Origin of the sequence: Rothia sp. (in: high G+C Gram-positive bacteria) (assembly GCF_015265375.1) — a bacterium.
Lineage (GTDB): Bacteria > Actinomycetota > Actinomycetes > Actinomycetales > Micrococcaceae > Rothia.
This window is the reverse complement of the sequence record NZ_JABZXW010000012.1, coordinates 1-41,862: the sequence shown is the minus strand read 5'-3', so window position 1 is coordinate 41,862 and position 41,862 is coordinate 1. Positions and strand designations below refer to the sequence as shown.

The 41,862-nt window shown below is 60.3% G+C and carries 31 protein-coding genes and 3 tRNA genes; 6 read left to right on the top strand and 28 right to left on the bottom strand.

Annotated features, from left to right (window positions below):
- Nucleotides 1–56: 56 nt before the first annotated feature.
- The gene (locus HXO69_RS03115; RefSeq protein WP_219101654.1) at nucleotides 57–875 is read right to left on the bottom strand and encodes an alpha/beta hydrolase; all 819 of its coding nucleotides are present in this window, start codon (nucleotides 873–875) and stop codon (nucleotides 57–59) included.
- An 83-nt stretch (nucleotides 876–958) separates the two neighbouring features.
- Nucleotides 959–1,285: an ATP/GTP-binding protein gene (locus tag HXO69_RS03110; protein ID WP_083303621.1), complete on the bottom strand. Its 327-nt coding sequence runs from the start codon at nucleotides 1,283–1,285 to the stop codon at nucleotides 959–961.
- 280 nt (nucleotides 1,286–1,565) lie between these two features.
- Here HXO69_RS03110 and nucS point away from each other — a divergent pair, with 280 nt between their 5' ends.
- Nucleotides 1,566–2,279, top strand: coding sequence for an endonuclease NucS (nucS, locus tag HXO69_RS03105; protein WP_219101655.1), 714 nt, complete (start codon nucleotides 1,566–1,568; stop codon nucleotides 2,277–2,279).
- Between the two features lie 261 nt (nucleotides 2,280–2,540).
- Here the strand turns inward: nucS and HXO69_RS03100 are convergent, their stop codons facing one another.
- From HXO69_RS03100 to HXO69_RS03040, 13 genes are all read right to left on the bottom strand, one after another.
- A complete protein-coding gene (locus HXO69_RS03100; protein WP_049340652.1) occupies nucleotides 2,541–2,798 on the bottom strand; it encodes a F0F1 ATP synthase subunit epsilon in 258 nt (85 codons plus the stop codon).
- Nucleotides 2,799–2,800: 2 nt separating this feature from the next.
- Nucleotides 2,801–4,264, bottom strand: coding sequence for a F0F1 ATP synthase subunit beta (gene atpD / locus HXO69_RS03095; RefSeq protein WP_005507810.1), 1,464 nt, complete (start codon nucleotides 4,262–4,264; stop codon nucleotides 2,801–2,803).
- A 56-nt stretch (nucleotides 4,265–4,320) separates the two neighbouring features.
- Nucleotides 4,321–5,262 (bottom strand): F0F1 ATP synthase subunit gamma, encoded by a 942-nt coding sequence (locus HXO69_RS03090; RefSeq protein ID WP_049340654.1) that lies wholly within the window; start codon nucleotides 5,260–5,262, stop codon nucleotides 4,321–4,323.
- A gap of 75 nt (nucleotides 5,263–5,337) precedes the next feature.
- On the bottom strand, nucleotides 5,338–6,963 hold the full coding sequence (atpA, locus tag HXO69_RS03085) for a F0F1 ATP synthase subunit alpha (RefSeq protein ID WP_296545246.1): 1,626 nt from the start codon (nucleotides 6,961–6,963) through the stop codon (nucleotides 5,338–5,340).
- Nucleotides 6,964–7,150: 187 nt separating this feature from the next.
- Nucleotides 7,151–7,963 carry a F0F1 ATP synthase subunit delta gene (locus HXO69_RS03080; RefSeq protein WP_049347483.1) on the bottom strand — a complete coding sequence of 271 codons (813 nt, stop codon included), beginning with the start codon at nucleotides 7,961–7,963 and terminating at the stop codon, nucleotides 7,151–7,153.
- The gene (locus HXO69_RS03075) at nucleotides 7,963–8,520 is read right to left on the bottom strand and encodes a F0F1 ATP synthase subunit B (protein WP_049326923.1); all 558 of its coding nucleotides are present in this window, start codon (nucleotides 8,518–8,520) and stop codon (nucleotides 7,963–7,965) included. Before HXO69_RS03075 ends, HXO69_RS03080 begins: the two co-directional genes overlap by 1 nt.
- Nucleotides 8,521–8,571: 51 nt before the next feature.
- Entirely contained in the window at nucleotides 8,572–8,775 is a 204-nt protein-coding gene (gene atpE / locus HXO69_RS03070) for an ATP synthase F0 subunit C (protein ID WP_005506461.1), read from the bottom strand.
- A gap of 143 nt (nucleotides 8,776–8,918) precedes the next feature.
- Nucleotides 8,919–9,710 (bottom strand): F0F1 ATP synthase subunit A, encoded by a 792-nt coding sequence (gene atpB / locus HXO69_RS03065; protein ID WP_049347485.1) that lies wholly within the window; start codon nucleotides 9,708–9,710, stop codon nucleotides 8,919–8,921.
- A gap of 112 nt (nucleotides 9,711–9,822) precedes the next feature.
- Nucleotides 9,823–10,083 (bottom strand): hypothetical protein, encoded by a 261-nt coding sequence (locus HXO69_RS03060; protein WP_049347487.1) that lies wholly within the window; start codon nucleotides 10,081–10,083, stop codon nucleotides 9,823–9,825.
- A gap of 28 nt (nucleotides 10,084–10,111) precedes the next feature.
- The gene (locus tag HXO69_RS03055; protein WP_052265079.1) at nucleotides 10,112–10,678 is read right to left on the bottom strand and encodes a hypothetical protein; all 567 of its coding nucleotides are present in this window, start codon (nucleotides 10,676–10,678) and stop codon (nucleotides 10,112–10,114) included.
- Nucleotides 10,678–11,967 carry a glycosyltransferase family 4 protein gene (locus HXO69_RS03050; protein WP_049358658.1) on the bottom strand — a complete coding sequence of 430 codons (1,290 nt, stop codon included), beginning with the start codon at nucleotides 11,965–11,967 and terminating at the stop codon, nucleotides 10,678–10,680. The genes HXO69_RS03055 and HXO69_RS03050 overlap by 1 nt, the downstream gene beginning before the upstream one ends.
- 258 nt (nucleotides 11,968–12,225) lie before the next feature.
- Entirely contained in the window at nucleotides 12,226–14,184 is a 1,959-nt protein-coding gene (locus HXO69_RS03045; protein ID WP_200963170.1) for a polysaccharide biosynthesis protein, read from the bottom strand.
- On the bottom strand, nucleotides 14,184–16,151 hold the full coding sequence (locus HXO69_RS03040) for a glycosyltransferase (protein ID WP_296545238.1): 1,968 nt from the start codon (nucleotides 16,149–16,151) through the stop codon (nucleotides 14,184–14,186). Before HXO69_RS03040 ends, HXO69_RS03045 begins: the two co-directional genes overlap by 1 nt.
- Nucleotides 16,152–16,580: 429 nt before the next feature.
- Here HXO69_RS03040 and HXO69_RS03035 point away from each other — a divergent pair, with 429 nt between their 5' ends.
- Nucleotides 16,581–17,582: an NAD(P)-dependent oxidoreductase gene (locus tag HXO69_RS03035; protein WP_296545236.1), complete on the top strand. Its 1,002-nt coding sequence runs from the start codon at nucleotides 16,581–16,583 to the stop codon at nucleotides 17,580–17,582.
- 162 nt (nucleotides 17,583–17,744) lie between these two features.
- Here the strand turns inward: HXO69_RS03035 and HXO69_RS03030 are convergent, their stop codons facing one another.
- From HXO69_RS03030 to argS, 9 genes are all read right to left on the bottom strand, one after another.
- Nucleotides 17,745–18,950: an L-threonylcarbamoyladenylate synthase gene (locus HXO69_RS03030; RefSeq protein WP_049352981.1), complete on the bottom strand. Its 1,206-nt coding sequence runs from the start codon at nucleotides 18,948–18,950 to the stop codon at nucleotides 17,745–17,747.
- Between the two features lie 169 nt (nucleotides 18,951–19,119).
- Nucleotides 19,120–20,028: a peptide chain release factor N(5)-glutamine methyltransferase gene (gene prmC, locus HXO69_RS03025; RefSeq protein ID WP_296545234.1), complete on the bottom strand. Its 909-nt coding sequence runs from the start codon at nucleotides 20,026–20,028 to the stop codon at nucleotides 19,120–19,122.
- A gap of 181 nt (nucleotides 20,029–20,209) precedes the next feature.
- Nucleotides 20,210–21,292, bottom strand: coding sequence for a peptide chain release factor 1 (prfA, locus tag HXO69_RS03020; protein WP_005507792.1), 1,083 nt, complete (start codon nucleotides 21,290–21,292; stop codon nucleotides 20,210–20,212).
- A gap of 142 nt (nucleotides 21,293–21,434) precedes the next feature.
- Nucleotides 21,435–23,570, bottom strand: coding sequence for a transcription termination factor Rho (rho, locus tag HXO69_RS03015; protein ID WP_296545232.1), 2,136 nt, complete (start codon nucleotides 23,568–23,570; stop codon nucleotides 21,435–21,437).
- A 511-nt stretch (nucleotides 23,571–24,081) separates the two neighbouring features.
- Complete coding sequence (gene thrB, locus HXO69_RS03010) at nucleotides 24,082–25,050, bottom strand: homoserine kinase (protein ID WP_296545231.1); 969 nt, start codon at nucleotides 25,048–25,050, stop codon at nucleotides 24,082–24,084.
- 121 nt (nucleotides 25,051–25,171) lie between these two features.
- Nucleotides 25,172–26,272, bottom strand: coding sequence for a threonine synthase (thrC, locus tag HXO69_RS03005; RefSeq protein WP_070830493.1), 1,101 nt, complete (start codon nucleotides 26,270–26,272; stop codon nucleotides 25,172–25,174).
- A 173-nt stretch (nucleotides 26,273–26,445) separates the two neighbouring features.
- Entirely contained in the window at nucleotides 26,446–27,735 is a 1,290-nt protein-coding gene (locus HXO69_RS03000; protein WP_012903775.1) for a homoserine dehydrogenase, read from the bottom strand.
- Between the two features lie 316 nt (nucleotides 27,736–28,051).
- Entirely contained in the window at nucleotides 28,052–29,572 is a 1,521-nt protein-coding gene (locus HXO69_RS02995) for a diaminopimelate decarboxylase (protein ID WP_296545230.1), read from the bottom strand.
- 82 nt (nucleotides 29,573–29,654) lie between these two features.
- Entirely contained in the window at nucleotides 29,655–31,319 is a 1,665-nt protein-coding gene (argS, locus tag HXO69_RS02990; protein WP_296545228.1) for an arginine--tRNA ligase, read from the bottom strand.
- 74 nt (nucleotides 31,320–31,393) lie between these two features.
- Here argS and HXO69_RS02985 point away from each other — a divergent pair.
- The 3 genes from HXO69_RS02985 to HXO69_RS02975 all read left to right on the top strand — a co-directional run bounded on the left by HXO69_RS02985 (nucleotide 31,394) and on the right by HXO69_RS02975 (nucleotide 33,903).
- Nucleotides 31,394–31,467, top strand: a tRNA-Arg gene (locus tag HXO69_RS02985).
- Between the two features lie 295 nt (nucleotides 31,468–31,762).
- On the top strand, nucleotides 31,763–32,710 hold the full coding sequence (locus HXO69_RS02980; RefSeq protein WP_296545226.1) for an NADP-dependent oxidoreductase: 948 nt from the start codon (nucleotides 31,763–31,765) through the stop codon (nucleotides 32,708–32,710).
- A gap of 14 nt (nucleotides 32,711–32,724) precedes the next feature.
- Nucleotides 32,725–33,903 carry an alpha/beta hydrolase gene (locus HXO69_RS02975; RefSeq protein ID WP_296545225.1) on the top strand — a complete coding sequence of 393 codons (1,179 nt, stop codon included), beginning with the start codon at nucleotides 32,725–32,727 and terminating at the stop codon, nucleotides 33,901–33,903.
- A gap of 27 nt (nucleotides 33,904–33,930) precedes the next feature.
- Here HXO69_RS02975 and HXO69_RS02970 read toward each other — a convergent pair whose 3' ends face one another.
- Nucleotides 33,931–34,392, bottom strand: coding sequence for a helix-turn-helix domain-containing protein (locus HXO69_RS02970; RefSeq protein ID WP_296545223.1), 462 nt, complete (start codon nucleotides 34,390–34,392; stop codon nucleotides 33,931–33,933).
- A gap of 285 nt (nucleotides 34,393–34,677) precedes the next feature.
- On the opposite strand from HXO69_RS02970, the gene hrpA reads away from it, so the two are divergent.
- Nucleotides 34,678–39,174 carry an ATP-dependent RNA helicase HrpA gene (hrpA, locus tag HXO69_RS02965; RefSeq protein WP_296545221.1) on the top strand — a complete coding sequence of 1,499 codons (4,497 nt, stop codon included), beginning with the start codon at nucleotides 34,678–34,680 and terminating at the stop codon, nucleotides 39,172–39,174.
- A 443-nt stretch (nucleotides 39,175–39,617) separates the two neighbouring features.
- Here hrpA and HXO69_RS02960 read toward each other — a convergent pair whose 3' ends face one another.
- The 3 genes from HXO69_RS02960 to HXO69_RS02950 form a co-directional block, all read right to left on the bottom strand.
- Nucleotides 39,618–40,985 carry a hypothetical protein gene (locus tag HXO69_RS02960; protein ID WP_296545218.1) on the bottom strand — a complete coding sequence of 456 codons (1,368 nt, stop codon included), beginning with the start codon at nucleotides 40,983–40,985 and terminating at the stop codon, nucleotides 39,618–39,620.
- A gap of 609 nt (nucleotides 40,986–41,594) precedes the next feature.
- A tRNA-Val gene (locus HXO69_RS02955) sits at nucleotides 41,595–41,666 on the bottom strand.
- 24 nt (nucleotides 41,667–41,690) lie between these two features.
- A tRNA-Cys gene (locus HXO69_RS02950) sits at nucleotides 41,691–41,761 on the bottom strand.
- Between the last annotated feature and the right edge of the window lie 101 nt (nucleotides 41,762–41,862).

Sequence of the window (41,862 nt, the reverse complement as noted above, 5' to 3'; positions counted from 1 at the left end):
GTTCTATCCAAAGCCGCCGCCTTAATATTTTTACGCAGTATTTTTATGCCGAACCTTTAGAGCTCAGTGATTTCTTCTGCCACCGGGCCGCTGTACTCGGTGGGTAGCTCGGTGGGTACACCGGTCACGATGCTGACCACAGTGTTCAAAACCTGCTGTACGGACTTCTCACCCACCCACAGGTGCTTGCATCCCTCAAAGGGAATCACCTGAGTGCGCGGTACAGCCGCGAAACGCTCACGCGCCGCCGGAGGCTGCAGGTAGTCGTCGTGCTCAGGCACCAGCGCGTACAGCGGGTTCGAGATCTTGTTCCACTCGTCCAGCTCAGCCGGGTGCACGCGGTGCAACGGCGGGGAGAGCAGAATAGCGCCGGTGAACTCATTCGCGTATTCGGGCGCGTACTTGAGCACCAGCTCGGTGCCGAAGGACCAGCCGACCAGCCAGGGGTTCGGCAGGGCGCGCTCGCGCACGAACTTCAGGATTGCGTCGAAGTCCTTCTTCTCGGCAAAGCCGCCGTCAAAGACGCCTTCGCTGGTGCCGCGAATCGAGGAGGTACCGCGAGTGTTGAAACGCAACACCGCAATGTTCGACAGCGCCGGCAGGCGGAAGGACGCCTTCTTGTACACGTGCGAGTCCATGTAGCCGCCGTGGGTGGGCAGCGGGTGGAAGGTCACCAAGGTTGCCTTGACTTCACCTTCGGGCAGGGCAAGTTCACCGACGAGGCGCTTGCCGTCCGCGGTGGTGACGGTGAAGTTCTCGCGGCGTGCAGGAAGCACGGTACGTGCCTTAATGGGGGTGGGTTCAGCGGCGGTGCTGAAGACGTAGCGGGCGGGATCGAATTCCTGCTCGCGGGTGATATCGGCGGTGTTGCTCATTGCGTTCCTTCAAGAAATGGATTCGAGAATGTAGTCTGGTCGAGAATGTAGTCTTGGGCTGCACCTTATGTGCAGTGTTCAGCCTATTTGCGGCGGATTCGCCAGCAGTGCTGATGCCAGTGCCTGCGCTCATCAATGGCGCGGCTACGTCCCATCGTGTGGCTTTCTTGCCACACCACCAGATGCGCTGTTCTGGGCGGAATCGGGCGGTAGCATTCGGGGCAGGTGTAGGTTTTTTGGGCGTTGACGGCGGGAATGTATTGCACCAGCCAGTCACCGTATCGGTCACGTTCCAATCTAGGCGCAGGGTCGAGGATCCTGCTGATATCACGCCCTGCGGGTGCTTGACGGTGCCACTTATCGCTGGTGGTGCCGGATGCTCGCCTGCCGGGATGATTCTTACGTGCCATGAGCCCTATTCTACCGCGCCGCTCAGCTATCTCTACCTACCGGCCCTGCCACTGTTCGCTCTGCGCTCTTCCTCACGCTGTGCTCTTCTTTGCCCCGTACTCTTCTTTGTCCTACGCTCTTCTTTGTCCTGCGCTCTTCCTCGCGCTGAGGCGGCAACTCCCCCGCCCTGTACCGCGCCCCCCTACTGTGCCCCGTACCGCGGCCTGTACCAAGTACGGGTTCCCTAGCTCATACCCTCACCTGCTAGAGCCAAACACTCGTACCTGCTAGAGTAGACGGATGCGTATTGTCATTGCTGAATGCTCCGTAGATTATGAGGGCCGCCTCCGCGCCCACCTGCCCCGCGCTACCCGCCTGCTGATGGTCAAGAATGACGGCTCCGTCCTCATTCACTCCGACGGCGGTTCTTACAAGCCTCTGAACTGGATGAGCCCTCCCTGCTCCCTGCTGGTGGCTGAGCGTGAGGACGTTCCGCAGAGCATCCGTGAGGACCTGGAGTCTGATGTTCAGCAGCTGTGGACCGTTCAGGCGGCTAAGAGCGATGACCGCCTCATGATTCGTATCTACAAGATTGAGCACGAGTACACCACCGACCTGGGTGTTGACCCCGGCCTCATTAAGGACGGTGTGGAGGCTGATCTGCAGCGTCTGCTTGCCGAACAGATCCACACTCTCGGTGAGGGCTATTCGCTGGTGCGCCGCGAGTACCCGACCGCTATCGGTCCGGTAGACATCATGGCGAAGGATGCGCACGGCGTCTCCGTGGCGGTCGAGCTCAAGCGTGTGGGCGATATTGACGGTGTGGAGCAGCTGACCCGTTACCTGGAGCTGCTCAACCGTGACCCGCTGCTGGCTCCGGTGCGCGGCGTGTTTGCGGCACAGACGATTAAGCCGCAGGCACGTACCCTGGCTGAGGACCGCGGTATCCGCTGCGTGAGCCTGGACTACGACGCGATGCGCGGCGTGGACGACTCCGCTGACCGTCTGTTCTAGCTGACCGTCTGTTCTAAACGGCTCTAGGCTAAGCAGCTGCACATAGCTTGAGGGGCGCCTCCCGACCATGGGAGGCGCCCCTTTTCAGCCCATCATCTTTCTGCCCGCGCTCTTTCGGCGCACGCGTTCTTTCTGTGCACACTCTCGTTCTGCGTAAACAATCTACCCCCGGATACACCAATCGCCGGTGCCCCTCCCCTTTCAGGGTGGAACACCGGCGAGGTGTACACAGTGGCTAATTCCCGCTGAGGGGAACCAGCTTTAGATCTGTGCGTGCTTTGCAACGATGGTCACGTGATCGTTCGAGACGGTCAAGAAACCTGCGTTGAGGATGGTCTTAATGGGCTCACCATCAACGGGTTCAATGAGCAGCTCGCCGTCCTGTGCCAGCAGCGTGCAGGTGGGGATCATGCCCGGCAGGATGCCGAGGTCACCGCTGACGGAGCGTGCACGAACGTACTTCGCTTCGCCAGTCCACACGACGCGTTCGCGGGAAACAACTTCAACTTTCAGAGCCATGATTACTTAGCTCCAGTCTGTGCCTTGATTTCCTCGTAGCGGCGCATAACGTCGTCCATACCACCAATGTTGTAGAACGCCTGCTCGGGGATGTGGTCGACATCGCCGTTGCAGATCATCTGGAAGGACTCGATGGTGTCCTTCAGCGGAACGGTCGAACCCTCGACACCGGTGAACTGCTTTGCAGTGTAGGTGTTCTGGGAGAGGAACTGCTCGATACGACGTGCACGTGCCACGACGATCTTCTGCTCCTCGGAGAGCTCGTCCACACCCAGAATCGCGATGATGTCCTGCAGTTCCTTGTTTTCCTGCAGAATAGCCTTCACACGAATTGCGGTGTCGTAGTGCTCCTGACCGATGTACTGTGCGTCCAGAATTCGGGAGGTGGAGGACAGCGGGTCAATTGCCGGGTACAGACCGCGCGATGCGATTTCACGAGAGAGCTCGGTGGTCGCATCCAGGTGCGCGAAGGTGGTTGCCGGCGCCGGGTCGGTGTAGTCATCCGCAGGCACGTAAATTGCCTGCATGGAGGTGATGGAGTGACCGCGGGTGGAGGTAATACGCTCCTGCAGCAGACCCATTTCGTCCGCCAGGTTCGGCTGGTAACCCACTGCGGAGGGCATGCGGCCCAGCAGGGTGGAAACCTCAGAACCTGCCTGAGTGAAACGGAAGATGTTGTCGATGAACAGCAGCACGTCCTGGTTCTGAACATCGCGGAAGTACTCCGCCATGGTCAGACCGGTCAGTGCCACGCGCAGACGGGTTCCCGGGGGCTCATCCATCTGGCCGAACACAAGAGCGGTGTCCTTCAGAACGCCTGCTTCTTCCATTTCGACCCACAGGTCGTTACCCTCACGGGTACGCTCGCCAACACCGGTGAACACGGAGGTACCACCGAAGTTACGAGCCACACGGGTAATCATTTCCTGGATCAGCACGGTCTTACCCACGCCTGCACCACCGAACAGACCAATCTTACCGCCCTTGATGTAGGGGGTCAGAAGGTCGATGGACTTAATACCAGTCTCCAGCATTTCGGTGGAGCCTTCCAGCTCTGCGAAGCCGGGAGCGGCACGGTGGATCGGCCAGTAGGTGTCAGCCTTGATCTCGGAGTTCGGCACGTCGAGTGCGTCACCGAGAACGTTGAAGATGTGGCCCTTCACGCCGTCACCAACGGGGACGGAGATCGGTGCGCCGGTGTCGACTACAGCCTGACCGCGGACCAGGCCGTCAGTCTGCTGCAGGGAGATAGCGCGAACGATCGAGTCGCCCAGGTGCTGTGCGGTCTCGAAGGTGATGGTGCGGGTGCGACCGTCGAGGGTCAGCTCGGTGGTCAGAGCGTTGTAAATCTCGGGGACCTGACCGGCGGGGAACTCGACGTCGACCACGGGGCCGATGACGCGGGCAATACGACCCGTTGCGCCCTGAGTCGGTGCGGAGACCGATTCGTTGTAGGTGGCAGTCATATTTCTCACTTACTTAGAAAGTTTGGACAGTTGATGGCTTCGTTGGCGTACAAGTACTAGGAGCCGAGGGCGTCTGCGCCGCCCACGATTTCGGAGAGCTCCTGAGTAATTTCCGCCTGACGTGCGTTGTTCATCAAACGGGTGTACTTGGTAATCAGCGTCTCAGCGTTGTCACCTGCGGTCTTCATCGCGCGCTGGCGGGATGCCAGCTCACTTGCTGCTGCCTGCAGGAGGCAGGAGAAGATACGCGATGCAATGTAGCGCGGCAACAGCGCGTTGAGCACTTCCTCGGCGGAGGGCTCGAACTCGAAGGATGCCGCCTGCTCGTACTCAGCCTTGGTCAGTTCCTGGTCGGGAACGATTTCCTCGCCCATAGCCTTTGCGTCACCCACGTGGATGGGCAGCAGGCGCAGGATCTTGGGTTCCTGAACAACCATCGACTTGAACTCGGTGTATACGATGTGCAGTTCGTCCACGCCGCCCTCTTCGAAGGGCAGGTCGTAGGCTTCGAGCAGCGCGTCACGAATTTCGACGGCAGTTTCAACACGAGGTGCATCGGTGTGCCCCTCCCACGCACGGGCGTAGGGGCGCTCACGGAACTCGAAGTAAGCCTTTGCCTTACGGCCAACCAGGTACAGCTGTACCTCCTGGCCGTTAGAGCGCAGCCTCTCAATCAGAGATTCGGTACGACGCAGGATAGCGGAGGAGTACGAACCTGCCAGACCGCGGTCACTGGTAACAACCAGGATTGCGGAGCGACGGTGTTCGTAGGTTCCGAACTCGTGCGGCTTGTGAATCAGCGGGTGCTTAATACCGTGCTGAGTCGCAACCGCAGTCACCACGCGGGTCAGAGCGTTCGCGTAAGGGCCGGCTGCCTGAGCAGCGTTACGAGCCTTGTTAATGCGGGAGGTCGCGATCATCTCCATCGCCTTGAAGATCTTCTTCATAGACGACGTCGAAGCAATCTTCTGTCGGTAAACCCTAATCTGGGCTCCCATAGAGCTTCCTTTCTCCTTGCTTTCTGCCCCGCCCCAGCCTCATAGCTGAGGCGGGGAGAAGGCGAGGACTAATCGCTAACCGATGGTTTCCTGAGTGATGTCGCTATCGCGAGCTGCCTTGTGCTCCTCGTGACCTGCGTCGACGAGGTGGCTGCTGCCCTCAGACTTGAAACCCTGCTTGAAGTCAGCAACTGCGGACTTCAGAGCTGCAACGGTGTCATCCTCAAGCTTGCCGGAGGAAGCGATATCGGTCAGTACCGAGGTCTTGTGACGCAGGTACTCGATGAAGCCTTCCTCGAAGCGCAGCACGTCGGAAATCTCGATGTCGTCGAGGTGACCGGAGGTACCAGCCCAAATGGAGACAACCTGCTCTTCAACTGCGTACGGGGTGTACTGCGGCTGACGCAGCAGCTCGGTCAGGCGAGAACCGCGGGTCAGCTGTGCCTTGGTTGCATCGTCCAGGTCGGATGCGAACATTGCGAACGCTTCCATCGAACGGTACTGTGCCAGCTCCAGCTTCAGGGTACCGGAGACCTTCTTCATAGCCTTGGTCTGTGCGGCACCACCAACACGGGAGACGGAGATACCGACGTCGACTGCCGGACGCTGGTTAGCGTTGAACAGGTCGGACTGCAGGAAGATCTGGCCGTCAGTAATGGAGATGACGTTGGTCGGAATGAAGGCGGAAACGTCGTTTGCCTTGGTCTCAATGATCGGGAAGCCGGTCATCGAACCTGCGCCGAGGTCGTCGGAGAGCTTAGCGCAACGCTCCAGCAGGCGGGAGTGCAGGTAGAAGACGTCACCGGGGTATGCTTCACGTCCCGGCGGGCGGCGCAGCAGCAGGGACACAGCGCGGTATGCTTCTGCCTGCTTCGACAGGTCGTCGAAGATGATGAGGACGTGCTTGCCACCGTACATCCAGTGCTGGCCGATAGCCGAACCGGTGTAGGGTGCCAGGTACTTGAAGCCTGCTGCGTCAGATGCGGGAGATGCCACGATGGTGGTGTACTCCAGCGCGCCGCGAGTCTCAAGGGTGTGGCGGACAGCTGCAATGGTGGATGCCTTCTGGCCAACAGCCACGTAGATGCATCGAACCTGCTTGTTGGGGTCACCCGAAGCCCAGTTGTCCTTCTGGTTCAGAATGGTGTCGATCGCAATAGCGGTCTTACCGGTCTGGCGGTCACCAATGATCAGCTGACGCTGACCGCGACCAATCGGAATCATCGAGTCGATTGCCTTCAGACCGGTCTGCAGCGGCTCGTGAACCGACTTACGCTGGGTCACGCCGGGAGCCTGCAGCTCCAGTGCGCGGCGACCTTCAGCCTCAATGGGGCCCAGGTCATCGATCGGGTTACCCAGGGGGTCAACAACGCGACCGAGGTACGCGTCGCCAACGGGCACCGAGAGGACCTCACCGGTGCGGTGTACGACCTGGCCCTCTTCAATACCGGTGAAGTCACCCAGGACGATCACACCAATATTGCGGGTATCCAGGTTCTGTGCGAGGCCGAGGGTGCCGTCTTCGAAACGAAGCAGCTCATTCGCCATAACCGAGGGAAGGCCCTCGACACGAGCGATACCGTCGGAGGCCGATACAACTCGACCCACCTCAACACGTTCTGCATTGCCGGGTTCGTAAGACGCTGCAAACTCGTTCAGCGCATTACGGACATCTTCGGCATTGATGGTCAGTTCGGCCATCTTGTGTCCCTGCTCTCTCATTGTGGTTGCGTTCCGTCAACGGAACCAACCGAAACTTGCAATTCGGGTTGAACGGGCGGGCAATGCCGCCGCTTCTGCGAAGGAGGCATCTGCCACGCACCCGCTACCCGAGGTATCTTCTAAATCACCGTTGCGACGAACGGTTCAGCGTCGCTAGCTTGAGCCGCTAGCCGATGGAACGAGCCAGGTCGGACATGCGGGTCTCGACGGTACCGTCGATCACCTCGTCGCCCACCTGAACACGCAGACCGCCCAGAACGGCGGGGTCCACCGAAACGTCGAGCTTCAGCTCACGGCCGTACACGGCGTTGAGCGTGCGACCGAGACGTTCAAGCTGTGCCTGCGACAGCGCAATCGCGCTAGTTACTCGCGCAATGTAACGGTTCTGTCGCGTGACGATGATTTCTGCGAACTCATCGGCTACCCGTGCAGCGTGACGGCCGCGGGGGTTGGAGCCAACTCGTTCGAGCAGAAGCACACCTTCGGCGGTGGTGGCGGGGCCACCGAGAGCCACGGCGAGCTTCTTCTTTGCTTCTTTGCTTGCCTGATGGTCGGACAGCGCTTCCTGCGCCTGAGCGTTGGAATCAACGGTACGCACAAAGGTGAGTAGTTCGTTGAGTACCTCGTCCAGGGCGTCCACGCCACCGCGAGACTGAGCCGATGCGGTCACGGCGAGCACTGCTGCACGCTCCAGGGCATTCGCCAGATCAGCATCATCGGACCAGCGCTGAGCCACCGCACTGGTGAGCACAGCCATAGCCTGAGAAGAGATCTTGCCGCCGAAGACGGTGTTAGCGATACCCTGACGTGCTGCTGCATCACGCGAAGAATCGGTGACAGCACGGCGCAGGGTGCCGTTGTGGTCGAGAACATCAACCACAGCGAAAAGCTCGCTCGCCAGGTTCAGGGGCTGCAGGGAAGCGTGAGCTTCCAGCACCTCTTCCACCTTGCTCAGTGATTCAGTAGATACTCCTGCCATTACCGAGCCGCACCTGCGTTCTGCTTCTCGGTTTCAAGGTCAGCAAGAAAACGATCTACCACACGGGCCGATCGCTCATCATCGTTGAGGGCTTCGCCCACAATCTTGCCGGCAAGGGTCGTAGCAAGAGTGCCAACCTCGGAACGGAGGGACACTGCTGCTGCCGCACGCTCTGCCTCGATAGCCTTTGCTGCATTATCGCTAATGCGCTGAGCCTCAGCGGTTGCACGCTCGCGAGCATCGGCAATGATTGCCTCGCCCTCTGCGCGTGCCTCTTCACGAATCTTCTGAGCCTCCAGTCGAGCGCTTTCGAGCTGCTGGGTGTACTCATCGCGAGCCGCTGCAGCCTCTGCCTGTGCCTTCTCGGCCTTGGCAAGGCCACCTTCGATTGCTTCCTTACGGTCCTGGTAGATCTTCTCGAACGCCGGGACAACGTACTTAGCAACGATGTAGTAGAGGATCAGGAATCCGATGAGGGTAATGACAATTTCCCCGACGTCGGGAATCAGGGGGTTCGAAGTTGCCTCCGCTCCCCCTTCGCTTGCCAGATAAATCATGGAGGGAATCCTGTTCTATGGGATGGGTCGTTTAGGATGTGGCAGAGCCGGTTACTTGATGAAGACGAGAACCAGGCCCAGAATTGCCAGCGCCTCGACCAGTGCGAAGCCCAGGAACAGCATGGGCTGCAGGGTCTTCTGGGACTCGGGCTGACGAGCAACGCTGGTCATGTATGCCGCGAAGATCAGACCCACGCCGATGCCGCCGCCAATAGCTGCCAGACCGTAGCCAACCGCAGTGATGGAACCAACCATTATTTTTCCTTTCAACAGTGTTCGACCGGGAACATACCCGGACCGAACAGAGTTTGATTTGAGTTAATAGCCCGCACAGTGAACGTGTGGGTTGCTTTATTCACGCCCAATGACGAACGCGAAAACCTAAAAAACTAGAGAGTTTAGTGTCCCTCGGAAACCGAGCCCTGCAGGTACACAGCCAGCAGCAGAGCGAACACATAAGCCTGGATGCACTGAATCATGAATTCCAGGAAGTACAGGAACAGGCCCAGAGCACCGGGAGCAATAGCAGCCAGGTAGCCGATACCACCCAGGGTCTCAACCATGTAGGTCACCATGCTGGATGCAACCATCAGCGCCAGGTGACCACCGAACATGGTCGCGAAGAGACGTAGCGCGTGAGTTGCGGGACGAATCAGCAGGTTCGAGAAGAACTCGATCGGGATCAGGATGGGGTAAATCCACACCGGCAGACCCGAGGGCATGGTGATGTCCTTGAAGAAGCCGCCCAGGCCCTTGCGCTTGATACCAACGCCAACCCAGGTCAGGTACGCTACGCCAGCCAGCGCGTAGGCGCTACCGGGGTGCGAGAAGGTGGGCAACTGAACAAACGGAATCGAACCGTAGAGGTTGTTCACCAGAACGAAGAAGAAGGAGGCGAACAGAATCGGCACGAACGGCTTGTAGTGCTGTACGCCCAGGGTTTCCTTACCGAGGGAGTTACGAGCAAACATGTAGCCGGACTCAGCGATGAACTGAGTCTTGCCGGGAACCATGGCGCGCTTACGTGCTGCGGTGAGGAAGAAGACCGCGATAATCACCACGGACAGCAGAATCAGTACGTTCTGCTTACCGAAAGCGAAATCACCAATGGTGAAGAAGGGTGGCAGATGCATGTCTTCGGGGGTCGGCGGCACATAGGCTTCCGCGAGGATCAACCCGTTCTCGATCAAAGCAAGTCCTTTCTTGCTACTAGTGGCTATCAAGAGCCCATGTCTGCCTATAAACGACTGACATGCTAACTACATGGATGAATGTGTGACCTGGCGGTCCGCGTTCAATGACCTAACGGTCTTTATTCTGCCTGGTCATGTGGGTAAAGACGAGGGTCAAACCTCCAATAGCGCCAATCAAGACGCCAACCCACACCAGCCAGGTGGTGGAGAAGACCAGGTCACCGAGGTAACCGATGCCTCCCCACACTGCTACACCGATGATCAGATAGAGAATCGACATGACTGCACCGGAGAGACCTCCGTCAGATACCAATTCTCCGGTGGTGCGGAGCTTTTTATCTCCGTCCCACCACTTCTTCTCTTCGGCCAAACGTTTTTCCTTTCAAACACCGATCGTGTTACCGACCATGGTCTTCCGAGTCGGTGTCGAAGTACAAAATTCTCAGTCGTGCGATGCTAACTGTTTCAATAACAATCCACAGAATCACGCCGGTACATGCGCCTGCGAGAGTCCAACCGTGCCTCAGATTCTCGGGGAACGGCACAAACATCAATACCAGACCGAGCAGAGCAATCTTCACGAGGTAGCTCACCACCAGCGATTTGGGTACACCCCAGTCGAAAATGGGAGCAACCAACATAACCAATACGCCCAGAGTGAAGCATATATAGATTATCAGAAAGCCCAATGTTATTCCTAGCGCGCCCACGGGGCCCGCAAACAGGTACGCACTCATCATACCGCCCAACCAAGCCAGCAGAGAGTAAGCCGATACCCTGTAGAACAAAAATTTCCAGGAAAGCTCTTGACTCTCGAAAGAAGAGGCCTTCAAACCTGCTTGAGCACGCTCTCGGCGGTGTTTCTGCTGCTTCTTGCGCTCCGCCGGCGGATACCACAGAACGTCCACCACGCGCCTCCAGAGAGGCTCTGCAGGAGCCTGAGATTTAGGCTGCTCAGAAGCCATTAGTGTTTCTCCCCACGGTTGCGATGAGAAGAAGGCTGAACAGAGGAGCGAGCAGCAGAAGAGCTATCTGCACGGTCTTTCACGGAATCCGGCATGATCGGCTCCGGATGCAGCGAGGTCGGCTCTACGTTCTCAGGAGTCGCCGGAACGCCAGTCGCCGAGGTCAAAGAGCCGGTAGCAGGCTCTGCAGTTGCCGACTTCGCCTTCGGCGCCGAACCCTTCGAATCCGCCGCAAAGCGCTTCGACAGGTCAATCGCAGAAGTAGGTGCCTCACCGCCAAAGAGCTGCGGCATACGCAGGTACACCACCAGCACGGCAAGAGCCACAAGAACCACACCAACAGCCGCCAGCACGGCGCCCGAAGCAAACAAATCAGAGGCAAACGCCAGCAGCACCCACACCAGAATGGTCGTACCGGTCACCACGGCGGTCGAACCAAGGTGGCTGAAACCAACATCCGTCAGACGCTGATAAGTGTGAGTACGGTGCGGCTTGTACCACTGCTCCCCCGCCATAAAACGACGGAACAGAGTCGTACCCGCGTCCGCCAGATACGTCATCAGCGGAGCAAAAGCCAACAGGAACGGAACATCCGCAAACCACGCGCCCACAGCCAACGTGCCCAGCGCCGCGCCCAAAACATAAGAACCCGCATCGCCCAAAAACACGTTCTTACCAGGGCGCACATTCCACGGCAGGAACGCCGCAAAAGCACCGGCAACAGCCACACCAGCCAAAGCCAGCCACGGAAGGTTCACCATCCAACCGGTCAGCGCATACGCCAAACCAGCCACCAGACCGTGAGCACCAGAAATACCGTTAATGCCGTCCATAAAATTCGCCACGTTAATGTAGCCGGCAACAAAAATCGCGCCCAGAATCAGCAGCAGAATGTTCGTGCCCTGCACCGTCGCAAAGCTCACGCTCACCAGTACGCCAATCACCAGCTGCAGGCCCGCACGACGCACAATGCTCACGCCGCGAATATCCTCAAGCCAGCCCAGGGCAAGAGCACACAGAATCGCCGCGGCAATCGTCACCGCCAGCTGCAAAGACTCAGCAGAACGGTACGTCCAGCCGAACAGGGTAGCCGCCACAAACGCCACAAAGGTCGCAGCCGCAGTCGCCAAACCCATACCGCGGTAGGTCGGAGCAGTATGCGAAGAACGCTCATTAGGAACATCCACCATGTTGTAGCGGTGCAAAATCGGGCGCACCGCAAACGGCAAAAGGGCACCCAAAACAAAAGCAAGAGCAAAAATGCTCAACAGCTCAGAAAAGGAGGTCATACCAGCTCCAAGGCATTGGCGCCGCTCCCCTGGACGCAAGCTCCAGAATTGCAGCTAAGGGACGATGTGTGCGTAGTGTGTGTGTGTGTTTACTTCGTATTCTATAGAACTCTTCAGTAGCCCGGGACTAAACATTACAGATTCTCTCCATACGTTCTGCATATTCTGCGTCCTGAAATGTTCTACACCCGAGAAAGAGAAAACACCGGATACCGCACCCGCCACGCAAGTGCAGCATCCGATGTCATTCCCTAAAGATTAGAACGTCTGCGCATCCGCCAAAGTACGCGGATCAGGGGCACGCTCCAGGCCATGACGCTCATAGCCACTGTGCTCCCGATAGTTCTGAATCCACAGCTCATAATCGAGCTCATCAGGGTCAAGCGCCGGAGCACTCGACCGGGAAATATACCGGTTCTCCTCACTAGGTACCAGCTTCTCGGTACCGCCGAAGAGAGCCTCATCCAGCTTCTCACCCTTGCGAAGACCAATCTCCTTGATCTCCACGTCATACCGCTCATACGCCTGGCGCATCGCCTTCGCAACGTCCAGGATCTTGACCGGCTGACCCATATCCAGCACCATGACCTCACCCGGGCGACCAATCGCACCGGCAAGCATCACCAGCAAGCAGGCATCGGTAATCAGCATGAAGTAACGGGTCGCGCGCTTATCCGTCAGGGTAATCGGACCACCCGAGAGGATCTGCTTCGTAAAGAGCGGCTTAATCGAACCGCGCGAACCAAACACGTTGCCAAAACGAACCGACACGTAGGTGTTGCCGGTCTTCTCACCAAAGTACGCAGTCAGACGCTCCGCCACACGCTTGGACTGACCCAGCGCAGTCTTCGGATCCGCAGCCTTATCGGTCGACACGTTCACGAAGGTCTTCACGCCCACCGCCTCCGCGGCACGCAGCACGTTCAAAGTGCCCAGGGAGTTCGTCTTCCACGCCTCCTGCGGGTACGCCTCCAGCGCCGACACATGCTTCAACGCCGCAGCGTGGAACACCACCTCGGGGCGACGCTCACGGAAAATCTCCAGCAGGTTATCGCCCTCACGAATATCAGCCAGAATGATGCGGTCATCGTCCAGGCTCGACTCGTGAGTAATCGAAACCTTCGTCTCCATCAGCAGAGTCTCATCATGATCAAGCATCATGAGGGTCTCCGGCTCAAACTCGCTAATCTGACGGCACAGCTCAGAACCAATCGAACCGCCCGCACCCGTAACCAGCACACGCTTACCGTGCAGGTACGAACGCAGAATATCGCGGTCAATATCGTAGTTAATCTCACCACGAATCACGCGCATCAGGTCGTTATCGCTCGCGGTAATCAGACGCTCACCCATCAGTCGAGCATTCGCGCTACTAATACGCTGAACCTCAACCTTAAGCTTACGCATGCGGTTGCAGAAGGACTCGAAGTAATCCTCCGACATATCCGAAATCGTCACCAGAATCTTACGGGTACCCGACTCACGAATCACCTGCTCCAGCTCGCGGTAAGTCGTAATCACCGAAATGCCGTGGAACTTCGTACCAGCCTTCAGCTGGTCATCATCGAAGACCGCAACCGGGCGAAGCTTCGCATCCTCATCGTGCAGCATCGAATCCATGACCATGCCGCCGATAAAGCCAGCACCGTACACAATCACCGGCTCACCGGTCAACTCACGCACAGCACCGCGCTCAGTGTAGACGCGCTTCGCCATGCGGGCGCCCGCCATCATAATCAGGCTAAATGCCGCCGCAATCGCAGGCACACTATGCGGAATATGCGGCAGACCCAACAGCTCATCCACAAAGGAGAAAGCAGTCAACGCCGCACCCGCGCTCAAAGCAGCCGCGCCGGCACGCCACGACTCGTCAAACGAACCGTACGAATACACGCCGTTATAAATCTTCACGCCCGCCAGACCAATGACCAGGTGCAGAACCACAGCCAACGTAGCGGTCATCGTCAACGACGCCGGGTGAATAATATCGAACACCGAACCGTTACTGAGCAGCACACTATAGCGGAGCATGTACGCAAACAAAACCGCCAGAACCCAGGCACTCGAATCAATCAGCGCCTGCGCAATCAGCCACCACGGCTTACGCTCATACAGGCGGTTCACCAGCATCGTGCCAGAGTCACCCTCCGTCACCATCGTGCCGCGCTGAGCTGCCTTCTGCATCACCACATGAGCGTGAGGTTTCAACTGAGCCACTACATGCCTCCTTCAGATGCGGTACCAGAAGAACGAGAAGAAGCACGAGCCGTCAAAGACGACAACGCACGAAACGCCGAACGGCGCGCCTGCTCAGGAACAAAACGGTACACACTCCGCACCGCCATATTCTGAGCCCACTGAAGCTTAGAAATACCGTGACCGGTGTACAGTCGACGCTGAATCGCCACATCCTGCAACCAGGCGTCCACTCCCCCGCGCTTCGTGTACGCGCCCGCACCCACGCGGTAACGCACCAGAGCCTCAGGGATATTACCCAGACGATAGCCGGCATCGCGCAGACGCATCCACAGCCACCAATCCTCAGCGCCGGGCACGAACTCGTAACCGCCCAGCTGCTGCACGGCACTCTTCACGAACGCCACGGACGGGTGATAAATCGGGTTACGCGAATCCATCGCGCTGAGCAGACGCGCAGAATCAACAATCGCCTCGCGGGTCGACTCCACCGAAGTATTGCTCTCATTCACCTCAAGCATGGCAGAGCCCAGCACCGTGTAGCCGCCCTGCACCAGGGCAGGAATCAGACGCGCAAAACGAGTCGGCTCAGACAGATCATCAGAATCAGCACGAGCAACCAGCTCATACAAACACGCCTGCAGACCGGCGTTCAGCGCCTCCGCCAAACCAACATTCTGAGCCAGATCCACCACCTGAATCGGCGGGCAATCCAGATTCTCGGCGCGTTGAACCCAGCGGTCCACCACGGCATCCAGCTCGGGGGCCAGCGGACCATCCTTCACCAAAACCAGCTCGGAAGGACGCACCGTCTGGTTCAGCAGATTCGACTCCAACGCCTGATCCAGATAGGAGGGGTTCTCCTTCGCGTACACGCTCATCAGCACCGAAAAATCGGGTACGGAGCTCACGCAACCGCGCGCCTTCTCAGAATCAGCGTGACTTTCAACGGATGCAGGCACGCCGTAGCGGCCGGGGAAAGTCAGCGGGTAAATGCCCTCAAGCACCTGAGCATTCGGGCGAGGCGCACGCAAACCATCACGCACACCATTGAGGAAATACCCCAGGTAGGTTCGGCGGTCATCAGTACGCAGAACAGTAGAAATCCACAGGCGCACCGACGAGCCACCGTAGAGCAGCTTCTCCAGCGGGTTCAGGGTACGCGAACGGGTAAAGACCCACAGCTTATTGCGCACATCGTTATAGAAACGCGGCCCCGGGTCAGCGTTCGTTGTACCAAAAGTCTTCGTGTGGTGCTTAGCCACCGAAGAAGGCACCGCAATGCCGTCACGGTGATGAATCAGACGAGTCGAAAACTCGAAGTCATCATTCCAAATAAAGAACTCAGCAATCGGCAAACCACCATTACGGCGAATAGCCTGCGCATCCATCAGAATCGACACGAACGAGGCGCTACGAATCGGGCGGGCACCCACAGCCTGCGCACGAGCATGACGCTGCTGACCCGCCGCAAACATCGTGCGCGGAGTGTTCATCGGGTGGTCCTCGCCGTTCGTCCACACCACACGAGATGCCACCACCGCGGGGCGCTGCGAAGGCACCGGCGAATAGTTCAGCCAGGCGGCAACCGCCTCCGACAGGGTATTCTCGGTTGGCTCGGTGTCATCATCCATAACCCACACCAGGTCCGGGTTGTGGCGTTCCAGGGCACGGTCAATGCCCACCGCAAAGCCGCCAGCACCACCCATGTTCTTCTCCAGGCGGATGCAATCCACCGGCAGCTCATAGTCCAGGGTGCGCAGATACTCGGCGGTGCCATCCGTGGAGGCGTTATCAACAATCACCACCGCCGTAGGCACGCGCTCACCCGAAGCGATACCAGCCAGGGTCTTCGGTAGCAGGTCCTCGCGGTTATAGGTCACCACCACGGCAACCGTGCGGGGGTACTCGTTCAAAGAATCGCAAGATGAAGACTGATCGGAAGAAGGCTGGGCAAAAGCGGTCACGTCGCTGTACTTTTCTGCCATAAGTTCTCCCTCCACGGCGCGATGCGCCTGAATCAGCCGATACGCGATATACCCATACCGAACTGGGCGCTTGTGGTGTTTCTCGCGCCCGCGGTATTCAACCGTGTGGATATATCACTCAAAGAAAATATTCTACCTGCGGTCTCCACTAGAGAGTGAACCATCACCCCAAAAGGCGCACTTTATGACAAATAAACAACCGAATTCAGTTGATTTATCCGCATAGCGGACGTACCGGCACACCCAGTTTTGGGTATCCATCAAGCTACCAGCTTCACAGCCTGTGTTTGCGCTGTGCACCCCGTGCGAAAAAACGACCAGAGACCGAATAAAACCCCACAAATTCCCCATAAACTGTTCAAATATGGGAAAGTTGAAATGACCCCATTTTTCCCCGCAACGTACGCGGGCTCGTGAGAGGTAAAAGAGATGTCCGAATCCAAGTGGAAAGTCATTGGCGCCAGCGGCTTCGTTGGTTCCTCCATCGTCGCGCGTCTGAACGCAGAAGGTATCAGCGTCGACCCCATCGAGGCACCTCGACTCGCAACCCGCGCCCTCGACGTAGACAGCATCATCGACGAAGCAGACCAGCTTGAAGGCATCATCGACTCCCTCGCAGAAGCCTTCGCCGGCGCGCAGGTCGTCGTCAACGCGGCGGGCCTCGCAGCACCCAATATGCAAGATCTGCCCCCGCTCGTCGGCGCAAACGCCCTGCTTCCCGCCGTAATCGCCATCGCCGCGCAGCGCACCGGCGTGCGCCGCGTCATCCACCTCTCCTCCGCAGCGGTACAGGGCCCGCGCCTCGTGCTGGATGATTCCGAAGAGACCAACCCGTTCAGCGCCTACTCCTTCTCCAAGGCGCTCGGCGAAGAAGCACTGCTCGATCTGCAGGACTACTTCCTCGACGAACACCCCGAAAGCGCACCCGAACTGTGCATCCTTCGCGCAACCAGCGTGCAGGGCCGAGGCCGACGCACCACCGAACTCTTCGCCAAGATAGCCTCCTCCCCCTTCGCATCCGTTGCGGGTGCAGGCACCGGCAAGTCCCCGGTCTCCAGCGTGCAAGCCCTCGCAGAATTCGTAGTCATGCTCGGCACCTTCCCCGGCGAACTACCCGCCATCGTGCTACAGCCCTGGGAAGGCGCAACCGTCGCCTCCGCATCCGTGGATGCTGGTCGCCGCCACCCGCACCGCCTGCCCGAGTGGCTCTGCCGCGCGGCCGTCAAGGCGGGCTACACCGTCTCCGAACTAATGAACGACAAGTTCGCAGGATCCGTACGTAAGGTCGAGGTCATGTGGTTCGGCCAGGGCATCGACGACTCCTGGGCACGTGACAACAACCTTCTGCCCACCCCGCGCGTGCGTGAAGTACTGCGCAACGCCCACACCGCGCTGGGTAAGAAGAAGGACCGCCGCTTCGACAAGAACTAGGTAGCGTACGTGCGCCCCTAGCAGCGCACAACCTGAGGCACGCAGCCCAGGAGCGCATAACCTGTAGGACTCATAACGAAAGGGAACCCCCGATATATCTGAACGATATATCGGGGGTTCCCTATACGTTTTTATGCTCCGAGCTTTATAACTCGCAGAGGTTTAGAGGTGATCCTCCGGGGCGTCCTTCTGCTCGGTCTTTGCCTCAGACTCAACCTTTGCCTCAGCTTCAGTCTTGGTAGCCTCAGTCTTAGCTTCTGCCGACTTAGCCTCATCCTTAGAGGCAGTCTCAATCTTCGACGCGCCAAAGACCAGCGCGCGAGCAGTATCAGCAGGAACTGGGTGAGTCTGCGGCTCATCCGCACGAACCGGCTTCGGAGTGTTGTCACGGTAGCCGCGCGAACGCTCCTGGTCCACGCCAGTGCTGAAAGCAGAAGACAGAGCCGAAGTAGCGCCCAGCAGGGACGCAGCGACAGAACCGGCCACCGGTGCCGAAGCGCGACGAGCAGGCTCACCGCTCACAGTGTGGGTGCTGTCCCACTGCTCGTACGCTTCATCCAGGTCAGCCTGCTCATCCAGAGCACGCTCAGAAGGAGTCGACTCAGACGACGCGGAAGAAGCAGCCTCAGCTTCCTCAACCTTACGAGCCGCCTGCTCGTCAGCCTCCGCACGAGTCAGAATGGTCGGAACGACCTCGCGCAGCTCCTCCACCGAAATTGCGCCCTCACGAACCACCACGTAGGGGAAGGAAGTGCAATCCAGAATCGTGGACGGTGCCGGGTCACGCTCAGTCACCACAACCACGCCGTCCTCATTCGGCTCAGACTCAAGCGGCTTAGGACGAGCGCCACCGTCAATCACCACAGCAACGTCCTCGCCCAGAGAATCCATGGCGGTCTGTGCGTCCAGTGCGGCTTCCTGACCGGTCTTGTTCGCGCTCGAAACCGCCAGCGGACCGTGCTCAGTCAGCAGCTTCAGGGCGAACTCGTCATCGGGAACACGCACGGCAACAGTACCGCGGGTCTCACCCAAATCCCAGCTCAGCGACGGGTACGCGTGAAGAATGATAGTCAGCGCGCCGGGCCAGAAGCGACCACCCAGATCGTAAATATCGTCCGGAACGTCGTCGACCACGCCAGCGAGCGCAGCAAGATCAAAGATCAGCACGGGCGGCGGCATGGTGCGGTCGCGGCCCTTATCTGCCAGCAGCTTGGCAACGCCCTGATGCGAGAAAGCATCGGCGGCAATACCGTAGACGGTATCGGTGGGCATCACAATCGTGTCGTGCGCCTTCAGCGCCTCGCGGGCAGCTTCGATGGCCTCGCGGGTCTCAGTTTCAGTCGTTACGGGGTACAGCTTTGCAGTCACGGGTCTTATTCTCTCATGTTTTTCTGGATGCGGCGAGGCGCCGGCATCCACAACGCGCCATGTGGAAGCGTTCTTCCGAGCGTTCACCATATTTCGCCGGCTCTGAGCCTGCTGCGGAGGCGGACGCGTTGCCTTCACGCAGCCCGGCACGGGCGAGGTGGTGCATCTACTAGTTTAAAGGCTCTAGTGGGTGCGGTTTATAACCGACGCTATGCCGCGGGCGATTATTCAGGTCACGCACCGGGTAGCAGCCCTCAAAGCCGAGACGTGCCAAGAGTTCGGCAACGGCTTCTTCCTGGGTGTCGTCGTGCTCCATGATGAACAGGCCGCCGGGGGCTAGAAGCTCGAAGGCGCGGGTGGCGATGGCGGCGGGCATCTGCATGCCGTCCGCTCCCCCGCCGTACAGCGCCATCTCCGGGTCGTGCAGGGCGGCCTCCGGGTCAGCGGGTACGTTCGCCGGCGGAATATACGGCGGGTTAGAGAGTACCGCGTCGAAGGTTCCGGCGAGCTCGGTGAGGGCGGTGAGGGCATCCCCATGAACCAGGTGCACGCCGAGCGGCTCCAGGTTCTTGCGGGTGTAGGGGATGGCGTCTTCGGAGAGCTCCACCGCGAATACCTGCGCGTCCGGCAGTTCGCTCTTGACTGCCGCCGCGATAGCCCCGGAGCCGGTGCACAGGTCGACGATGCGCAACTGACCGGTTGCCGAGTCGGCGCGTGCGCTCAGCACTTTGAGGGCTTCTTCGACGAGCAGTTCCGTCTCGGGGCGGGGTACGAATACGCCCGGTCCGACTGCCAGTTCTAGACGGTAGAAGGGAGCGGAGCCGGTGATATGCTGTAGCGGCTCGCGGGAGGCGCGGCGGGCGACCAGCGCCTCGTACTCTGCGACCTGTGCGGGGGTGAGTCGCTCCCCCATGAGCGCAGCGTGCTGTAGGCGTGAGCGTGAGCCGTCGTAGAGCAGGTGCGCGGCGAGTAGCTCGGCGTCCACGCGGGGGCTGGGTACCTGCGCCAGTGCCGCGGTGGCGCGTGTGAGTACCTGCGCGAGCTCTTCCCCGCGCGGGTCGTGCACATTCACCTTCATGAGCTCTCCTCCTCGTCTTTCGACGGCAAGTCCCTAACGATTCAAAAACTGTCACCGCATACAGGTGAGGGGCTCCACCGCCGCAGCGGCGAGCCCCTCACCAACATCTCACGCCGATTCCGAAGAATCAGCAAGAGCAAATACAGAACCTACGTCTGCACAGAACTACTTCTGCCCAGAATTACTTCTGTTCCTGGCCCACCTGAGCGAGGCGGTGCGCCTCATCCATCTCAATAGCGGACTGAACCACAGGCTCCAGGTCACCATTCAGCACAGCATCCAGGTTGTACGCCTTATAGCCGGTACGGTGATCCGCAATGCGGTTCTCCGGGAAGTTGTACGTACGGATACGCTCCGAACGGTCCATGGTACGCACCTGCGAAGCACGGTGTGCCGCGTTCTCAGCGTCAATCTGCTCCTGCTGGTGAGCCAACAGGCGCGCACGCAGAACGCGCATCGCAGCTTCACGGTTCTGCAGCTGAGACTTCTCATTCTGCATCGCCACCACAATACCGGTCGGAAGGTGAGTAATACGCACCGCCGAGTCAGTGGTGTTCACCGACTGGCCACCGGGGCCCGAAGAACGGTACACGTCAATCTTCAGGTCGTTCTGGTTAATCTCGATTTCCTCGGGCTCATCCACCTCGGGGAACACCAGAACACCAGCAGCAGAAGTGTGGATACGGCCCTGAGACTCAGTCGCCGGAACACGCTGCACACGGTGCACGCCACCCTCATACTTCAGGTGTGCCCACACGCCCTCAGCCGGCTCATTCGAGGAGCCCTTAATAGCAATCTGGGCGTCCTTGTAACCGCCAACATCGGTGCTGGTCGAAGAAATAATCTCAGTCTTCCAGCCCTTGTGCTCGGCGTAACGCATGTACATGCGCAGCAGGTCACCAGCGAACAGAGCCGCCTCGTCACCACCGGCACCAGCCTTCACCTCAAGAATGACGTTACGGCCATCATCCGGGTCACGCGGAATCAGCAGGCGGCGCAGCTTCTCCTGAGCAACCTCCAGCTCCTCCTCCAGGCCGGGAATCTCCGCCGCGAAATCCGGATCCTCATCAGCCATCTCGCGAGCAGCCTCAAGGTCATCCTTCAGCGAAGTGTACTTGTTGTACGCAGTCACAATACCGGTCAGCTCCGCGTAGCGGCGGCCCACACGGCGTGCCTTACCCTGATTCGCCTGCACGGCGGGGTCAGCCAGCTGATTCTGCAGGTCAGCGTGCTCATCCAGCAGAACCTGAATAGATTCAAACATTCTGTTCTCTCTTCCATCTCCCGCACTTTACGCCGCACGGGCAGGCACTAGACATCTCACACCCCTCACAACGGGGATGCACAAAACGAACGGCTCACGCGCCCCACCCACATGAGGAGGTGGGGCGCGTGAGATACGAGCCTTAGTCGACCAGACGCAGACCGTTCTTCTGAACCGTCAGAAGGAACTCCACGTTGCTTTCAGTCTTACGCAGCTGGTTGGTCAGAACACCCAGAGCCTGCTCGGGTTCCATACCCGCCAGGGCACGGCGCAGACCCCACATAATCTTGATCTCATCCGGGGAGAGCAGGTTCTCCTCGCGGCGAGTACCAGAAGCGTTAATATCAACCGCCGGGAAGATACGCTTATCCGCCAGCTGACGGGACAGGCGCAGCTCCATGTTACCGGTGCCCTTGAACTCTTCGAAGATCACTTCGTCCATCTTCGAGCCGGTCTCAACCAGGGCGGTAGCCAGGATGGTCAGCGAGCCACCCTCTTCAATGTTGCGGGCAGCGCCGAAGAACTTCTTCGGCGGGTACAGTGCAGCAGAATCCACACCACCGGACAGGATACGACCGGATGCGGGAGCCGCCAGGTTGTATGCGCGGCCCAGGCGGGTCATGGAGTCCAGCAGCACGACCACATCGTAGCCGAGCTCCACCATACGCTTCGCACGCTCAATAGCCAACTCAGCCACAGTGGTGTGATCCTCAGCGGGACGGTCGAAGGTCGAGGCAATAACCTCACCCTTGACGGTGCGCTGCATATCGGTCACTTCTTCAGGACGCTCATCCACCAGGACCATCATCAGGTACACGTCCGGGTTGTTCACAGTAATCGCGTTCGCAATGGACTGCAGCATGAGGGTCTTACCCGCCTTCGGCGGGGACACAATCAGACCACGCTGACCCTTACCGATCGGGGACACCAGGTCCACCACGCGGGTGCCCAGCTTCTTCGGGGTGGTCTCCAGGCGCAGACGCTCCTTGGGGTACAGCGGAGTCAGCTTCGAGAACACGCGGCGGTTCGCTGCTTCCTCAACACTCTGACCGTTAATCGCCTCAACCTGGACCAGGGCGTTGAAACGCTGGCGGCTGTTCGACTCACCCTCACGCGGCACGCGAATCGCGCCGAGCACGTGGTCACCCTTACGCAGGTTGTACTTCTTCACCTGAGCCAGGGAGACGTACACGTCGTTGGTGCCGGGCAGGTAGCCGGTGGTACGCACGAAAGCGTAGTTGTCGAGAATGTCCAGAACACCCGAAATCGGTGCCAGCACATCGTCTTCGCTCAGGCGAGGCTCGTTCTCCTCGCGGCGGCGAGCCTGCTTCTCAGCACGCTCAGCCTGACGGTCACGCTTAGAACGGCGCTCAGTACGCTCGGCACGCTCTGCGCGTTCTGCACGCTCAGCAGCCTTACGCTCGGCACGTTCGCTACGCTCAGCATTGCGCTCTGCACGCTCTGCGTTACGCTCACGCTTAGTGCGACGCTCGGTGCGCTCGCCATCCTGGTCGCGGCGACGCTCACGGGTGCGGGTACGCTTCGAGCTCTTCTCACCGTCGGGGGTGCCAAAAGTCATGTCCAGGGCAGCGTTCAGGCTGTCCAGGCTCGCGGTGCCGTCAGCGGTAGTAGCCTTCAGCTCAGCAGAGTTACCGGGCAGGTCAACCTGCTCCGCACGCTCGCCAATACGCTCAGCAGCCAGCTCAGCGCGCACATCCAGCGGAGGAAGCTCAGCGGGCTTCTCGTCCTTACGGGTGCGGGTGCGGCGGGTACGCTTCTCCGGCTTCTCGTTATTCTCAGTCTTCTCGGACTTCTCAGCCGATGCGTCCTCACCCTCAGCGGCACGGCGAGCGCGCGCACGCTTCTGAGCGGGAGTCTCGTAACGGGAAGAGCGGGTACGCTTCTCAGCCTTCTCAGCGCCCTCAGCGGGGGCTTCAGCAACCTCAGCGTTTTCGGTCTTCTCAGCCTGCGCCTCAGCATCCTTCTGGGTGCGAGTACGACGGGTACGGCGAGGCTTAGACTCCTCAGCCTTCTCAGTAGCGGGGGTCTGGGCAGACTCAGCGGGAGTCTCAGCCTTGGGCTCAGCAGGAGCGGCTACGGCGCCACCACGCTGATGCTCCTCAAGAGCCTGAACCAGCTCAGCCTTCTTCAACTTCAGATAGCCGCGGATGCCAAGCTGCTGGGCGAGGACACGCAGCTGCGCGACCTTCAAGTTTGCAAGTTCCGGTGCGGCAGCTGCCGTACCGTACTCATCGGTGACAACAATATTCTTTGCCAACTACAATTCCTTTGGTTATAAGCCCTGAAAATCTTCAGAATAAAGATCGGGCGGGCGCTATAGCGCGGTCAAAGGTTTAGACACTGCCGAAAGAAAACAGCAGTCTGCACCTTCGACTCCCTCGAACCGCGCTGGAGGCGGTTCGCGTCTCTTACCGTACCCGCTGATTCAGACACAGCGAGCACACACGGAAGATAAGGCGCTCTATCACAAATGTGGGCAAGCCCAAACCATCATCTATACAAACCATCTACGCGAGATGAAGAGGATGGATTGGTCACTTTGAAAGGGCACCCGCCGCGAAACCGAACCCTCAGAAAAGTCTTCCCTATGCGTCAGAAATAAAGAAGACGTGAATCCCAAAGGCACTCCCCCGAACCTTGCCGGTTCCCGCTCAGACACAAAAAGCATCTGAGGCATCAGGGGAAACGGAAGTACGTTACGAAGGATAGTATCGACGGTCTACATTGAACGACGGGCGAACCTCAACGTAGGACGAACTAATAACGTCCTACTGAGTAACTATAACACCTTCAGTATCAATTTCAAGGGGAAGCACTCGCCAGTTCAGGCGGCGATCCGCGATAGCGCTGCAGGGGTGGGTCGCCTCAAACTCGGCAATCGCCTCCTGAACCTGTCGCACCTGCTCATCGCCGTGCGCAAAGGTCAAAACGGTCGGACCAGCACCAGAAATTACCGCCGCAAAACCCTGACCGCGCAGGTACGCCACCAGCGCAGCCGACGGTTCCATCGCGGTCACACGGTACCCCTGATGCAGGTAGTCCACGGTCGCATCCATCAGGTGCTCGGGAGCATCAGAGAGAGTGCGCACCAGCAGCGCCGCGCGAGCCGAGTTCGCCACAGCTTCAATGTGAGGCATCTGTGCGGGAATCAGCGAACGAGCAAGCTTCGTCGACACCTCATAATCGGGCACAGCCACCACCGGGTGAACATCAGGATGCACCGGAATAATCAGGGACTTCCAATTGCCCATCTCACCCCAGGACACCGACAGGTTGCCGTAAATCGCCGGAGCCACGTTATCCGGGTGGCCCTCCATATCGGAGGCGACCTGCAGCATCTGCTCACGGCTCAGACGGTACTCTTCCGGCAGCAGACCGCTCGCCGCAGCTACACCCGCCACAATAGCCGACGCCGAAGAACCCATACCGCGAGAATGCGGAATCTTATTATCAGCAATCAGCTTCACAGCAGGCAGCTCATCCAAACCAGCCGCCGCAAAACCAGCCTTCATCGCCTGCAAAACCAGGTGGCTCTCATCGCGAGGAACATCCGCGCTGCCCTCACCGCTGAGCTCAAACTCCAGGCCGGACTCAATACGCTCAACAACCAGCTCATCATAGAAGCCAAGGCCCAAACCCATGCTGTCATAGCCGGGGCCCAGGTTAGCGCTCGTAGCGGGAACGCGGACCTTGACGGACGCGCCCACCGGAATATCAGAAATATGCAGGGAAGACATGAGAAGAACCTCGCGATCGGTGACGTAATGAGTGAATAGGTGAAAGATACAAAAAGGGCTGTCATGCAGGTGCACCCCGCCCCGAAAACCGGGACGGAGTGCACAACGTAGTATGAATAGGCTAGTGCAAATCGAGAATATCTGCCACAGCAACCACGTCGAAGGGAGCCTTAGTCGGCTCAACCTTCACGCCGTTCACAGCCTGCAGAGCCCACTGCGGGTCCTTCAGACCGTGACCGGTCACGGTAATCACAATGGTCTTACCCTCGGGAGCTTCACCGGCGCGGTGCTTCTTCAGCAGACCCGCAACACCGGCAGCCGAAGCCGGCTCCACGAAGACACCCTCGCGGGCAGACAGCCAGCGGTGCGCTTCCAGAATCTCCTCATCGGTGACAGCCTCAATCACGCCGCCGGACTCGTCACGAGCAACTTCAGCCTTCTCCCACGACGCGGGGTTACCAATACGGATCGCGGTCGCAATGGTCTCAGGAGCCTCAATCGGGTGACCAGCAACGATTGGTGCAGCACCAGCAGCCTGGAAGCCCCACATAATCGGACGCTTGGTCGCAACCGGCTCCAGCACCTTACCGTCACGGTTGGTGTAAGGCTCCGAGTACTCCTTGTAGCCCTTCCAGTACGCGGTGATGTTACCCGCGTTGCCAACCGGCAGCAGGTGATAATCGGGAGCGTCACCCAGGGTATCAACAACCTCAAACGAACCGGTCTTCTGGCCCTCAATACGGTAAGGGTTGACCGAGTTCACCAGGAACACCGGGTAATTCTCGCTGAGCTTGCGAGCAATCTCCAGGCAGTTATCGAAGTTGCCGTCAATCTGAATGATGTCAGCACCGTGAGCGATAGCCTGAGACAGCTTACCCATAGAAATCTTGCCGTCCGGAACCAGCACTGCACAGCGCATACCAGCCTGCAGAGCGTACGCAGCAGCCGAAGCGGAAGTGTTACCGGTCGAAGCACACACAACAGCCTTCGCACCGTCACGCTTAGCGGCGGTCATCGCACTGGTCATGCCGCGGTCCTTGAACGAACCGGTCGGGTTCATACCCTCAAACTTCAGGTAAACGGTGTTACCGGTCTCAGCAGACAGTGCCGGCGCGTGAATCAGCGGGGTACCGCCCTCGCCCAGGGTCACAGCCTTCACATCGTCTGCGAAAGGCAGACGGTCACGGTACTCATTGATAACGCCCTGCCACACGTGTGCCATTGGCTTCTCCTTCAATCTTGGCGCCCCGCCCGCCGAACCTTCCGTAGGTTCGGCGCGGTAGCGGGTACGCGGGTTCGTTCGTGAGCGATGCTTCTACACGCGAGCATCGCACGTTTAGTGAGCGGCGCGTGCCGCACGTCAGTTAGCGCTAAGCGCCTAGTGCTTCTCAGTGCCTAGTGCTTCTCGGACTCCACGCGGATGACCGAGTTCACCTCACGCACAGTGTCCAGAGCGTCAATCACAGCAATCGCACGGCGCAAATCTGCGTCCTTCGCAGAGTGGGTGACCATACGAATCTGAGCCACACCCTCCTTCGGGGCGGACTGGCGCAGAGAATCAACAGAAATGCCGTGCTCAGTCAGGATGCGGGTAATATTCGCCAGAACGCCCAGGCGATCCTCCACCAAAACACCCACCGAGTAGCGAGACACCACGTTATCCAGACCGGTTGCGTGCAGCTGAGCGTGGGAAGTCTCCGGAACACCGGGACCACCCAGCACCAGACGACGAGCCAGGGACACGAAGTCACCCAGAACAGCCGAAGCAGTCGGAGCGCCACCCGCACCGGGACCGTAGAACATCAGCTCGCCAGCGTTCTCCGCCTCAACGAACACAGCGTTGAACGCACCGTGCACGCCCGCCAGCGGGTGCTGACGAGGAATCAGGGTCGGGTTCACGCGAATGTTCGCGCCGTTCTCACCCTCACGCTCACAAATAGCCAGCAGCTTGATGACGTAACCATCAGCATCCGCGGCAGCAACATCATCAGCGGTGATGGAAGTAATGCCCTCGGTGTGCACATCATCAATAGTGAACGTCGAGTGGAACGCCAAAGAAGCAACAATCGCAGCCTTCGACGCGGCGTCGTGGCCCTCAACGTCAGCGGTCGGGTCAGCCTCCGCGTAGCCGAGCTTCTGAGCCTCAGCCAGCGCGTCCGAGAAGGATGCGCCGGTGGTGTCCATCTGGTCAAGAATGTAATTGGTGGTGCCGTTCATGATGCCCAGAACGCGGGTCACACGGTCACCAGCCAGGGAGTCACGCAGGGGGCGCAGAATCGGGATAGCACCCGCAACAGCAGCCTCGTAAGAGAGCTGAGCACCGGACTCATCAGCGGCAGCCTGCAGTTCCACGCCGTGCTTAGCCAGCAGCGCCTTGTTGCCGGAGACCACGGACTTACCCGCCTTCAGAGCACGCAGAATGCGAGTGCGAGCCGGCTCAATACCGCCGGTCAGCTCGATGACCACATCCGCTGCATCGATGAGAGCGTCAGCATCGGTGGTGTACAGCGAGGGGTCCGCATTCCAGTGGCGGGATGCATTAGTATCGCGCACAGCAATACCGATCAACTCCACGGGCGCGCCAATGCGCTTTTCAAGGACAGCGTTATCCTCTACCAGGATGCGAGCAGCCTGGGAACCGACATTACCGGCACCAAGCAGTGCTACTTTGATCTTTTCAGCCACGATAGTCTCTTTCTACGGTCTGTTCCGGGTTCGCCCCGGTATCTCTTCGGGCTAAGGCACGGATGCGGCGCAGAGCACGCACCCAACAACCACTTTATCAAGAGGCGGCGACGGCTCAGCAGCCTCAAGCTGCGACTTTTACTCTCTGAGATGAGGTATCCCTCACAGTTATGAGGTGAACCTTATCGTCTGTCATGTTTTGAACGCACAAAACCGTGAAGACCCCGCCCGCAACCGCCACCTCACGGCGCGCATTGCAGAGACGGGAACTTCACGGTTTTTCATGATGTCAGACAGGGTTCTTAGATATCCGTTCTTAGATATCCGAACCCATATCCAGCGCCAGCATATCCTCCTCGCGCTGACGACGAATCATCACGCGAGAAGGCTTACCCTCAGCGGTCGCAATCACCGGCGGGCGAGTCAAGAAGTTATAGTTCGAACCCAGCACATAGCAGTACGCGCCGGTCGCCGGAACCGCCAGAATATCGCCAGCCTGCAGGTCAGCCGGCAGGTAGCAGTAACGAACCACCACATCGCCGGACTCGCAGTGCTTACCCACCACGCGAGAGAGCACCTGCTCCCCCGCCGGGGCACGATTCGCCAGAGTCACCGAATAATCCGATTCGTACAGCACCGGGCGGGCGTTATCACTCATACCGCCGTCCACCGAAACGTAGCGGCGCACACGAATCTCGCCGTTCTCATCCTCAATGCTCACGTTCTTAATGGTGCCCACCGTGTACAGGGTCGCACCCGAAGGACCAGAAATAGAACGGCCCGGCTCGAACGACATGTGCGGAATCGCCATGCCCAGGCGCTCGCAGGTTGCCGCAACGGAAGCGGCAATCGACTCGGTCACCTCGGTAATCGAGCGGGGGTGATCCGCCTCGGTGTAGCCGATGCCGTAGCCACCACCCAAATCCAGCTCCGGCAGGGTCACGCCCAGGTCACGGTTGAGGCGGTTCATGAACTCCAGGGCGGTAGTAGCCGCCTGCTCAAAGCCCTCCGCCTCAAAAATCTGCGAACCAATATGGCAGTGAATACCGCGGAAATCCAGGGAATCGGTCGCGTTCAGAATCGCGGCAGCCAGAGCCGCGTAAGAATCGGTAGACTCAACGCCCCAGTATTCCAGCTCCTCTTCATCCAGACCAGCAAGCGCGGCGGTGCCGGGCTGCAGGGACATGCCGAACTTCTGATCCTCGTGCGCGGTCGCAATGGACTCGTGGGTCGAGGCATGCACGCCGGGGGTGATGCGAATCAGCACCGGAACCGGGGCGTAAGGCTCCTCGCCCTCAGCCACACGCTCGGCGGCAAGCTCGGCGTACACGCGCTCAATGAGCTTGAGCTCGTCCACCGAGTCAGCCACCACGCGACCCAGGCCGTTGCGGATCGCGCGGGCAATCTCAGCCTCCGACTTGTTGTTGCCGTGCAGGGCGATGTTCGCACCTGGAACCTGTGCGCGCAGAGCCAACGCCAGCTCACCACCGGAGGCGGTATCCAGGCACAGGCCCTCCTCGGTCGCCCAACGCGCCACAGCGGTGGACAGGAACGACTTACCGGCGTAGTAGACGCTCACCTGCGCGCCGTGCTCGGCGAAAGCCTGTTCAAAAGCGGTGCGGTAGGCGCGGGCGCGGGCGCGGAAGGTCGTCTCGGAGAAGACGTACTGCGGGGTTTCGTGCTCAGCCGCCAGGTCGCTGACGGTCACGCCATCAATGCAGAGCTCGCCCTGCTCATTGCGGGTGAAGGAATCCGTCCAGATGGTGCGGGACAGTGCCTCGGGATGCTCGGGGTAGGTGAGCCATTCGGGGGCGTAGAGGGCGCGGGCTTCGCTCATCGTGTCTCTTTCTTAGCTATCTTGCCGGCATACGCTCAACCCCCGCCCCGGTAGTACCGGGTCGGGGGTTGAAACGAGAGTATTACATGCGCTCGGGTGCGCTCACACCCAGCAGGTTCAGACCGTTAGCCAGCACCTGCTGTGCCGCGTTGTTCAGCAGCAGGCGGGTACGGTGCAGGTCGGTGACCGCTTCGTCCGCCTTGGGGGTGACGCGGGAGACACCGTACCAGCTGTGGTATGCCGAAGCGAGCTGTTCCAGGTAGCGGTTCACGCGGTGCGGCTCGTAGAACTTCGCGGCATCACGCACAGCAGCGGGGAACTGGCCGAGTACAGCCAGCAGCTCGCCGTCAGCAGCCGAGTCGAGCAGGGAGGTGTCCACGCCGTCCTCAACCTTCACGCCAGCCTCCGCGGCGTTACGTGCCACAGCGGCGGTACGTGCGTGAGCGTACTGCACGTAGTAGACCGGGTTCTCGTTGCTCTTGGAAGTCAGCAGGCCCAGGTCAATGTCGATGGGGGTGTCCACCGAGTAGCGGGTCAGCTCGTAGCGGGCTGCGTCAACGCCAACAGCCTCGACCAGGTCCTCGAGGGTGACCACGGTGCCGGCACGCTTGGACATGCGGACGGGCTTGCCGTCCTTGACCAGGTTCACCAGCTGACCGATCATGACCTCAATCTGGTCGGCGCGGTAGCCAAGAATCTGGGCGATAGCCTTCAGACGGCCCACGTAGCCGTTGTGGTCAGCACCGAGCATGTAAATCGCCACGTCGGCGGGGTTTACTGCGCGGGTCATCTTGTCCTGGTAGTAGGCGATATCGCCCGCCACGTAGGCGTGGTTGCCGTCAGACTTAATGACCACGCGGTCCTTGTCGTCGCCGTAGTCGGTGGTGCGCATCCACCATGCGCCGTCAGCCTCGAAGAGCTGACCGTTCTCACGCATGGTCTCGAGCAGGGCGTCCACCTTGCCGCCTTCGAACACGGAGTTCTCGTGGAAGAACACGTCGAAGTGGGTGCCGAATGCCGCCAGGGACTCCTTGATCTGATCGAACATCAGGTGAGTACCGATTTCGCGGAAAATCTCTTCGGGGTTCTCAGCCTCAAGCGCGTCGGGGCGCTGAGCCAGAATCTGGTCCTTAATGTCAACAATGTACGCTCCAGCGTAGCCGTCCTCGGGGGTCTCCTCGCCGCGAGCAGCGGCAATCAGGGAGCGCACGAAACGGTCAATCTGGGTGCCGTGGTCGTTGAAGTAGTATTCACGCACGACGTTAGCGCCTTCAGCCTCAAGGACGCGGGCAAGCGCATCACCGACGGCAGCCCAGCGGGTACCGCCCAGGTGGATGGGGCCGGTGGGGTTCGCGGAGACGAACTCAAGGTTGATGGTCTTGCCGGCGAACTTGTCGCTGCGGCCGTATGCTTCGCCAGCCTCAACGATGGTAGCGGCAAGCTCACCAGCAGCTGCGGCGTCCAGGGTGATGTTCAGGAAGCCGGGGCCAGCAATATCTACGGATGCAACACCGGGGATGGCGCTAATCTTCTCTGCCAGAAGAGCTGCTGCCTCACGCGGGTTCTTGCCCACCTTCTTGGCGAGCTGCAGAGCGACGTTGGTTGCCCAGTCGCCGTGTTCACGGGACTTGGGGCGCTCCACTCGGACGGCGGGCAGTTCAGCGCCCTCCACGAGGGTCAGCTGGCCGGAGGAAATGGTTTCTTCAAGGGCAAGCGCAATGGCTTCGGAGAGTTCTTCAGGAGTCATAACAAACTATTCTAGCAAGCCTTGGCAGGTGCCTGACCCTTTATCTAGTGCATATCTGATACCATAGGTGGGTTGCCTCTGTAGCTCAGCGGATTAGAGCACCAGTTTCCGGTACTGGGGGTCGAAGGTTCGAATCCTTTCAGGGGCACGATGTTCTTATTCGAGAGGGAACACGGGAGCCGATATCCGAGGCGTATTGTTCGGGTATCGGCTCCTTTTTATTTAACAACTCAACTTTATTGAGCCACCCACCCTGTTGTGCATAAAGCCTGCGCCGGGCGACCGTTCCCGCCAGCTCCCTCTTCAACCTCAGGCTTCAACCTCAGAGGGTGGACACTACCCGCCTGCCTGTTGTGGCAACGCTAACAGCCTTGAGAGAATGGGAAAACGCGCACACCCGTCACATCAGCACGGCTTCAAGCCACAACAGCGGAGGTAACCCGATGACCACCATGCGCCAGATTCAGCTCACCGAATGGGGCGACGAAAGCGTTCTGCACGAAGCAAACGTGCCTATCCCCTCGCCGGTGCGCGGTCACGTGCTCATCAAAACGGTTGCCGCCGGCGTGAACCCGATTGATCTGACCACCCGCAAGGGTCTGGGCCCCGCCGCTCAGCTGGCAGACCCGTCGTACAAGCCCTTCGTGCCCGGCTGGGATGTTGCCGGCACCGTGGTTGCTACCGCCGGTGACTACACGGGTTTTAAGGTGGGCGACGGCGTATTTGGTCTTGTTGCTTTCCCCTCCCCCGCCGGTGCGTACGCCGAGTATGTTCTCGCCCCGGCGCATCAGCTGGTGAAGGTGCCCGCCGATGTTCCCTGCGCGCAATTGGGTGGCGCTCCCCTGGCGGCGCTGACCGCATACCAGGCACTCTTCGAAGTGGCGCGATTGAAGGAAGGCGAGCGCGTGCTCATTCACGCCGGTGCCGGAGGCGTCGGTCACCTCGCCGTTCAGCTGGCGGCGCAGGCTGGCGCTCAGGTTTTTGCGACCGCCTCCGCGGCGAACCACGAGTTTGTGCGCTCGCTGGGTGCCCAGCCTATTGATTACCGCACCGAGGATTTCCGCGCCGTACTGGGCCAGACCATGGATGTGGTGCTCAATTCCACCGGTCAGCAGACCTTCCTCGATTCGCTGGAGGTGCTGGTTCCCGGCGGCCGCATTGTCACCCTGACCAGCCCCGACCCGCTGGATGTTGCGCGTGAGCGCGGCTTCGAGGCGCAGTGGCTGACGGTTCACCCGGACCGCATGCAGATGCAGGAGATTGCCCGCCTCATGTCCTTGGGCCTGTTGAAGGTATACGTGGATCAGGTGCTTGATTTTTCGCAGGCTGCGCAGGCTCATGCCCTGGTGGCGACGGGTCGCACCCGCGGCAAGATCGTGCTGGTTCCCTAACGAGGTGCTGATTCATGCAGACTTCTGAGAGCACGCCGAAGGTTGAGGGCGCATTGAACGCTGAGGGCGTACCGAATGTAGAGAGCGCGCCGACCGTTGAGGGTACCGAGTACCGCTCCGGTTTTTACCGCGAGGCGGGCTTTTACGATGCCCACTCGCTGCCCGACTACGGCGCGCAGTCGCCGGTAACTCGTGAAGCGTTCGCCTACGATTTCTTCCCCGCGACCGGGGATATCTCTTCCCCCGCGCCGCTACTGGTGTGGGTTCACGGTGGCGCCTGGCGTTTCGGCACCAACCAGGCCCTACGCGACACTATCCTGCGCACCTCTGGCGGGGAGCAGCCCAATACCCAGGCGCTCATGCGCGCCGCTTTTCAGCAGGCGGGCTGGGCGGTCGCGTCCATCAACTACCGGTATTCGCATCAGGCACTCTTCCCGGGTGCCCTGCACGATGTGAAGGAGGCAGTGCGTTTCTTCCGCGCCAACGCGCACGAATTCGGTATTGACCCGCAACGCATTGCGGTAGCGGGCGGAAGCGCCGGCGGGCACCTGAGCATGCTGGTTGCGCATACGGGAGATTCCGCCGCCGGTAACGGTAGCGATGGGGATTCTGCGAGCGCACCCGAGCACGACGAATACTTTGAGGGCAGGGCGGCGAGCGCCTACCCGTCCCATAGTTCGCAGGTGGCTGCGGCGGCTTCGTTTTACGGGGTCAGCGATTTGAGGACCATCTTCACCGATCGGCCCCTGGCTGGCTACGCTCTCGACCATCCCGAAGATGACGGCGCCGAATGGCGACTACTGGGAAGCACCCACCCCGTACCCGCAGACGTGTCTACCATCGACGCTTCCAAGGGCGAGCGGGCGGTTCCGGGTGTCTGCATCGAGCGCGCCCAAAAGAACTGGGAGCGTGCGCATCCTATTGATGCGGTACGCCCCCAGAAACGAGTGAATAAGGTCGAAAGTGCCTCTGCACCGGGTGCGAGCGGCGGCGCCACTGCCCTGATGCTTGTGCACGGTATTAGTGATTCGTGTGTGCCGTACCAGCAATCGGTGCGGGTATATCAGGCGCTGCGCACGCGGCAGGTGCCTACCGATTTGGTGCTGGTTCCGGATGCCGAACACGGGGATTCGCGCTGTTTTAGCCCCGACATTGTTCAGCAGATGCTGCTATTTCTCAACCGCGCTGTGTAGCTTGAGCGGTTCGACAGGTTAGCGAGGTTAGCGAACGCGGCGGTTCACGTATTCGTGCTCAAGGCGGTAGCGTTCGAGGTCATCAAAAGCAACGCGACGGTGCGTGTTAATGCGCTCGAACGGAATATCTCCGCGCTCCAGCAGGCGAACAACGGTCGGGCGGGATACGCCCAGGTAGTCTGCCGCCTCCTGCGTGGTCATGAGGCGGTCCTGGCGTACCACGCAGACGTCCTTACGGTCGGCGAATGCGCGCGCTACGGAGGTGAGGGGTCCGTACATTTCGGGGGAAATCTGTACGCGCTCGCCGTCGCCAGTGACCATGTAGAGGGTTTCTTCGGCGCTGAGGCGGTCGAAGTGGGTGCGCAGACTCGCGTGAACGAGGGCTTGGAAGAGTTCTTCGCAGCGGTGGTGAATTTCTTCGTGCTGTCCGTCTTCGTAGCAATCCAACACTGCAACACGTGTTGCCGGGTACGTCTTTGGTGATGGCATAGTCACTCCTTCGTTACTGTGTTATTCACCACTGTAGCAGTTGAACGAAACTATCGAAAGAAAGTTAAGAAGCGCAGTTAATTCGCATCTACGGTGCATAAAATTCAGATGAATAATTATTAACTCTTTAGATAGCATTTGATGTCATTTATTGTATATTAACTGCTCTCCTGGGGTCAGTATTCCACCGCCGCCCACCCCGGGGTTCCCGCAAACAAACCCAAATATGACAAACAAAGCACACCCCAAGCCCACCGCGGGCAAGGCGAGTACACTGGATAGGATATGTCTGAGCAGAAATCCACAAAGAAACACGCAGATACTTCTAAGGCCCCACGCACCGCCCCCACCATGGCGAGCATGGCCGCCGCAATCCACGCGGCAAAGGTACGATCCTCCGAAAAAACCGGCGAAAAAGCCGCTGGCAAAACCGCAGATAAAACTACTGAGAACAACGCGGTAAAAAAGGGCACACAGAAGAATAGCGCCCAGAAGAATAACGCAGACCACAAGAACTCCTCCCGCGGCGCCTCCGAACGCAACTCCAACGCCTCCCGCTCCAACCGACGCGGAGGCGGCACCAACCGCGCCCGCAAGCAGGGCAACCAGCAGGGCGACAACAAGAGCAGCCAGCAGAACCGCCCGGCACCGCGCCGCTACGAACCGTTCATCCCCGAGGTCATCACCTACCCCGAAGAACTGCCCGTCAGCGAACGCCGCGAAGACATCATGAACGCGATCCGCGACAACCAGGTCGTCATCATCGCGGGTGAAACCGGCTCCGGTAAAACCACCCAGATCCCCAAAATGTGCCTCGACCTGGGCCTGGGAGAGAAGGGCCTCATCGGCCACACCCAGCCGCGCCGACTCGCCGCACGCTCCGTCGCCGAACGCATCGCCGAAGAACTCGGACAGAAAATCGGCGAAACCGTCGGCTACCAGGTGCGATTCACCTCCGAAGTCGGCGAACACAGCGCCATCAAGCTCATGACCGACGGCATTCTGCTCGCCGAAATCCAGAACGACAAGCTGCTGCGCCGCTACTCCACCCTCATCATTGACGAGGCGCACGAACGCAGCCTGAACATTGACTTCATCCTCGGCTACCTCAAGCGCATCCTGCCGCAGCGCCCGGATCTGAAGGTCATCATCACCTCCGCGACCATCGACCCGGAGCGTTTCGCACGCCACTTCTCCCCCAGCTACGTGCCGGGCAAGGGCATCGTCGACGAAAACCTCAGCGCCGAAGAACGCGAAATCGCCGAAGCAATCCTGCCCGACGACGCGCCGCCCATCATTGAGGTGTCCGGCCGAACCTACCCCGTGGAAATCCGCTACCGCCCGCTCGACGAGGAAGACTACCTCAGCGACGACGAAATCGAAGACGACCACGACCCCACCGACGGCATCCTCGACGCCATCAAGGAACTCTCCAAAGAAGCGCCCGGCGACATCCTCATCTTCTTCTCCGGCGAACGCGAAATCCGCGACGCCAAGGACGCTATCGAGGCGATGGTCCTCAAGTCGCCGCGTCTGAACTACGAAGTGCTGCCCCTGTATGCGCGCCTCTCGCTCGCAGAGCAGCACCGCGTGTTCTCCCCCGGATCTCGCCCGCGCATCGTGCTCGCCACGAACGTTGCCGAAACCTCGCTGACCGTGCCCGGCATCAAGTACGTCATCGACACCGGCACCGCACGCATCTCCCGCTACTCGGCACGCACCAAGGTTCAGCGCCTGCCCATCGAACGCATCTCGCAGGCAAGCGCCAACCAGCGCTCCGGTCGATGCGGCCGCGTCAGCGACGGCATCGCAATCCGCCTCTACTCTGAGGAAGACTTCAACTCACGCCCCGAGTTCACCGACCCCGAAATTCTGCGCACCAACCTCGCAGCCGTCATCCTGCAGATGATCGCAATCGGCGTGGTCCGCGAACCCGGCGACATCTCCCGCTTCCCGTTCGTGCAGCCGCCCGCATCCCGCGCCATCAACGACGGCGTGAACCTGCTGCGCGAACTCGGCGCGCTCACCGAACGCCCCCGCGGCCCCCGCAAGGGCCGCGGCAATAGCGCAACCCTCACCGCCATCGGCCGAGCCATGGCGGCATTCCCCGTGGACCCGCGCCTGGCCCGCATGATCATTGAAGGCGGCCGCCGCAACTGCGCCAAGGAAATGATGGTGCTCGCCGCCGCCCTGACCATCCAGGACCCGCGCGAACGCCCCGCCGACGTGCGCGCCGAAGCCGACGCGATGCACGCCCGCTTCGTCGACGACACCTCCGACTTCTCCTCCTTCCTGTTGCTCTGGGACTACATCAACGAGCAGCAGGCGGCGCTGTCCTCCTCGCAGCTGCGCAAAATGTGCCACCGCGAATACATCAACTACCTGCGCATCCGCGAATGGCAGGACCTCTTCGCCCAGCTGCGCGAAATGGGACGCACCGCCAACATTCACGCCAGCGGCGGCAGGGACATCAACGCCTCCGCCCACGAAATCGACATCCACAAGAGCCTGCTCACCGGCCTGCTCTCGCACGTAGGCGTCAAAGAAGAACGCGAAAAGGACTCCAAGGGACGCAACCGCGGCCCCCGCGAATACCTCGGCGCACGCGGCACCAAGTTCGCGATCTTCCCCGGCTCCGGCCTGTTCAAAAAGAGCCCCGACTGGGTGCTCTCCGCCGAACTCGTCGAAACCTCCCGCCTGTGGGCGCGCACCAACGCCGCCATCGACCCGCAGTGGATCGAAGAGGTCGGCAAGCACCTCATCAGCGTGCAATACTCCGAACCGCACTGGTCCCTCAGCTCCGGCGCGGCAGTCGCCTACGCCAAGGGCACGCTCTTCGGCCTGACCATCTACGCCGACCGCCCCGTGCAGTACGCCCGCGTAGACGCCGCCGCAGCCCGCGAAATCTTCATTCAGTCCGCCCTCGTCGAAGGCCAGTGGCACACCCAGCACAAGTTCTACCTGCGCAACCAGCGTGCCCTCGCCGAGGTCGAAGAGCTTGAGGCACGCCTGCGCCGCCGCGACCTGCGCGTGGACGACTCCGTGCTCTTCGCCTTCTACGACGCACGCATCCCCGCCCACGTGACGGATGTGCGCGCCTTCGACAAGTGGTGGAAGCAGGCACGCCTCGAAGACGACAACTACCTGGACTTCAACCCCGAAAAGCTCATCAACGAGGAAGCCGCCGACTACGACGACTCGCAGTTCCCGCGCCAGTGGGTGCAGCGCACCGACAGCGGCGAACTCACCCTCGACCTGCGCTACGAATACGCCCCCACCGCAGGCATTGGAGGCGCCCGAACCGACGCCGCAAAGCGCGACGGTGTGGCGGTTCAGGTTCCCATCCTGTTCCTCAACCAGCTGAGCCCCGAACCGTTCCGCTGGCAGATTCCCGGCCTGCGCCACGAACTCGTCACCGCGCTCATCAAGTCGCTGCCCAAGGCGATTCGACGCAACTTCGTGCCCGCACCCGACGTGGCACGCGCCGCCTGCGCCGCCCTGGAAGAGGACTACTCCCCCGCAACCGACGAGCTTATCCCCTCCCTCGCACTCGTACTACGCCGCCTGCGCGGCGTGGTCGTCGAGCCCGAAGCCTTCAACTGGGACGCCGTGCCCGAGCACCTGAAGATGGGCTTCCAGGTGCGCAACGCCCGCAACAAAATCCTGGGTGAGGGCAAGGACCTGCGCGCCCTGCAGCAGCAGCTGCACAAGGAGATTCGCAGCGCCCTCGCCGACTCGCTCGGCACATCCGACGACACCATGGCAAAAATGGTTGCACTCGCCCAGGGCGGTTCAAGTAGCTCAGGCGGCTCGGGTAGCTCCGCGGCTTCTGCCAAGAAGGGCGCGAAGAACCCGGGTGCCCCTGCCAACGCGGATGCATCCGGCGGAGTACGCGAGGTCACCGGCCTCACCGCATTCCCCGCCGATCTCTTCCCCAACGGAGAGATCCCCCGCAAGGTACAGCGCGTCATCGCAACCCAGGCAGTCAACGGCTACCCCGCCCTCGTCGACGAAGAAACCAGCGTAGGACTGCGCATCTTCCCCACCGAGGCCGAGCAGCTGCACGCCCAGCGCCGCGGCATCATCCGCCTACTGCAGCTGCAGGTGCCCTCGCCCGTGCGCTACGTGAGCGAACACCTCTCCCACAAGGAGAAAATCGTCTTCACGCAGAACCCGCACGGCTCCATCGACGAACTCATCCGCGACTGCACCGTCGCGGCGCTCGACCACCTCGTGCCGCACACGCCCATCTTCACGCACGCCGAATATAGCGGACTCTACGAGCACGTGCGCGCCGAACTCATCGAAACGGTCTTCGACGTCACCAAGCTCGTTGCCGAAATCCTCTCCGAAGCCACCGCGCTGAAGAAGGCAATCAAGAAGGCAACCTCGCTGACGACTATGCACGCCGTCTCCGACGTGAAGGCACAGATGGAGAACCTGGTCTACCCCGGGTTCGTGGCGCAGACCGGCTACGACCAGCTGGTTCACCTGCCGCGCTACCTGAAGGCCGCCCAGGTGCGCCTGACGAAGCTCGGCCCGAACCTGCACCGCGACAACCAGCTCATGCTCACCGTGCAGGATCTGGAAGACTCCTACGATAACGCGGTCAAGTCGCTGCCGGCAGGCACCATCGTGCCGGATGCGCTCCGCCGCGTGAACTGGATGATTGAGGAGCTGCGCGTCAGCTTCTTCGCCCAGGAGCTTGGTACCGCCTACACGGTGTCTGAGAAGCGCATTGCGAAGGCTCAGCGTGAGGCGCTGGACGCCATCAAGCGCTAGCTTGTGAGGCTACGGGTTGTCTGCGGCTTGCGCGGATGGCGGTGCTCGTCCTCGCTCCTACAGGGGCACCCGCCCTCGCAGAGCTCGGGCACCCTGATGTCGCTACGGACGGCACCACCTTTCCGCGGTAGGTTCCCGGCTCAGCTTGCGCTGTGAATGGCAAAGAGCCCCCACACGATTACCTCGTGTGGGGGCTCTTTGCTTGCGTTGCAGATGCAGCCGTGTTTTCCGGATGCGCCCTCAGGGTGTCACACGGACGCTCTCCGCAGCGAAGCAAGGAGGGGCGGAGCGTCCGGGTGACGGGTGCCCCTGCGTAGGCGCGAAGGAAACATGCGGCGCACCTACACCTGAGTAGGAATGAGGAAGAACACCGCCCCTCATGCTTTCCAAGCGACGAAGGAAACATGCGGCGCACCGCCCAAACGCCTCAGCGTGAGAAACGGTTAGGCAGCCGCCTCACAGAAGGTCACCGTCACCGAACCGTTACCGCGCTCGCGCATCCACTGCGGCGCATTCTCAGCCGAAACAATCACACCCTCGCTCACGGACGGTGCGATGTACGAGCCGCCCGCGCCGCCTGCGCCGCCCTGCATCGTGTAGCCGATGCCCTGACGCACGCCGGTCGGGCTGTTCAGCCACTTCTGGGTCAGCACAATCGAGGAGACGGACTGTGCCGCGCCGGAACCGCCGCCTCCGTAGCCTGCGCCGCCGCCACCGGACACCACGGACTGGTAGCCGTTGAAGTTCTGCGCGTACGCACCCTCGTCGTTGTAGATGTCCAGGTCCCAGCTGCGGTCCTCGTAGGTGCCCTTCTCGTGCACGCTGGCGGGGTTCTCATCCAGCTGGTAGGAGTATGCGCCCGCGCCGTCGCCGCCGTTGCCCGCGAAGCCGCTCGTGCCCGCGTTACCGGCAACGAACTGGCTGAACAGAACCTGGTTATTGGTGGTTTCAAAGCCGATGATGGGGCCACTTGCCGGCAGGGTGCCTGCCGCGCCGCCTACGCCGCCCACGCCCGCTGCGCCGCCGGAACCGGAGTTGTAGGTCAGGACCTTGGAGCGTTCAGCCTTGTAGATTTCGTAGCCGGGGGTGCCGTTGGAGCCTGCCGCTGCGGAGGCGCTACCCGCCGCGTCAAACTGCGGGGATGCATCCGAGCCGAGTGCCGCCACGCCTGCGTCAATCTGGCCGTCGAGGTTGGAGTACCAGGGGTCCGCGTAGGACACGCCGGAGCTGGTCATGCCCGCGCCGCCACCGCCGCCTGCAACAGCAACCACGGTGCCGTCAACGAGCAGTGCGGATGAGCCGCCACCGGATGCGGCGTAGACCTGGCTCTTGGAGTTTGCCGGGTCAGCGTACTTTGCGTCGACCTGCGCGGTGACGTAGGCGGGGATGGTGTAGGTGGGTACGGAGCCGCCGTTGCCGTAGCCTTCACCGCCGGCGGTGGGGGTGAGGGAGCCGTCGCCGATACCGCCTGCCGCGGCGATAATCTGCACGGTGGAGCCGGGGGTGACGGGAATGATGCCGGTGACCTTCGCGCCGGAGCCGGCGGGGGTCATGCGGTTGTTGGTGCCGCCTGCGCCGCCGACCAGCTCAAAACGAAGCTTGTAGACGTTGTTGGGCACGGCGAAGCTCTGCACGGTCTTGGCGCCTTCGTCGGTGCCGGAGATGCTGTACGCGGGGTTGGCCGCCAGGATGCAGTCGTTGGTGGCGGCGACGGATGCCGCGTAGGAGGGGATGGTTGCCGAGGCTGTGACGACCGGTGCCGCCCAGGCTGCGCCAGCGACGAGCTTGCGGCGGGTCATGGAAGTAGACATGGTATGCCCTTTATTCAGGTGGGGTGATGTGTTTGCGGCGCGACTTTATTTGGCTCCAAACGAGCCTCGATTTGCTTGCTGTGGAAAGAAAATCAGCACCGAGGAAAAGAATACCCTTAACCTCAGCTTTAACATAAATCCCTGGTTGGAGCGCGGCATGGGAACCTTTGGGCATCTCGCACTGCTCCTTTCCTTCGCTCCTGCAGGGGAACCCGCCGCACCCGGACGCTCCGCTCTTCCTTGCTTCGCTGCGGAGAGCGCCCGGGCGGGCACCCTGATGTCGCTTCCGGCAGGTGCGGCACTAGGCTAAAATTTCAGCTCATCTATCCGGCGAAGCCGGCGAAAGATTGAGAAGGCGACAGCCCCCCTCCCCCTCCAGTTCGTTATGCCGGTATCGCACACAAGCCCCGCGCTTACGGAACTGGAGCTGAGTGTCTTACGCAGGGAGCGGGAGGGATGGTGTCCTCCGTCGTGACATCAGGGTGCCCGAAGCGAAGCGAGGGCGGGTCCCCTGTAGGAATAAGGAGGAACACCGTCCCTCCGTAAACAAAGAAACTAAAATGTTAAACACAAAACCCCTTAGCCGTAAAGCTAAGGGGTTTTCCTTTGTGCGCGATACTGGGATCGAACCAGTGACCTCTTCCGTGTCAGGGAAGCGCGCTACCGCTGCGCCAATCGCGCTCACAAAACAGTTGTTTTGTTGCGAGGTGAGGACGGGATTCGAACCCGCGTACACGGCTTTGCAGGCCGCTGCCTAACCACTCGACCACCTCACCGCATACGCTCCACGAGGGAACGCGTTCGAACTCTTGGAGTCCTTACGAGCGGTTGACGAGACTTGAACTCGCGACATCCACCTTGGCAAGGTGGTGCTCTA

Excerpts from the sequence above, each read along its gene's own strand:
- HXO69_RS02975 (WP_296545225.1), top strand. The coding sequence starts at position 32,725 with ATGCAGACTTCTGAGAGCACGCCGAAGGTTGAGGGCGCATTGAACGCT.
- HXO69_RS03115 (WP_219101654.1), bottom strand. The coding sequence starts at position 875 with ATGAGCAACACCGCCGATATCACCCGCGAGCAGGAATTCGATCCCGCC.
- atpE (WP_005506461.1), bottom strand. The coding sequence starts at position 8,775 with ATGGTTGGTTCCATCACTGCGGTTGGCTACGGTCTGGCAGCTATTGGC.
- HXO69_RS03055 (WP_052265079.1), bottom strand. The coding sequence starts at position 10,678 with ATGGCTTCTGAGCAGCCTAAATCTCAGGCTCCTGCAGAGCCTCTCTGG.
- thrC (WP_070830493.1), bottom strand. The coding sequence starts at position 26,272 with ATGGCACACGTGTGGCAGGGCGTTATCAATGAGTACCGTGACCGTCTG.
- HXO69_RS02960 (WP_296545218.1), bottom strand. The coding sequence starts at position 40,985 with ATGTCTACTTCCATGACCCGCCGCAAGCTCGTCGCTGGCGCAGCCTGG.
- HXO69_RS03075 (WP_049326923.1), bottom strand. The coding sequence starts at position 8,520 with ATGATTTATCTGGCAAGCGAAGGGGGAGCGGAGGCAACTTCGAACCCC.
- HXO69_RS03110 (WP_083303621.1), bottom strand. The coding sequence starts at position 1,285 with ATGGCACGTAAGAATCATCCCGGCAGGCGAGCATCCGGCACCACCAGC.
- atpA (WP_296545246.1), bottom strand. The coding sequence starts at position 6,963 with ATGGCCGAACTGACCATCAATGCCGAAGATGTCCGTAATGCGCTGAAC.
- prmC (WP_296545234.1), bottom strand. The coding sequence starts at position 20,028 with ATGAAGGTGAATGTGCACGACCCGCGCGGGGAAGAGCTCGCGCAGGTA.
- HXO69_RS02980 (WP_296545226.1), top strand. The coding sequence starts at position 31,763 with ATGACCACCATGCGCCAGATTCAGCTCACCGAATGGGGCGACGAAAGC.
- atpD (WP_005507810.1), bottom strand. The coding sequence starts at position 4,264 with ATGACTGCCACCTACAACGAATCGGTCTCCGCACCGACTCAGGGCGCA.
- HXO69_RS03090 (WP_049340654.1), bottom strand. The coding sequence starts at position 5,262 with ATGGGAGCCCAGATTAGGGTTTACCGACAGAAGATTGCTTCGACGTCG.
- HXO69_RS03100 (WP_049340652.1), bottom strand. The coding sequence starts at position 2,798 with ATGGCTCTGAAAGTTGAAGTTGTTTCCCGCGAACGCGTCGTGTGGACT.
- hrpA (WP_296545221.1), top strand. The coding sequence starts at position 34,678 with ATGTCTGAGCAGAAATCCACAAAGAAACACGCAGATACTTCTAAGGCC.
- HXO69_RS02970 (WP_296545223.1), bottom strand. The coding sequence starts at position 34,392 with ATGCCATCACCAAAGACGTACCCGGCAACACGTGTTGCAGTGTTGGAT.
- argS (WP_296545228.1), bottom strand. The coding sequence starts at position 31,319 with ATGACTCCTGAAGAACTCTCCGAAGCCATTGCGCTTGCCCTTGAAGAA.
- HXO69_RS03080 (WP_049347483.1), bottom strand. The coding sequence starts at position 7,963 with ATGGCAGGAGTATCTACTGAATCACTGAGCAAGGTGGAAGAGGTGCTG.
- prfA (WP_005507792.1), bottom strand. The coding sequence starts at position 21,292 with ATGTTTGAATCTATTCAGGTTCTGCTGGATGAGCACGCTGACCTGCAG.
- nucS (WP_219101655.1), top strand. The coding sequence starts at position 1,566 with ATGCGTATTGTCATTGCTGAATGCTCCGTAGATTATGAGGGCCGCCTC.
- HXO69_RS03040 (WP_296545238.1), bottom strand. The coding sequence starts at position 16,151 with ATGGCAGAAAAGTACAGCGACGTGACCGCTTTTGCCCAGCCTTCTTCC.
- thrB (WP_296545231.1), bottom strand. The coding sequence starts at position 25,050 with ATGTCTTCCCTGCATATTTCTGATATTCCGGTGGGCGCGTCCGTCAAG.
- HXO69_RS02995 (WP_296545230.1), bottom strand. The coding sequence starts at position 29,572 with ATGAGCGAAGCCCGCGCCCTCTACGCCCCCGAATGGCTCACCTACCCC.
- HXO69_RS03050 (WP_049358658.1), bottom strand. The coding sequence starts at position 11,967 with ATGACCTCCTTTTCTGAGCTGTTGAGCATTTTTGCTCTTGCTTTTGTT.
- HXO69_RS03035 (WP_296545236.1), top strand. The coding sequence starts at position 16,581 with ATGTCCGAATCCAAGTGGAAAGTCATTGGCGCCAGCGGCTTCGTTGGT.